This window comes from Neisseria sp. P0008.S004, from assembly GCF_051962755.1.
Taxonomy (GTDB): Bacteria; Pseudomonadota; Gammaproteobacteria; order Burkholderiales; family Neisseriaceae; genus Neisseria; species Neisseria subflava_A.
In genome coordinates this window covers 156849-211844 of the sequence record NZ_JBQCUZ010000004.1, presented here as the reverse complement: position 1 = coordinate 211844, position 54996 = coordinate 156849, and the positions used below count along the sequence as shown (strand labels likewise).

At 48.0% G+C, this 54996-nt stretch carries 60 protein-coding genes, 1 tRNA gene and 2 pseudogenes (1 of these 63 cut by a window edge); 37 read left to right on the top strand and 26 right to left on the bottom strand.

Features of this window, described 5'->3' with window-relative positions; all coding sequences use genetic code 11:
* The 3 genes from guaA to dut all read right to left on the bottom strand — a co-directional run.
* Positions 1–618 carry the beginning of a glutamine-hydrolyzing GMP synthase gene (gene guaA, locus ACTHSW_RS06110; RefSeq protein WP_070461856.1) on the bottom strand. 948 nt of this gene lie to the left of the window's left edge, so 618 of the gene's 1566 nt are visible here — the first part of the coding sequence; the start codon lies at positions 616–618; its stop codon lies beyond the left edge, outside the window.
* A gap of 148 nt (positions 619–766) precedes the next feature.
* Positions 767–1093, bottom strand: a complete 327-nt coding sequence (locus ACTHSW_RS06105) for a hypothetical protein (protein WP_063067841.1) — start codon at positions 1091–1093, stop codon at positions 767–769.
* 186 nt (positions 1094–1279) lie between these two features.
* The gene (dut, locus tag ACTHSW_RS06100; protein ID WP_003680707.1) at positions 1280–1732 is read right to left on the bottom strand and encodes a dUTP diphosphatase; all 453 of its coding nucleotides are present in this window, start codon (positions 1730–1732) and stop codon (positions 1280–1282) included.
* Positions 1733–1842: 110 nt separating this feature from the next.
* Between dut and pdxH the strand changes: the two genes are divergently transcribed.
* The 3 genes from pdxH to ACTHSW_RS06085 all read left to right on the top strand — a co-directional run bounded on the left by pdxH (position 1843) and on the right by ACTHSW_RS06085 (position 4468).
* Entirely contained in the window at positions 1843–2475 is a 633-nt protein-coding gene (gene pdxH / locus ACTHSW_RS06095; protein ID WP_070461852.1) for a pyridoxamine 5'-phosphate oxidase, read from the top strand.
* Between the two features lie 159 nt (positions 2476–2634).
* The gene (locus ACTHSW_RS06090) at positions 2635–3693 is read left to right on the top strand and encodes a pseudouridine synthase (protein WP_070461850.1); all 1059 of its coding nucleotides are present in this window, start codon (positions 2635–2637) and stop codon (positions 3691–3693) included.
* 361 nt (positions 3694–4054) lie between these two features.
* Positions 4055–4468 carry a hypothetical protein gene (locus ACTHSW_RS06085; RefSeq protein ID WP_070461848.1) on the top strand — a complete coding sequence of 138 codons (414 nt, stop codon included), beginning with the start codon at positions 4055–4057 and terminating at the stop codon, positions 4466–4468.
* A 52-nt stretch (positions 4469–4520) separates the two neighbouring features.
* Here the strand turns inward: ACTHSW_RS06085 and rlmB are convergent, their stop codons facing one another.
* From rlmB to ACTHSW_RS06070, 3 genes are all read right to left on the bottom strand, one after another.
* Positions 4521–5270 (bottom strand): 23S rRNA (guanosine(2251)-2'-O)-methyltransferase RlmB, encoded by a 750-nt coding sequence (gene rlmB / locus ACTHSW_RS06080; RefSeq protein WP_004520319.1) that lies wholly within the window; start codon positions 5268–5270, stop codon positions 4521–4523.
* A 62-nt stretch (positions 5271–5332) separates the two neighbouring features.
* Positions 5333–5641 (bottom strand): AzlD family protein, encoded by a 309-nt coding sequence (locus ACTHSW_RS06075; RefSeq protein WP_003680717.1) that lies wholly within the window; start codon positions 5639–5641, stop codon positions 5333–5335.
* The gene (locus ACTHSW_RS06070) at positions 5638–6348 is read right to left on the bottom strand and encodes an AzlC family ABC transporter permease (RefSeq protein WP_070461846.1); all 711 of its coding nucleotides are present in this window, start codon (positions 6346–6348) and stop codon (positions 5638–5640) included. Before ACTHSW_RS06070 ends, ACTHSW_RS06075 begins: the two co-directional genes overlap by 4 nt.
* Before the next feature lie 102 nt (positions 6349–6450).
* Between ACTHSW_RS06070 and ACTHSW_RS06065 the strand changes: the two genes are divergently transcribed.
* Complete coding sequence (locus tag ACTHSW_RS06065; protein ID WP_004520317.1) at positions 6451–7425, top strand: PhoH family protein; 975 nt, start codon at positions 6451–6453, stop codon at positions 7423–7425.
* 121 nt (positions 7426–7546) lie between these two features.
* The gene (locus ACTHSW_RS06060; protein ID WP_440373793.1) at positions 7547–8533 is read left to right on the top strand and encodes a malate dehydrogenase; all 987 of its coding nucleotides are present in this window, start codon (positions 7547–7549) and stop codon (positions 8531–8533) included.
* 75 nt (positions 8534–8608) lie between these two features.
* Here ACTHSW_RS06060 and ACTHSW_RS06055 read toward each other — a convergent pair whose 3' ends face one another.
* Entirely contained in the window at positions 8609–8821 is a 213-nt protein-coding gene (locus tag ACTHSW_RS06055; protein ID WP_159068520.1) for a hypothetical protein, read from the bottom strand.
* A 399-nt stretch (positions 8822–9220) separates the two neighbouring features.
* Complete coding sequence (locus tag ACTHSW_RS06050) at positions 9221–10657, bottom strand: NAD-dependent succinate-semialdehyde dehydrogenase (RefSeq protein ID WP_107810365.1); 1437 nt, start codon at positions 10655–10657, stop codon at positions 9221–9223.
* A 330-nt stretch (positions 10658–10987) separates the two neighbouring features.
* Here ACTHSW_RS06050 and dnaG point away from each other — a divergent pair, with 330 nt between their 5' ends.
* The gene (gene dnaG, locus ACTHSW_RS06045) at positions 10988–12760 is read left to right on the top strand and encodes a DNA primase (RefSeq protein ID WP_107810886.1); all 1773 of its coding nucleotides are present in this window, start codon (positions 10988–10990) and stop codon (positions 12758–12760) included.
* 194 nt (positions 12761–12954) lie between these two features.
* Positions 12955–14907, top strand: a complete 1953-nt coding sequence (gene rpoD, locus ACTHSW_RS06040) for an RNA polymerase sigma factor RpoD (protein WP_107810887.1) — start codon at positions 12955–12957, stop codon at positions 14905–14907.
* A gap of 113 nt (positions 14908–15020) precedes the next feature.
* Here the strand turns inward: rpoD and ACTHSW_RS06035 are convergent, their stop codons facing one another.
* Positions 15021–16373 carry a polynucleotide adenylyltransferase PcnB gene (locus tag ACTHSW_RS06035; RefSeq protein WP_440373792.1) on the bottom strand — a complete coding sequence of 451 codons (1353 nt, stop codon included), beginning with the start codon at positions 16371–16373 and terminating at the stop codon, positions 15021–15023.
* Positions 16374–16589: 216 nt separating this feature from the next.
* Here ACTHSW_RS06035 and ACTHSW_RS06030 point away from each other — a divergent pair, with 216 nt between their 5' ends.
* The 5 genes from ACTHSW_RS06030 to ACTHSW_RS06010 all read left to right on the top strand — a co-directional run bounded on the left by ACTHSW_RS06030 (position 16590) and on the right by ACTHSW_RS06010 (position 19221).
* Positions 16590–16775: a DUF3460 family protein gene (locus ACTHSW_RS06030; RefSeq protein ID WP_070461836.1), complete on the top strand. Its 186-nt coding sequence runs from the start codon at positions 16590–16592 to the stop codon at positions 16773–16775.
* Positions 16776–16786: 11 nt separating this feature from the next.
* Positions 16787–17455 (top strand): class I SAM-dependent methyltransferase, encoded by a 669-nt coding sequence (locus ACTHSW_RS06025; protein WP_070461834.1) that lies wholly within the window; start codon positions 16787–16789, stop codon positions 17453–17455.
* 14 nt (positions 17456–17469) lie between these two features.
* Positions 17470–18225, top strand: a complete 756-nt coding sequence (locus tag ACTHSW_RS06020) for a tetratricopeptide repeat protein (RefSeq protein WP_070461832.1) — start codon at positions 17470–17472, stop codon at positions 18223–18225.
* Between the two features lie 80 nt (positions 18226–18305).
* Positions 18306–18791 carry a 5-(carboxyamino)imidazole ribonucleotide mutase gene (purE, locus tag ACTHSW_RS06015; RefSeq protein WP_003686478.1) on the top strand — a complete coding sequence of 162 codons (486 nt, stop codon included), beginning with the start codon at positions 18306–18308 and terminating at the stop codon, positions 18789–18791.
* Between the two features lie 97 nt (positions 18792–18888).
* Positions 18889–19221, top strand: a complete 333-nt coding sequence (locus ACTHSW_RS06010; RefSeq protein ID WP_070461830.1) for a hypothetical protein — start codon at positions 18889–18891, stop codon at positions 19219–19221.
* Between the two features lie 83 nt (positions 19222–19304).
* On the opposite strand, the gene ACTHSW_RS06005 is transcribed toward ACTHSW_RS06010, so the two are convergent.
* On the bottom strand, positions 19305–21098 hold the full coding sequence (locus ACTHSW_RS06005) for a 2-isopropylmalate synthase (RefSeq protein WP_107769023.1): 1794 nt from the start codon (positions 21096–21098) through the stop codon (positions 19305–19307).
* 226 nt (positions 21099–21324) lie between these two features.
* On the opposite strand from ACTHSW_RS06005, the gene ACTHSW_RS06000 reads away from it, so the two are divergent.
* Positions 21325–22440 (top strand): methyltransferase, encoded by a 1116-nt coding sequence (locus tag ACTHSW_RS06000; protein ID WP_107769022.1) that lies wholly within the window; start codon positions 21325–21327, stop codon positions 22438–22440.
* 120 nt (positions 22441–22560) lie between these two features.
* On the opposite strand, the gene bfr (ACTHSW_RS05995) is transcribed toward ACTHSW_RS06000, so the two are convergent.
* Positions 22561–23034 carry a bacterioferritin gene (gene bfr / locus ACTHSW_RS05995; RefSeq protein ID WP_003680736.1) on the bottom strand — a complete coding sequence of 158 codons (474 nt, stop codon included), beginning with the start codon at positions 23032–23034 and terminating at the stop codon, positions 22561–22563.
* 29 nt (positions 23035–23063) lie between these two features.
* Entirely contained in the window at positions 23064–23528 is a 465-nt protein-coding gene (gene bfr / locus ACTHSW_RS05990) for a bacterioferritin (protein ID WP_101755231.1), read from the bottom strand.
* Positions 23529–23946: 418 nt separating this feature from the next.
* Here bfr (ACTHSW_RS05990) and typA point away from each other — a divergent pair, with 418 nt between their 5' ends.
* A complete protein-coding gene (gene typA / locus ACTHSW_RS05985) occupies positions 23947–25758 on the top strand; it encodes a translational GTPase TypA (RefSeq protein WP_070461822.1) in 1812 nt (603 codons plus the stop codon).
* A 101-nt stretch (positions 25759–25859) separates the two neighbouring features.
* Here typA and ACTHSW_RS05980 read toward each other — a convergent pair whose 3' ends face one another.
* Positions 25860–26816 carry an AraC family transcriptional regulator gene (locus tag ACTHSW_RS05980; protein ID WP_070461820.1) on the bottom strand — a complete coding sequence of 319 codons (957 nt, stop codon included), beginning with the start codon at positions 26814–26816 and terminating at the stop codon, positions 25860–25862.
* A gap of 128 nt (positions 26817–26944) precedes the next feature.
* Between ACTHSW_RS05980 and ACTHSW_RS05975 the strand changes: the two genes are divergently transcribed.
* Entirely contained in the window at positions 26945–27280 is a 336-nt protein-coding gene (locus tag ACTHSW_RS05975; RefSeq protein ID WP_003686488.1) for a carboxymuconolactone decarboxylase family protein, read from the top strand.
* Between the two features lie 112 nt (positions 27281–27392).
* A complete protein-coding gene (locus tag ACTHSW_RS05970; protein ID WP_070461818.1) occupies positions 27393–27761 on the top strand; it encodes a rhodanese-like domain-containing protein in 369 nt (122 codons plus the stop codon).
* A 55-nt stretch (positions 27762–27816) separates the two neighbouring features.
* Here ACTHSW_RS05970 and ACTHSW_RS05965 read toward each other — a convergent pair whose 3' ends face one another.
* Entirely contained in the window at positions 27817–28155 is a 339-nt protein-coding gene (locus ACTHSW_RS05965) for a hypothetical protein (RefSeq protein WP_004520298.1), read from the bottom strand.
* A gap of 98 nt (positions 28156–28253) precedes the next feature.
* On the opposite strand from ACTHSW_RS05965, the gene surE reads away from it, so the two are divergent.
* From surE to htpX, 8 genes and pseudogenes are all read left to right on the top strand, one after another.
* Positions 28254–29009, top strand: a complete 756-nt coding sequence (gene surE / locus ACTHSW_RS05960) for a 5'/3'-nucleotidase SurE (RefSeq protein ID WP_070461816.1) — start codon at positions 28254–28256, stop codon at positions 29007–29009.
* Positions 29010–29102: 93 nt separating this feature from the next.
* On the top strand, positions 29103–30014 hold the full coding sequence (locus ACTHSW_RS05955; RefSeq protein WP_070461814.1) for a peptidoglycan DD-metalloendopeptidase family protein: 912 nt from the start codon (positions 29103–29105) through the stop codon (positions 30012–30014).
* Between the two features lie 78 nt (positions 30015–30092).
* Complete coding sequence (locus ACTHSW_RS05950) at positions 30093–31616, top strand: phospholipase D family protein (RefSeq protein ID WP_070461812.1); 1524 nt, start codon at positions 30093–30095, stop codon at positions 31614–31616.
* A gap of 43 nt (positions 31617–31659) precedes the next feature.
* Positions 31660–32193: a C40 family peptidase gene (locus tag ACTHSW_RS05945; protein WP_070827048.1), complete on the top strand. Its 534-nt coding sequence runs from the start codon at positions 31660–31662 to the stop codon at positions 32191–32193.
* A gap of 29 nt (positions 32194–32222) precedes the next feature.
* Positions 32223–32318 (top strand): annotated as a pseudogene (locus tag ACTHSW_RS05940) (deaminase domain-containing protein); the annotation flags it as partial.
* 4 nt (positions 32319–32322) lie between these two features.
* Positions 32323–32706: a hypothetical protein gene (locus ACTHSW_RS05935; protein WP_070461810.1), complete on the top strand. Its 384-nt coding sequence runs from the start codon at positions 32323–32325 to the stop codon at positions 32704–32706.
* A gap of 184 nt (positions 32707–32890) precedes the next feature.
* A complete protein-coding gene (gene hemF, locus ACTHSW_RS05930; protein WP_063075822.1) occupies positions 32891–33799 on the top strand; it encodes an oxygen-dependent coproporphyrinogen oxidase in 909 nt (302 codons plus the stop codon).
* A gap of 191 nt (positions 33800–33990) precedes the next feature.
* Entirely contained in the window at positions 33991–34830 is an 840-nt protein-coding gene (gene htpX / locus ACTHSW_RS05925; protein WP_070585716.1) for a protease HtpX, read from the top strand.
* 48 nt (positions 34831–34878) lie between these two features.
* On the opposite strand, the gene hpnC is transcribed toward htpX, so the two are convergent.
* The 3 genes from hpnC to miaA are packed head-to-tail and all read right to left on the bottom strand — an operon-like array spanning position 34879 to position 37416.
* On the bottom strand, positions 34879–35694 hold the full coding sequence (hpnC, locus tag ACTHSW_RS05920) for a squalene synthase HpnC (protein ID WP_070461806.1): 816 nt from the start codon (positions 35692–35694) through the stop codon (positions 34879–34881).
* A gap of 54 nt (positions 35695–35748) precedes the next feature.
* Positions 35749–36471 carry a tRNA adenosine(34) deaminase TadA gene (gene tadA, locus ACTHSW_RS05915; protein ID WP_070461804.1) on the bottom strand — a complete coding sequence of 241 codons (723 nt, stop codon included), beginning with the start codon at positions 36469–36471 and terminating at the stop codon, positions 35749–35751.
* Positions 36472–36474: 3 nt separating this feature from the next.
* Complete coding sequence (gene miaA / locus ACTHSW_RS05910) at positions 36475–37416, bottom strand: tRNA (adenosine(37)-N6)-dimethylallyltransferase MiaA (protein ID WP_070461802.1); 942 nt, start codon at positions 37414–37416, stop codon at positions 36475–36477.
* A 217-nt stretch (positions 37417–37633) separates the two neighbouring features.
* Between miaA and bioB the strand changes: the two genes are divergently transcribed.
* The gene (gene bioB, locus ACTHSW_RS05905; protein WP_070461800.1) at positions 37634–38686 is read left to right on the top strand and encodes a biotin synthase BioB; all 1053 of its coding nucleotides are present in this window, start codon (positions 37634–37636) and stop codon (positions 38684–38686) included.
* 131 nt (positions 38687–38817) lie between these two features.
* Complete coding sequence (locus ACTHSW_RS05900) at positions 38818–39297, top strand: DUF302 domain-containing protein (protein ID WP_003680761.1); 480 nt, start codon at positions 38818–38820, stop codon at positions 39295–39297.
* A 54-nt stretch (positions 39298–39351) separates the two neighbouring features.
* Here ACTHSW_RS05900 and ACTHSW_RS05895 read toward each other — a convergent pair whose 3' ends face one another.
* From ACTHSW_RS05895 to ACTHSW_RS05880, 4 genes are all read right to left on the bottom strand, one after another.
* On the bottom strand, positions 39352–40359 hold the full coding sequence (locus ACTHSW_RS05895) for an adenosine deaminase (RefSeq protein ID WP_440373791.1): 1008 nt from the start codon (positions 40357–40359) through the stop codon (positions 39352–39354).
* Between the two features lie 262 nt (positions 40360–40621).
* On the bottom strand, positions 40622–41401 hold the full coding sequence (locus tag ACTHSW_RS05890; RefSeq protein ID WP_070461797.1) for a ferredoxin--NADP reductase: 780 nt from the start codon (positions 41399–41401) through the stop codon (positions 40622–40624).
* 98 nt (positions 41402–41499) lie between these two features.
* Positions 41500–41943 (bottom strand): META domain-containing protein, encoded by a 444-nt coding sequence (locus ACTHSW_RS05885; RefSeq protein ID WP_070461795.1) that lies wholly within the window; start codon positions 41941–41943, stop codon positions 41500–41502.
* Between the two features lie 70 nt (positions 41944–42013).
* The gene (locus ACTHSW_RS05880; protein WP_070461793.1) at positions 42014–43171 is read right to left on the bottom strand and encodes a trans-sulfuration enzyme family protein; all 1158 of its coding nucleotides are present in this window, start codon (positions 43169–43171) and stop codon (positions 42014–42016) included.
* 178 nt (positions 43172–43349) lie between these two features.
* Between ACTHSW_RS05880 and folE2 the strand changes: the two genes are divergently transcribed.
* Positions 43350–44123, top strand: a complete 774-nt coding sequence (gene folE2 / locus ACTHSW_RS05875) for a GTP cyclohydrolase FolE2 (RefSeq protein WP_070461792.1) — start codon at positions 43350–43352, stop codon at positions 44121–44123.
* Between the two features lie 218 nt (positions 44124–44341).
* Positions 44342–46147 (top strand): protein-disulfide reductase DsbD, encoded by a 1806-nt coding sequence (gene dsbD, locus ACTHSW_RS05870; RefSeq protein ID WP_070461789.1) that lies wholly within the window; start codon positions 44342–44344, stop codon positions 46145–46147.
* Positions 46148–46207: 60 nt separating this feature from the next.
* Here dsbD and ACTHSW_RS05865 read toward each other — a convergent pair whose 3' ends face one another.
* Positions 46208–47380, bottom strand: coding sequence for an alpha-hydroxy acid oxidase (locus tag ACTHSW_RS05865; RefSeq protein WP_070461787.1), 1173 nt, complete (start codon positions 47378–47380; stop codon positions 46208–46210).
* Positions 47381–47739: 359 nt separating this feature from the next.
* Here ACTHSW_RS05865 and iscR point away from each other — a divergent pair, with 359 nt between their 5' ends.
* The 8 genes from iscR (at position 47740) to iscA (ending at position 52253) form a co-directional block, all read left to right on the top strand.
* Positions 47740–48186, top strand: a complete 447-nt coding sequence (gene iscR / locus ACTHSW_RS05860; RefSeq protein WP_003746476.1) for a Fe-S cluster assembly transcriptional regulator IscR — start codon at positions 47740–47742, stop codon at positions 48184–48186.
* A 51-nt stretch (positions 48187–48237) separates the two neighbouring features.
* A complete protein-coding gene (locus tag ACTHSW_RS05855; RefSeq protein ID WP_070461785.1) occupies positions 48238–49452 on the top strand; it encodes an IscS subfamily cysteine desulfurase in 1215 nt (404 codons plus the stop codon).
* A 106-nt stretch (positions 49453–49558) separates the two neighbouring features.
* A complete protein-coding gene (locus tag ACTHSW_RS05850; RefSeq protein WP_225905478.1) occupies positions 49559–49981 on the top strand; it encodes a hypothetical protein in 423 nt (140 codons plus the stop codon).
* A 4-nt stretch (positions 49982–49985) separates the two neighbouring features.
* A complete protein-coding gene (locus tag ACTHSW_RS05845) occupies positions 49986–50588 on the top strand; it encodes a Fic/DOC family protein (protein ID WP_070461783.1) in 603 nt (200 codons plus the stop codon).
* A gap of 190 nt (positions 50589–50778) precedes the next feature.
* Positions 50779–50907 carry a hypothetical protein gene (locus tag ACTHSW_RS05840; RefSeq protein WP_256388723.1) on the top strand — a complete coding sequence of 43 codons (129 nt, stop codon included), beginning with the start codon at positions 50779–50781 and terminating at the stop codon, positions 50905–50907.
* 68 nt (positions 50908–50975) lie between these two features.
* Positions 50976–51362, top strand: a complete 387-nt coding sequence (gene iscU / locus ACTHSW_RS05835; RefSeq protein WP_070461780.1) for a Fe-S cluster assembly scaffold IscU — start codon at positions 50976–50978, stop codon at positions 51360–51362.
* Between the two features lie 256 nt (positions 51363–51618).
* Positions 51619–51864, top strand: a complete 246-nt coding sequence (locus ACTHSW_RS05830; RefSeq protein ID WP_070461779.1) for a recombinase RecA — start codon at positions 51619–51621, stop codon at positions 51862–51864.
* 68 nt (positions 51865–51932) lie between these two features.
* Complete coding sequence (gene iscA, locus ACTHSW_RS05825; RefSeq protein ID WP_063075834.1) at positions 51933–52253, top strand: iron-sulfur cluster assembly protein IscA; 321 nt, start codon at positions 51933–51935, stop codon at positions 52251–52253.
* Here the strand turns inward: iscA and ACTHSW_RS05820 are convergent.
* Positions 52213–52435 (bottom strand): annotated as a pseudogene (locus ACTHSW_RS05820) (alternative ribosome-rescue factor A). The gene iscA and the pseudogene ACTHSW_RS05820 overlap by 41 nt on opposite strands.
* 79 nt (positions 52436–52514) lie before the next feature.
* Between ACTHSW_RS05820 and hscB the strand changes: the two are divergent.
* On the top strand, positions 52515–53015 hold the full coding sequence (gene hscB / locus ACTHSW_RS05815; RefSeq protein ID WP_070461776.1) for a Fe-S protein assembly co-chaperone HscB: 501 nt from the start codon (positions 52515–52517) through the stop codon (positions 53013–53015).
* 108 nt (positions 53016–53123) lie between these two features.
* Here hscB and ACTHSW_RS05810 read toward each other — a convergent pair whose 3' ends face one another.
* The 3 genes from ACTHSW_RS05810 to ACTHSW_RS05800 form a co-directional block, all read right to left on the bottom strand.
* Positions 53124–53696 carry a 50S ribosomal protein L25/general stress protein Ctc gene (locus ACTHSW_RS05810; RefSeq protein WP_070461775.1) on the bottom strand — a complete coding sequence of 191 codons (573 nt, stop codon included), beginning with the start codon at positions 53694–53696 and terminating at the stop codon, positions 53124–53126.
* 65 nt (positions 53697–53761) lie between these two features.
* A complete protein-coding gene (locus ACTHSW_RS05805) occupies positions 53762–54745 on the bottom strand; it encodes a ribose-phosphate pyrophosphokinase (RefSeq protein ID WP_107723665.1) in 984 nt (327 codons plus the stop codon).
* A gap of 176 nt (positions 54746–54921) precedes the next feature.
* Positions 54922–54996, bottom strand: a tRNA-Gln gene (locus ACTHSW_RS05800).

Genomic DNA, 54996 nt, shown 5'->3' with positions numbered 1-54996 from the left:
TTCTTCGATGTAGTTCGGCATGGTCCAGCTTGGTTGTGCGCCGCAAATATCCAAGACAAAGCGGTTCAACAACGCACGGCCTTGTTTGGTGTGGGTCACTTCAGGGTGGAATTGGATGCCGTAGAATTGTTTCTCAGCGTTTTCCATCATGGCAATCGGGCAAGACGGGGTATCGCCGATGACAGAGAAGCCGGTAGGCAGTTTGGAAACTTTATCGCCATGGCTCATCCATACGTCGAGCGTGTTTGGCGCATCGTCTTGAATGCCGCGTGTCAGCTCGCTGTCGATGGTTTTGACTTGCGCATAACCGAATTCGCGTTGGTTGCCCGGGGTAACTTCGCCGCCCAAGTGGTGCGCCATAAATTGCATGCCGTAACAGATGCCCAAAACCGGAATGCCCAAATCAAAAATACCGGTATCGGCTTGATAATCGGATTCGTATACAGAATTAGGGCCGCCGGAGAGGATGATGCCTTTCGGGTTGAAGGCTTTGATTTCTTCCAAAGGCATATCGAAAGAATGCAGTTCGCAGTAAACGTGGGCTTCGCGCACGCGGCGGGCGATCAGCTGGGTAACTTGCGAGCCGAAGTCGAGAATAAGGATTTTGTCTTGGGTCATGGCGAAAACTTTGCAAAATGTAAGAAAACGGTGCGGCCGAGAGGGTAAATTTCAAATTTAAACCACAATAAAAAAGGCCGTCTTAAACGGCGGATTATACCATTGTTCAGACGGCCTTTATAGGGCAAAACCCAAATCTCTCATCTTTCTATTTTGTGTGTTTCTCAGGAACCATATCGCTGCGTGAGAGCAACAGCAGACAACCCAACACGACCATGCCGATGGCCAATAACGGCGAGAGGTAAATCCAGTAGCTCATGTGCAGATAAATGGCTGTACCGATATAAACCAGCATCGGGCCGGAAACAATGGACTGTTTGTTGATGCCGTCCATAATCAACACGGCAAAGCCCAAAATAATTAATGCACCGGCAATCATTGTCGATGTCGCAGGCAAAATATCCGTAGCGCGTAAAAACCAAATCGCACCAAAGATAATCAAAAACAAAGGCAGAAAAAGTGAGGGGCGGGACATAACAACGCTCCGTAAAGGTTTCAGACGGCCTGTATTATTGGGTGCGTCAGCCATGCAGGCAAGATATAAAAATGCAATCTTGTGTGTAATTATGCAAAGGTTGGCACAACAAAAAAGCCGTCTGAACAGCGGCAAACCGAAATCGAATATTTCAATTTATCCTGTTACAGACGGCCTTTCAAATCATCAGGCTTTGCCGGTACTGCCGAATCCGCCTTCACCGCGCTCGCTGGCGGCAAACTCGTCCACAACCTTAAACGCGGCTTGGACAACTGGCACAATCACCATTTGTGCGATACGCTCCATCGGCTCGATGGTAAACGCTTCTTTACCACGGTTCCACAGAGAGACCTTCAATTCGCCTTGATAATCCGAGTCAATCAAACCGACCAAGTTACCCAAAACAATACCGTGTTTATGACCCAAGCCAGAACGCGGCAACAAAACGGCTGCATACGCAGGGTTGGCCAAATGCACCGCCAAACCGGTCGGCACGAGATACACATCGCCCGGCTGCAATACAACGGCTTCATCCAGGCAGGCACGCAAGTCCAAACCGGCGGAACCGGGCGTTGCATAAGCAGGCAGGGAATCGGCCATTTTCGGATTTAAGATTTTCAGTTCGACTTCGGTTTGCATGACAGGACTCCGTATTGTTCTATATTGGAAAGGGCTACGATTATACACAAATGCCCTTGAGGCCGTCTGAAAAAACGGAGTATGATTCAGTCAGACCTAAGGAGAAAATCATGGATCTGCACAATATCCGCGAAGATTACAGCAAGCGCGAGCTGTCGGAAGCCGAATGCCACGCCGACCCGATTGTCCAATTTGAGCAATGGCTGAACGAAGCCATTCACGCCGAAGTCAACGAGCCGACAGCGGTCAACGTTGCCGCCGTGGGCGAAGACGGCAGGCCCAACAGCCGCATGGTACTGCTAAAAGAAGTCAACCCAAAAGGCTTTGTTTTCTTTACCAATTACCACAGCCGCAAAGGCCGCTCCTATACGGCGCACCCCTTTGCCGCTATGACTTTTTTCTGGCCGGAACTCGAACGCCAAGTGCGTGTTGAAGGACGCATTGAAAAACTCGACGCCGCCGCTTCGGACGAATATTTTGAAAGCCGCCCGTATACCAGCCGTATCGGCGCATGGGCAAGCGCGCAAAGCGAAGTGATTTCCAGCAAAGCCGTCTTGGTGGCCAAAGCCGCGGCCATCGGTGTCAAACATCCCCTGCATGTTCCCCGCCCGCCGCATTGGGGCGGATACCTCGTTATTCCCGACCGTATCGAATTCTGGCAAGGCCGTCCCAGCCGCCTGCACGACCGCATCCAATACCGCCTGGTTGACGGCAACTGGATACGCGAACGCCTTTCACCATAATTTTCGGATTTTCAAACAAAAATTTACTGGTTGAGTTACAATACAGCCTTTCATCGGCAGGCCGTCTGAATCTGATTTTCAGACGGCCTTTTCCCCCAATCCAACCCCTGCCGCAACCGCCGCAGAAGAACCGCTTTTTCAAGCGAGTTAGGAAAAATCATGTCCAAACAGCCTTCCAGCAAACGCCAATGGCGCGACGGCGTATCATCTACCGCCCAAAAACCCTCCAAACCGGCCAAATCCTTTGCCAATAAAAAACGTCCCGACAACGAGCGAAAAACATCAGGCAAACCTTACGGCCAAAAAGTTTCAGACGGCCCTAAAGCTCAAAATACCGCGCCTAAACAACGTGCTGCCAAAGCCAAAAAACTGGTTGTCCGCAACCCCAACCAAAAAATCATGGAGCACGCCCGCGATTTGAAAGAACGCCGCAGCGACCTTTCCCGCTTCGAACCCGAGCGCCTGCAAAAAGTCCTGGCTGCTTCCGGCGTCGGCTCACGCCGCGAAATGGAAGAATGGATCAGCAACGGCTGGGTAACGGTCAACGGCCGTGTAGCCCAACTGGGTGAAAAAGTTACGCCCGACGATCATGTTACCGTCAAAGGCAGCATCATCAAACTCAAATGGGCAGACCGCCTGCCACGCATCATCCTCTACTACAAACAAGAAGGCGAAATCGTTTCCCGCGACGACCCGCAAGGCCGCGTCAGCATTTTCGACCGCCTGCCACAAGCAGCCAGCAGCCGCTGGGTAGCCATCGGCCGTTTGGACATCAATACCAGCGGCCTTTTGATCCTGACCACTTCAGGCGAACTGGTTCAACGCTTTGCCCACCCCAGCTTTGAAGTCGAACGCGAATACGCCGTGCGCGTATTGGGCGAGTTGACCACCGAACAAATGCGCGTCCTGACCGAAGAAGGCGTGATGCTCGAAGACGGTTTGGCAAAAGTCGAACGCATCTACGAACAAGGTGGCGAAGGCGCGAACAAATGGTACAACGTCGTCATCAAAGAAGGCCGCAACCGAGAAGTACGCCGCATTTTTGAAAGCCAAGGCCTGACCGTCAGCCGCCTCGTCCGCGTAGGCTTTGGCCCCATCGGTCTGCCAAACCGCCTCAAACGCGGCCAGTTCTACGAACTCAATCCGGCAGAAGTCGCCAACATCATCAAATGGGCAGATATGCTGCTGCCTGGCGAACGTCGCCGGAAGAAAAGTTAATGTAAGATAAATCGGGGCTGAGACTTTTGCAAAATCGTCTCAGCCTTATAACATCTTGCTTTAGTCATAAAAATCAAGAGAATTAAAACTCAAATCTCTTAGCACAAAACATATTATTACAAATTTATTCCATTTATTTTAAATATTTGAATAATTTATATTTTTTCTACTTTATTATTAAATATAAGCAGAGCTGCTCCAACCTTCACAAGGCTGTACTCAATAATAGCCTATCCCTTCATCTCAACTAATCGGTATATTTACTACTTCCCAATACATCCAAATTTCCAAATGCTTTGGCATAAATTTCTTATTTATAAGATAATGCTATTTCTTTAACCATTATAAAAAAGGGGAAACTATGTTTGATTTTATAAAGCGGAAATTTCGTGAAGCCATCATTGACCCGATTTCCGACAGTGTTCGAGAAAAACAGGAACAATTGGCAGAAACGGCTTCTGAATATGCGGCACCAAGCGTTTTCTACCTACTCTTCGCCATTACAGGAGCAGTAGCCGTCATTTTGGTTTTACTTAGCCTTTCACTCTATATAGGCCAGCTTTTAGGCAGCTACCTATACGGACTATTTATCTTTACCTCATTTTTTATCTTATTGTTTTTATTTGTATGGGCAATGCGTTCTCGTATTGAAACAGCCGTTAAAAAAACCGTATATGAGCTTTTAAAACCATCAACAGATGCCGATGTTACGATTCCTTTGGTGGAGGCGGAAGTTTTAGAAGAAACGGAAATCAAACGTTTGGAACAACATTAAAATTTTGAAAGGCCGTCTGAAAAACATTCAGACGGCCTTTTAATTAAACTTTTTATTTTTCCGATTTCAACACGCGTTGACGGCGGGTTTCGCTCAATACCATGCCTGCGCTGACGGAAACGTTCATGCTTTCTACCGTGCCAAACATCGGAATCGATACCAGCATATCGCAATGTTCGCGCGTCAGGCGGCGCATACCCTCGCCTTCGTTGCCCATTACCCAAGCCACGCTGTCTGGCAAGTCGCAGTGGTAAAGGTCGGAGTCGCCGCCCATGTCTGTGCCGACAATCCAAATACCGTACTCTTTTAATTCACGTAAAGTACGGGCAAGATTGGTTACGGTAATATACGGCACGGTTTCCGCCGCGCCACAGGCAACTTTGCTGACAGTCGCATTCAGGCCGGCGCTTTTGTCTTTGGGCGCAATCACGGCATGTACGCCCATCGCATCGGCAGTACGCAGGCATGCGCCAAGGTTGTGCGGGTCGGTAATGCCGTCCAATACCAGCAAAAACGGCGGTTCGCTCAGGTTTTCCAACACATCTTCCAAGTGAACATGGTTTTTGGAGGCATCGATAAACCCGACCACACCCTGATGACGCGCCCCTTTGCTGATGGCATTCAGGCGGTCGGCATCAGCAAAATGCACGCGTACGTTTTCAGAGGCCGCTTTATCCAATACATCGCGGGTGCGTGCATCGGATTTGCCTTCTTGGATATAGAGTTCGGTAATTGATTTCGGGTTTTGCCACAAACGGGCATTGACGGCGTGAAAGCCATAGATGAGTCGTTGGTTTGCCATGTTTTTGCTTTATCGAAAAATTCAGACGGCCATTATAACAAGTAAGGCCGTCTGAAAATTTTTTATTTCATCAAATAACCGAGTATGCCCGAAGTGCCAACGCCGATTAATACCGTCACCAACATCGAAAACCGGCTAGCCGCCAATACCGTCAAAGCAATGGCAATCAGCTCATGCGGTTTATCCGACACAAAATATGGCGCAATCACAGAAATCAACACACAACCCGGCGCAGCCTCCATAACCACTTGCGCGCGACGGCTCAACGTACGGTTGCGCAATGCAAAAAAGCCGATTAATCGGGTTGAATAAGTAACGGCCAACATGCTTAAAAACAGCAAAAACGATTGCAGCGACAACAAATCCTTCATTTTTGCTCTCCCCACAAATACGCCACCAATAAACCCGATAACGTTCCGGCCGGAACATACCATGCGCCATCCACGATCAAATAGGTTGCGCACGCCACAATCAGGCTGACAAACCAAGGGCGCGAAGCCGCAAAGCTCTTCCACATCCCGCGCAGCAACACCAAAAACACCGCAGGAAACGCCATGCCGAAGCCCCAAGCCGCCACATCGCCGAACATTGGACCTACTGCCGCACCAAACGCCGCAAAACCAATCCAAGTTACATACAAAATAAAGCACACGCCGGCATAAAACGGCATATTGAATGCAGGCAAACCTGCCGCCTTACGCTTTTGAATTTCAGCAAACGCCATTGCCCAGCTTTCATCACACATAAAAAACAGCGCGGGCATCGCCTTTTTCAGCGGCATATCCCTCATATACGGCGCAATCGCCGCACCCATCAGGATATGGCGCGAATTGATCATAAACGTAACCGTTGCAATCAGCAGTATCGGCAAGGGATTTGCCCACAAATTGACTGCGGCAAATTCCGAACCTCCGGCAAAGTTCATGCCCGTCATCAGCAGCATTTCCAGCCAACTCATGCCTTTCTGCCCACCCTGCATGCCCAAAATCAGCGCCCACGGCAACAAGCCGATCAGCATGGGAGAACATTCTTTGATACCGCGCAGAAATTCCGATTGAGGAGAAGCAGTGTGATTCATTTTGATTGAAACGGTTTATTAAAAAGAAGCGACGTATTATAAATCAGGCCGTCTGAACAAGGGTATAATATGGAAAAATTAGATTTATTTACGGAAACCGATATGACCCACACCGTCCATCTGCAGTTTGAAGAAATTGACAATACCGTGTTGCAACGCCTGTGCGGTGCGCTCGACAGCAATCTCGAAGCCTTAGGCAAAGCCCTTGATATCCAAATCAGCCGCCGCTTCGAACATTTCACCTTCATGGGCGAACTGGCACATGCTGGCCGCCGTGCCTTGCTGTCGCTTGCCGAAGCCGCAGAAAAAGGCGACTTGGACGACAACGCCATCAGCCTCGCGGCCGTCGAAGCAAAAACCGCAGATGAAAAACACGAAGAAAAACACCACGACCAACAATACTATTTCCGCACCAAACGCGGCAGCATCGGCGGCCGCACCCCGCGTCAAAACGGCTATATCCGCGCCTTGCTCAACCACGATGTCGTGTTCGGCTTAGGCCCTGCCGGTACGGGTAAGACCTATCTTGCCGTTGCCGCCGCAGTCGATGCCATGGAAAAACATCAAATCGAACGCATTGTTTTGGTGCGTCCCGCAGTCGAAGCAGGCGAAAAATTAGGCTTCCTGCCGGGCGATTTGGCGCAAAAAGTCGATCCCTACCTGCGACCGCTTTATGATGCGCTTTATGATTTAATGGGTTTCGACCGCGTAACCAAATTGATGGAAAAAGGTTTGATTGAAATTGCGCCGCTGGCCTATATGCGCGGCCGTACCTTAAATGGCGCATATGTCATTTTGGACGAAGCGCAAAATACCACGCCCGAACAAATGAAAATGTTCCTGACCCGTATCGGCTTCGGTGCCAAAGCAGTCATTACCGGCGACATCAGCCAAATCGACCTGCCACGCAACATCAAATCCGGCTTGAAAGATGCACGCGAAAAACTGCGCGACGTAGAAGGCCTGTATTTCCACACCTTCACCAGCGAAGACGTCGTCCGTCATCCTTTGGTGCAGAAAATCGTCGAAGCCTATGAAGCAGCAGAAGAACAAGCTGAAAAGAAAAACGGCGAATAATCTTTTCAAACACTGAAGGCCGTCTGAAAATCAAATTTCAGACGGCCTTCCTACATCATTCGCCACATAATACTGCTATAATCCGAAAATCAAGTAAAACAACGACTTCAAAAGGAAAAATATGACCCTCAAGCCACCCGTCCGAATCGCCGTTACCGGCGCGGCAGGCCAAATCGCCTATGCCACCCTTTTCCGTATCGCCGGCGGCATCATGCTAGGACGCGACCAACCCGTTATCCTGCAGCTGCTCGACCTGCCGCAGGCACAACAGGCATTGCGCGGCGTGATTATGGAAATGCAGGATTGCGCCTTCCCGCTCCTTGCCGACATCTTCGCCACAGACGACCCCGAAGTCGCCTTCAAAGATGCCGACATTGCCCTCTTGATTGGAGCGCGCCCGCGTACCCAAGGCATGGAGCGCGCCGACTTGCTGCACGCCAATGGCGAAATTTTCAAAGTACAAGGCGCGGCGTTGAACAAAGTTGCCAATCGCAACGTTAAAGTCCTCGTCGTCGGCAATCCGGCCAATACCAACGCCTACATCGCCATGAAATCCGCCCCCGACATCCCGCCAGAAAATTTCACCGCACTGATGCGTCTCGACCACCACCGTGCCGTTAGCCAAATTGCCGAAAAAATCGACCGCCCGATTACTTCCATCGAGCAAATGTGCGTCTGGGGCAACCATAGCCCGACCATGTACGCCGACTACCGCTACGCCACCAGCAACGGCGAGTCCGTCCAAGACATGATTACCGAACCCGACTGGAACACCGAAGTTTTCATGCCGAAAATCGCCGGACTCGGTGCCGCCATTATTGCCGCACGCGGTTCATCATCCGCAGCTTCCGCCGCCAATGCCGCCATCTACCACCTGCGCGACTGGTTGCTCGGCAGCAGTGGTAAATGGATAACCATGGGCGTTCCATCAGATGGCTCTTACGGCATTCCCGAAGGTTTGATTTTCGGCTTCCCCGTCATTTGCGACGAAGGCAGCTACCGCATCGTCCAGGGCTTGGATTTGTCGGACGAATTCAGCCAAAAACGTATTGCCGCCACACTGGCCGAATTAGAAGAAGAACGTTCAGCCATCCAGGATCTACTCTAAAACAAAGGCCGTCTGAAAACGAAATTTCAGACGGCCTAAATAATTAAATGCCCGTTCTACAATCATTTTTAAAAGCTAGAATGGCACTCTTTGTCCTTGTTTATCTTTAAGATGCCATTGACCTGCCGGTGTACAACCGCCGCCACTACCGCCGACAGCATAATGATCACAATTCGGATCAAGACGTTTTCCTTGAGAATATGAGCCATTTGTCAAACCATCTCCATCAAATGAACTGCATGCGCCGGTGAAAGCTACGCAAAACAGGATTAAAAATTTCTTCAACATTCACATCACCTTTTTTATAAAAGTCACACCCAAAAATTGTACCCTGAATAAAGTTTCTACGCTATCGATATGAGCCACACTGTGCAAGCAAAAAGAACTAATCTTACCTTGCTCACTGTTGTATTGCCGCCGATATATGTACCAAAATTTCCGTTGCCATCACTCAAAGAAAAACTACTGCCAGAAATTTGGAATACACATCTAATGCAATTAAAAACATATAAAATAGTTATCAAACTAATTTTATAAACATGTGACAAATTTTTTGCAACTTTGTTTCTTATGGTTTTGCTTCTTTATAAAGCTCGTCCTCATAATATGAAAATTACCCAATACCTTTTCTGCATTTAAAAAAGGCCGTCTGAAAACCAAATTTCAGACGGCCTTTACTGTGCAGCTTTATTCCGCTACATCAATGCACAAATATTTCAATTCCAAATATTCATCCGCACCATATTTGCTGCCTTCACGTCCCAAACCGCTGCGTTTTACGCCGCCAAATGGTGCCACTTCATTACTGATTAAGCCCGTATTGATACCGACCATGCCGTATTCCAAGGCTTCGCCGACGCGCCATTGACGGGCGACGTCGGAGGTGAAAAGGTAAGCTGCCAAACCGTATTCCGTATTGTTCGCAGCCTCGATGACTTCGGCTTCGGTTTCAAAACGGAACACGGGACACAAAGGCCCGAAGGTTTCTTCGCGAGCTACCGCCATTTGCGCCGTAACGCCGCTTAAAACGGTAGGCTCAAAAAACGTTCTGCCCAATGCGCTGCGTTTGCCGCCGGTCAGGCAACTTGCTCCTTTAGCCAATGCGTCGGCGATGTGCTGCTCAACTTTTTCTACCGCTTTTTCCTCAATCAACGGCCCTTGGTTTACGCCATCTTCCAAGCCGTTGCCCAATTTAAGCGCCGCCACTTTTTCACTCAATTTGCGGCAAAATTCGTCGTAAATGCCGGATTGAGCGTAAACGCGGTTGGTGCAGACGCAGGTCTGACCGCTGTTACGGAACTTGCTGGCCAGCGCGCCTTCGACGGCTTTGTCCAAATCGGCATCGTCAAACACGATAAACGGCGCATTACCGCCCAGCTCCAAACTGAGTTTTTTAATGTCTGCCGCGCTGTCGGCAAAAATTTTCGCACCTACTTCGGTTGAGCCGGTAAAGCTGATTTTGCGTACAGTCGGGTTCGTAGCAAATTCATGGCTGATTTCCGAAGCGCTACCACTGACAACAGGCAACAAATCCTGCGGCATACCTGATTCATAAGCCAGCACGGCCAACGCATACGCACTCAAAGGCGTGAGCGATGCAGGTTTGACAATCATCGCACAGCCCACTGCCAAAGCAGGTGCAGCCTTGCGCGCAATCATCGCAGACGGGAAGTTCCACGGCGTAATCGCAGCAGTAACGCCGACGGGTTGTTTCAATACAACCAGTTTTTGCGACGCTTTCACACTCGTCAGCACATCACCGTCAATCCGCCGAGCCTCTTCCGCAAACCAGCGCACAAACGAAGCCGCATAATCAATCTCGCCACGCGCCTCAGTCAGACTTTTGCCCTGCTCCATCGTCATGATACGCGCCAGTTCTTCTTTGTTTTCTTTAATTAAAAAATACCAACGCCACAACACATCGGCGCGCTCCAACGCAGTTTTTGCCGCCCATAATTTTTGTGCCGCCTCCGCCTTTTGAATCAAAAGCTTCAGGCCGTCTGAATCAGTCTTACGGACAAACGCCAAAGCCTCACCTGTTGCAGGGTTATCAACTTTAATGGCATTTGGAATCGGAGAAAAGGAAATATCGGGATGGTTGAGCAAACGGGCAAAATCTTTCATGAGAAACGACCTTTCTAAAACCGAGGATATACGTTCATTATCATATTCATACCATCAAAGTGCAACTAAATCAAAAAATAAACCAACATCAAAGGCCGTCTGAATATCTTACAGACGGCCTTTGCTTTAACGACATCATATCTATCTTAAATAACGAATGAAATACGATGATTAATACTCTACCTCAAAAGGATAAGACACATGTATTACAACAATTTGCTATAATACAAAACTCATTTCAACACTCATCCAAAATTCCATTCTCAGACGGCCTTTGTCTGTTTATAAGGCCGTCTGAAATATTTTCCGTCCATCCTCTTCTGCCGAGCCATGATTCCATCTGATTTCATTGATGAGCTTTTGTCCAAAGTCGATATTGTCGATATTATCGACGAACAGGTTCCGCTGAAGAAAGGTGGGGCGAACTATATGGCCTGCTGTCCGTTTCACAAGGAAAAGACGCCGTCGTTTTCGGTCAGCCCGACCAAGCAGTTTTACCATTGTTTCAGTTGCGGGGCTCATGGTTCGGCGATTGGATTTGTGATGGAACATCAGGGGCTGTCGTTTCCGGAGGCAGTGCAGTTTTTGGCTGATCGCGTCGGCATGACGGTACCTAAAGTTCGTGGGCAGGAAGACAACCCCGAAATCCGTGCCGAACGTAAGAAAAAACAGCAGACTTTGGAAGAAACGACAGCAGCGGCAGCGGATTTTTATGCGCAACAGTTGAAATTCAATCCGGCGGCGAAGGCTTATTTGGACAAGCGCGGCTTGAGTGCGGAAGTTATTGCGCATTATGGCTTGGGCTATGCACCCGACGGCTGGCAACCTTTGGCGCAAGTATTCCAACCCTATCCTAATACTGCGTTGGTGGATACGGGCATGGTCATCGACAACGAAGGCAAACATTACGACCGCTTTCGCCATCGGATTATGTTCCCTATCCGTAATCCGCGTGGGCAGGTAATCGGCTTTGGCGGCCGCGTATTGGACGACTCCAAACCCAAATACCTGAACTCTCCCGATACGCCTTTGTTCGATAAAGGGAAAAACCTTTACGGACTATATGAAGGGCGTGCTGCCGTAAAAGAGGCAGGACGGATTTTGGTGGTCGAAGGCTACATGGACGTGGTTGCATTGGCGCAGTTCGGCGTCGGCTACGGCGTAGCGGCTTTAGGTACGGCAACCACGGCGGAACACGTCAAAATCCTGATGCGTCAGGCCGACAGTATTTATTTTTGTTTTGATGGCGACAGCGCGGGACGTAAAGCGGCTTGGCGCGCGCTGGAAAATGCGTTGCCGCAATTAAAAGACGATAAATCACTGCATTTTCTATTCCTACCCGAAGAACACGACCCTGACAGTTACATCCGCGCCTACGGCAAGACTCAATTTGAAGATGCCTTGTTAAACCAAAGCAAGCCCCTATCGGAATACTTTTGGGAACATCTTTCAGACGGCCTCAACCTCAATACGCAAGAAGGCAAAGCAGAATTGATCAAAACCAGTTCTCCGCTCTTGGCTCAGATTACCGCGCCGGCATTGGGCTATCTTCTGAAACAAAAACTCAGCGAGCTCGTAGGCATTGACCCGGACAACCTCGCCCAATTACTCGGACAAGAAGCGCCAAAACGGCACGTCAAACAAAAAAGTTACAAACTGCCGCCTATTTCTGTCAAACAGCCAACCATGCTGACGCTGGTTCAAAGACAGATACGCAGCCTCTTGATAAATCCGGCTTGGGCTTCATATATAGACCTGCCCGATTATCTTGCTTTAAGCGGCGATTTTGCCTGCCTTGCCAATTTGGCCGAAACCATCAAGCATCACGATACAACTCCTGCAACTGCACAAGTGCTTGAATATATGCGCGGTTCACCCTATGAGGAAACCGTCAATCAAATCTTTTTATCGACCCTTCACTCTGAAGAAATGGAAGGGGATAACGAGGAAGATTGCGAAAGTTTCCAAATCGGCATGAAAAAGTTGTTAAATGAATTAAAATACAGTCAAATCGAAACTTTAAAGCAAAAAAGTATTCAAACTGGTTTGACCGAAAATGAAAAAAGACTTTTGCTGTCGCTTTTGACGGCAAAGCAAAACTAACCCCTCAGGCCGTCTGAACAATCTAAACACACGCTGCGAAACATGACACGCAGAACACTCCATCTGTAATATTTTCAGACGGCCTCAGAGTATTAAAGTGAAATCTGATTTCACAACAAAAAGCTCTGCTCCGCCTTCAGGTACGGCTACATCACCGTAAACCGTCGGCATCCTATCAACCTAGAGAGCAATTCATGTCTAAAAATCAAAACTACGAAGAATACCAAGACCAAGATGACAACCGTCCCTTGAGTATCGAAGAGCAGCGCGCCCGTCTGCGTCAACTCATTATTATGGGTAAAGAACGCGGCTACATCACTTATTCCGAAATTAACGACGCGCTGCCCGACGATATGTCTGATGCCGAACAAATCGACAACATCGTCAGCATGATTTCCGGCTTGGGCATCCAAGTAACCGAGCAAGCCCCCGATGCTGAAGACATCCTCTTGAGCGACAACGCCGCCGCCATGACCGACGATGATGCCGTTGAAGAAGCCGAAGCAGCACTCTCCAGTGCAGATTCAGAATTTGGCCGCACTACCGACCCTGTGCGTATGTATATGCGTGAAATGGGGCAAGTCGATCTGTTGACGCGTGAAGACGAAATCATCATCGCCAAAAAAATCGAAAATGCACTGAAAAACATGGTGCAGGCAATCTCCGCCTGCCCAGGCTCAATTGCCGAAATTCTGGCGTTGATCGAGCAAGTCCGCAACGACGAAATCCGTGTGGATGAGGTGGTTGAAGCCATCATCGACCCTAATGAAGTCTTGTTGAACGAATTGGGCTTAGGTCATTTGGAAAATGCCAAGCCTGATGATGTAGAAGACGAAGCCGATAGCAACGATGAAGATGCCGACGAGGAAGATGAAGACGATTCAGGTAGCGACTCTGAAGCTATATCCGCCGCCCATTTAGCCGAACTGAAGCAAAAAGTTTTAGAACACTTCGCCTTTATCGAGAGCGAATACGGCAAAATGATCAAGCAGTTGGAAAAACACGGCAGCCAACACGCCAACTACCTGAAACACCGCGATGCCATTGCCAACAAACTGTTAGAAGTCCGTTTTGCCACACGTCAAATCGAAAACCTAAGCAGTAACCTGCGCAGCCGCGTTGAAAACATCCGCAAACTCGAGCGTGAAATCCGCGATATCTGTATCGACCGCGTCCGCATGGAACGCGACTACTTCATCAAAAACTTCCTGCCCGCCATTACTGATTTGAAATGGGTAGAAGAAGAAGTAGCCAAAGGCCGTGTATGGGCAAACGCGTTGGATCGTTTCCGCCACGCCATCCTCGAAAAACAAACCGAGTTGGCAAATATGGAAGCCGAAACCCGCATTTCCATCGAAGAGTTGAAAGAAATCAACAAAAACATGGTGCTGAGCGAGAAAGAAACCTCAGCCGCCAAACAGGAAATGATTCAGGCCAACTTGCGTTTGGTTATTTCTATTGCCAAAAAATACACCAACCGCGGCTTGCAGTTCCTTGATTTGATTCAAGAAGGCAATATCGGTCTGATGAAAGCGGTAGACAAATTCGAATACCGCCGCGGCTACAAGTTCTCTACTTATGCCACATGGTGGATCCGTCAAGCGATTACCCGTTCCATCGCCGACCAAGCGCGTACCATCCGTATTCCGGTTCACATGATTGAAACCATCAACAAAATGAACCGTATCTCGCGCCAATACCTGCAAGAAACCGGTGAAGAGCCTGATTCCGCCAAACTGGCCGAGCTAATGGAAATGCCGGAAGACAAAATCCGCAAAATCATGAAAATCGCCAAAGAGCCGATTTCCATGGAAACACCGATTGGCGATGACGATGATTCGCACTTGGGCGACTTCATCGAGGATGCCAACAACGTTGCTCCGGCAGAAGCTGCGATGTACACCAGCCTGCACGAAGTAACCAAAGAAATCCTCGAAAGCCTGACACCGCGCGAAGCCAAAGTTTTGCGTATGCGTTTCGGTATCGATATGAATACCGACCACACTTTGGAAGAAGTCGGCAAACAATTTGACGTAACTCGTGAACGTATCCGTCAAATCGAAGCCAAGGCCCTGCGCAAGCTACGCCACCCGACCCGCAGCGACCGCCTCCGCAGCTTCCTCGACAGCGAAGAAAACAAATCGTAAAAGCAAACCGCAGGTTGAAAGACCTGCGGTTTTTTTGAAATACGAAGGCCGTCTGAAAACCAAATCTCAAAAGATTTAATGGTTTCAGACGGCCTCAAACTTATTTTGATAATTTATTCAGCCTCAGTGGTTTTCTTTTTTGGACGGCGGCGGCGACGTTTGAGTTTGCCATCGGTTGATCCACTTTGTTTCTGACGTTTGTGATCATTGGCAACAGTCATTTGCTGGCGTGTTTCCTCATCGGCATGTTGGAAAGTTGTCCACCAAGAAGCCATCTCTTTATCAACCTCGCCAACCTCGCTACGCAAAATCAGGAAATCATAAGCGGCTCGGAAACGTGTTTGCGATAGCAGGCGATACGGGCGTGCGCCGCGCATATTGTCAAATTGCGGCTGAAATTGCCAGACTTCACGCATGGTTGCAGAAAATCGTTGCGGTACACCCCAACCCTTCTCTACTGTGTCACGCATGGTGTTCATCGCATCCATCAATGCAGGGACAGTTTTTTGTCCATGGCTTAGATTGCGTTGCCAAATAGCGTTCAGTGTCGGCCACAATACTGCCGCCAATACGAAACCGACGGAAACGGACTTATCCGCACGGATACGCTCGTCGGTATTTTTCAAGGCCAACATAATCATACGGTTTTCAGCCGCTTCGGCAGTTTTCAAGGCATCTAAAAGCGGATGGATGCCTTCGGGAATACCCAACTCGTTTAGCCTTTTCAAACAGGCACGAGAATAACCGGAAAACAGAATTTTCAGAATTTCGTCAAAAAGACGAGCAACAGGCTCATTTTTCAGACGGCCTGCATATTCTGCAATTGGCAAAGCCGTTTGCTCTTCCACTTCAAAGCCCAACTTGCCCGACAAACGGACGGCACGAAGAATACGGACTGGGTCTTCCTGATAGCGTTCGGCAGGATCGCCTATCATCACCAATTTTTTATCAGCAACATCAGCCACACCCTGATGGAAGTCCCAAATCTCCTCTTTAATCGGGTCGTAATACAGCGCATTGCAAGTAAAGTCGCGGCGCATGGCATCTTCTTCAATACTGCCGTAAGTATTGTCCTTCATAATACGGCCTTGCGCATTTTGCTGAACCTTATCGCCACCGCGGAACGTCGTCACTTCAATGGTTTCAGGGCCGATCATCACATGAACGATTTGGAAGCGGCGGCCGATAATGCGGCTGCGGCGGAATACTTTGCGGATTTGCTCCGGCGTGGCATCGGTTGCGATATCAAAGTCTTTGGGCTCGACCCCGAGTAACAAATCCCGAACGGCCCCACCTACAACATAAGCCTGAAAACCGGCTTCATGCAGGCGTTTAGCAATTTTCTCAGCGGCAAAGCTCAACATATCCGCATGGATACCATGTTGCTCAAGTGAGATAATTTCCTTTTCGGGCAACGACTTGACGTGTTTTTTAGGCAACACTTTATGCAGCCATTTTTTTAACATAAGCAGCTCTTTTCACAATAAAAAAGGCCGTCTGAAACTTGTCCGGCTTAAGCCTTTGCACAATATCCTGCCGTAGAAAGAACAAAACATTGAGCAAAGGCTTCAGACAGCCTAAAAAAGACGTGCCATTATACCTTATGGAAGTTCGATTAATTAGCGTATTGACAAAAAATATCGGCTATAATGACGGTCTGACAACGATTCAGGCAAGACATCATGTACCACTACAAATCCGAAGCTACCCAATTCCTCGACAAACTCATGGAAGACAATCCCGAAATGGAAGCGCAACGCCTCGAAAACCGCCATTTGCTGTGGGATGTTACCCTCAATCCGGCCGAACAGGCTGAATTTGAAGCGGCCAAAGTCAACAAAAAACCTTACACCTATTATCAAGACTAACCCATATCGGTATGACGACCAACACCCACAATACCGATCCGGCGTTACAGCAGTACCTCAACAGCATCGGTCAATCTGAACATCCCGTTTTGACCGCATTGCGCGAGCGCACCCAATCACATCGTCTGGGAAAGATGGCCATCGCACAAGAGCAGGCAGCCATGTTGGTGTGGTTGGCCAAATTATTGAATGCCAAAAAATATTTGGAAGTTGGTGTCTTTACCGGTTACAGCAGCACCGCCATGGCACTTACCCTCCCCGAGGACGGCAAAATCACGGCTTGCGACATCAATGTAACCTTTACCGATATTGCCCGCGAAACATGGCAGGCAGCAGGCATAGCGCATAAAATCTCGCTTCATCTGCAACCGGCTTTGCTGACTTTGGACGATTTGATTGTGCAAGGCGAATCGGAAAGCTATGACTTGGCGCTTATCGATGCCGACAAACCGCCTACGCCGAAATATTTTGAACGCTGTTTACAACTGGTACGGAGTGGCGGCGTAATTGCCATCGACAATATCTTATTGGGCGGGCGCGTCATGAATGAAGCTGGCGAAAATGATCCACCCAGCTTGGATATCCTGCGCCATTTCAACCAAAATCTGCCGCACGATACACGCATTATTCCCATTACCCTGCCTATCGGCGACGGTTTGACACTGCTGCTAAAAAAATAAAACGACACAATCCGATGAAAACATTATCACATTCCCTGTTTCTTTTGCCGCTTACTCTATTGGCCGCATCATGCGCCGTTTCCCATCCTCCCCAACCTGCCGACAATCCCAACTTTGTCCTGCCGGATATTCCGCGCGAGCCTTTGCATGAAAAAAGTATCCCCTATCCACGCTTAGATGCACAAACCCAGATTGACCACTTAGGTATACAAATTGCCCGACTGGAACGCACGGTTGAAGAATTAAATCAACGCTTGCACACATTGGAACAACAACGAACCATCAAGCGTCCGACTACTTCGGCTTCCAACCCCAAAGCCCAGCGATTAGACGACCGCAAGCTGAAAATGAACTATTTGGCCAATGGCGGCGGCGTGCCGTCTGAAACAGACTCAGCCGCACAAAACGAACTGCGCCTTTATAATCAGGCACAAAAATACTACCAGCGCAACAACTTCTCTGCCGCAGTAGCCATTTTGAAAGAGGCAGACGGCGGCAACGGCAGCGAAATTGCCCGCCGCAATATGTACCTGCTTCTGCAAAGCCAACAACGTCTGGGCAACTGCGAATCCGTTATCGAAATCGGCAACCGCTACGCCAACCGATTCCGCAACAGCCCGCAAGCTCCCGATGCCATGTACAGCATCGGCCAATGCCAATACAAACTGCAACAAAAAGACATCGCCCGCAGCACATGGCGCAAACTGATACAAAGCTTCCCCAACAGCGAAGCGGCAAAACGCGCTTCCATCAGTCTCAAACAAAGATAAACGTTCAGACGGCCTTGTCATCCCCAAGGCCGTCTGAATATTTTTTTACCCTTAATCCATTCAAGCAAAAGGAACTCCTCATGATCCAAGTCGGCATTATTATGGGCAGCAACAGCGATTGGCCGGTGATGCAGCAGGCAGCACAATTTCTCAAAGAATTCGGCGTTGAATACGAAGCGCGTGTCGTCTCTGCACACCGTACGCCTGATTTGATGTTTGAATACGCCGAAACCGCACGCGAACGCGGCATCAAAGCCATCATTGCCGGCGCAGGCGGCGCAGCGCATTTGCCAGGCATGGTTGCAGCCAAAACCACGGTGCCCGTCTTGGGTGTTCCCGTGCCCAGCAAATATCTGCGCGGCGAAGACTCCCTGCTTTCGATTGTACAAATGCCCAAAGGCGTTCCTGTTGCCACATTTGCCATTGGCGAAGCAGGCGCGGCCAATGCAGCGCTGTTTGCTATTTCACTTTTGGCCAATGAAAATCCTGAATTGGCTGAAAAATTGGCGGCTTTCCGTGCCAAACAAGAACAAACCGTTCTAGCCATGGAATTGCCTGAAGCATAAGGAACAAAGGCCGTCTGAAAGTTGTAAAGAGAAACTTTGATTTTGTTTTACGATTGTTCAGACGGCCTTTTTTCTTTTATCAAATTGAATTAATGCCATGAAAATCCTAGCATTCGTCCTACTCTCCACCCTGCTTTGTTCCTGTCAAAGCCCAAGCACTCCTACTCAATTAACTGCTATTCCATCTCAGCAACAAACCCAAGATACAACCGGCAACCTGATTATCTTCTATGATGCCCAAACTGGTTCTGCGCCATTGCTAAAAGCAGTGAAAACCTCTGGTGCAACTTTGGTTTACGAATACAAAAACCTGAACGGCATTGCTATTCGTCCGGCTTCCAAGACCAATATTGAAGATGCCATTGCCTATTTCAAAAAAGTAAACGGCGTATTGTCTGTTGAACAAGACCGACTGCTTAAACTTCAATAAACAAACTATTTTTTGACCAAATAAAAAAGGCCGTCTGAAACGCATCACTACGATTTCAGACGGCCTTTACTTTTTTCAATAAATCAAATCATGCCGCTGCCTTGTGCTTTAGGCTTGGCTTGACCGAATTCCAATTTGCTCAGTGCAGACAGATAAGCCTTGGCAGTCGCCACCAACACATCGGTATCTGCGCCTTGACCGTTAACCACACGATCGCCACGCTGCAGGCGGACTGAAGTTTCGCCTTGGCTTTCTGTACCTTGCGTCACCGCATTGACAGAGTAAATCTGCAAAGTTGCGCCACTTTGTGCTACGCTTTCAATGGCTTTGAAGATGGCATCAACAGGGCCTGAGCCGCTAGCGGAAGCGTGTTTTTCTTCACCGCGAATACTGAACACAATATCGGCGCGCGGTTCTTCGCCGGTTTCAGTGCTGATTTTTTGGGAAATGAATTTGTAGCTTTCGGTATTCATATTGCCCATTTCGTCAGACACCAAAGCGTGCAGGTCTTCATCAAAGATTTCGCGTTTCTTATCCGCCAGCTCTTTGAAGCGTGCAAATGCCGCATTCAACGCTTCTTCACTTTCCAATTCGATACCCAAATCTGCCAGCTTGGTTTTGAAAGCATTACGGCCGGAGAGTTTACCCAAAGTCAGGCGGTTGGTTGACCAGCCGACTGATTCGGCAGTCATGATTTCATAGGTTTCAGGGTGTTTCAACACGCCGTCTTGATGGATGCCTGATTCGTGCGCAAAGGCGTTTGCGCCGACTACTGCTTTGTTTGGCTGAATCGGATAGCCGGTGATAGTAGATACTAGTTTGGATACCGGTACGATTTGCGTGGTATCGATGCCGGTTTCCAAGCCAAACAAATCATGGCGCACTTTCAACGCCATCACGATTTCTTCAAGGCTGGCATTACCCGCACGTTCGCCCAAGCCGTTGATGGTACATTCCACCTGACGCACACCTGCCTGAACAGCAGCCAATGAGTTAGCAACCGCCATACCCAAGTCATTATGGCAGTGGGTCGACCAAACTACTTTGTCGCCGTTGGGCACGCTTTTGATGATGTTACTGATACGCTCGTACCATACGGAAGGGATGGAGTAGCCGACAGTATCGGGTATATTGATGGTGGTTGCGCCTGCCTCGATAACCGCCGTAAAGATTTTGGCAAGGAAGTCCAAATCCGAACGCACTGCGTCTTCGGCAGAAAATTCCACATCGTCAGTGTATTCTTTGGCAATTTTTACCGCTTTGACCGCCGCATCAATGACCTGCTGCGGCTTCATTTTCAGTTTGTGCTCCATGTGGATGGGGCTGGTGGCGATAAAAGTGTGAATACGTTTATTCGGAGCAGGGGAAACAGCTTCGCCTGCTTTGCGCACATCGTTTTCAACGGCACGCGCCAATGAGCAAACTGTAGATTTAGTAATAATTTTGGCAATCGCATTAACCGATTCAAAATCGCCCGGACTGGCTGCTGCAAAACCTGCCTCAATCACATCGACACCCATCTTTTCCAACTGGCGGGCAATACGGATTTTCTCCTCTTTGGTCATGGATGCGCCGGGGGACTGCTCACCGTCGCGCATGGTAGTGTCGAAAATAATTACACGATTGGTTTGTGTCATTTCTGTTCTCTCCAGAGATTCGTTTTTTTGTAAAAAAGCATTCAAATCAAGCGGTCTGCCTTGCGCTTCCGCCAAAGCGGTCAGTTTTTGCAACTGAGCCAAAGGCAGGGAACCGCGTGTACGCCATTTGTAGATAGCCGCTGTGGTCGCAGCATTTTCCGGGTCGTGCTGTTTCAGGGCTTCGGCCAGCGCGTTTACACCGCCAAAATAGGCAACCAAACGGTCAATGTCTAATTGCATGATATTCCTTGTCCAAATCTGATTAAGATTATTATGTTCTAGTTTTGCATTATACTCATTTTAGACAAAACGACAATCTATTTTTATCAAGATATTGGTTTAAATTTTAAAATTTGAGAAATTTTTATACATTCTGTCTAATTCAGACTATTAAAAGCCCATCTCAAACCGAACCTATCCTAAATATAGTAAACTAATCCCCTATTTCCCCGATTTGAAACACATTATGCCCCATACCATCCCTACCAACCGCTCCGACATCGAATGGCGCAACGAAAGTACACAAAAGCCACTCAAGCAGGCGGTTTACATACAAGAAGCAGGTGCAACAGAAATCTTAAAAAATGCCCACGCGCAAACTGCAACTGTTTGGACTGGCGATTTTCACAATGCCAAGCAAGTCTTATCTGCAATGAAAAAACGTATCCGCAGGCCGTCTGAAAAAAAGAAAGGCGCACCTGCCGATATTCAGACAGCCTTTCATGCCCACCGTATGAAACAGGCGCAACAAAGTCGTTTGCTCAATATGCTTGCCGTTGAAATCCAACCGAATTTTCAACTGGATAATGCACGTGCACCCGACATCTACGCCGCCCTGTGCGATGTTTACGACACACCAAACGACAAACCGTTTCTCTTGCCGCTGAATCAATTACTGGGCTTTATCGGTGCGCACGAGTGGCACAAAAAAGGTATAGATATTCCGCAGCTAGACGGAAAAATCCATGTTCCTTTCGGCGTATTCTCTCCACTGCGTGGCGAATATTTGGATTTAATCGCCCAAGCGCCACTCGCTCCCAATATTCAGACGGCCTTTGACATCGGCACCGGCTCAGGTGTTATTGCCGCAATTTTGGCCAAGCGAGGCATACCCGACATCATTGCCACGGACACCAACCCAAAAGCAATAGCCTGCGCCACAGCAAACCTTGAGCGTCTAAGCCTAGATAAAGCTGTCAGCATCCAATCGATTGATTTATTTCCCGAAACTTGCGCCGACCTTATCGTCTGCAATCCGCCTTGGCTGCCGGCAAAACCGACCTCCGCTATTGAGACTGCACTTTACGACCCAAACAATGCCATGTTGACAGCCTTCATTAACGGCGTACGTCATCACTTAAATCCAAACGGCGAAGCTTGGCTGATTATTTCAGATTTGGCAGAACACTTGCATTTGCGTGATAAAGACTTTCTAAACCAATGCTTTCAGACGGCCTCACTCAATGTAGTCGATATTTTGAAAACCAAACCGCAACACAAAAAAGCAATAGATGAATCCGATCCTTTGGCGTTTGCCAGAAACAAGGAAACTACTTATCTATACCGTTTGAAAGCGATATAAAATCAAGGCCGTCTGAACATTCAGACGGCCTTTAAGCATTTCCACAAAAGAAAACGGCATATCGTAAAGATATGCCGTTGATGGGAGCAGGGACTGCTATATTTGGCAGTGGTTTGTGTTTTAGTCCTCTTGCGCCGCTGTTTGCAGGTAGTTTGGCAAACCAACTTTACCAATTAATTCCTGCTGAGTTTCAAGCCAGTCGATGTGTTCTTCGTTGATGTCTTTTTGTTTTTCCAACAAATCACGGCTGACGTAGTCTTGTTGCTCTTCTGCAAGAGCGATGGCTGCAACCAGAGCATCATGTTTTTCATACTCTTTTTTCAGATCGCAGGCAATGATTTCTTCGGTAGATTCACCGATCAACAGTTTACCCAATTCTTGCAGATTAGGCAGGCCTTCCAAGAACAAAATACGCTCGATCAAATCGTCTGCGGATTTCATTTCGCGGATGGATTGTTTGAAGAAGTGTTCGCCCAATTCTTCAAAACCCCAGTTTTTCAAAATGCGGGCATGCAGGAAGTATTGGTTAATGGTAATCAGCAACAAACCTAAGTTTTTGTTCAGCTCGCGAATAACTAAGCGATCGCCTTTCATATTCAGCTCCTTATATGTTATAGGCTAGATTACAGTTGGCTTTGGTAGTAGTTGCCTTCGCCGACCAATTCGATCAGACGCAGTTGTTGTTCCAACCAGTGAGCGTGATCTTCTTCAGTGTCTTTCAGTTGGGCAACCATCAAATCGCGGGTAACGTAGTCTTGAGCTTCTTCGCACAATTTGATGCCTTTTTTCAACGCATCGCGTACTTCGTATTCAGTATTCAAGTCTGCTTTCAGACAAGAGACTACGTCAGTACCGATGTTCAGTTCGGCACGGGTCATTTTAGGCGTACCGCCCAACATCAGGATACGACGGATGAAGTCTTCGGCGTGAGTGGTTTCTTCTTCCATCTCGTGGCTCAAACGTTCGAACAATTTGGTGTAACCCCATTCAGAGTACATGCGAGAGTGGATAAAATATTGGTCGCGAGCAGCCAACTCACCAGACAATAATTCGTTCATGTAATCAATAACTGCTTGGTTGCCTTGCATAATTCTTTCTCTTTCTTTTAAAAGTTGATAATCACGAATGAAGATTCGTATGTTGTTATGGAATGAGGTAATTGTATGCACAAGTAGCACTTTTGACAAATTTTCTATTTAAAATACAAACAATTATCAAAAAATTTAACCTGCCTAAAAGGCCGTCTGAAAAATTAATCCCCTGTTTTTAATAACAATTTTTTGACATTAATATTAAGAATCCATTGCATTATTCAAAAACATTTACATTCGTTAACCATAAATAAAAGCAAATAATCCAACAAAATCAATCAAATTTAATTATGAATTATTCTCAACTGCTTTTACCTGATTTTTTTGAATCTCCCATTCCGTCATCACTTGCGAATCGTGCTATAATCGCCAGTTATCTTTTTTTTAAGCAACCAGCTAAACCTTATAAATTATCATGAAACAAATCCGCAATATTGCCATCATCGCCCACGTCGACCATGGCAAAACCACATTAGTTGACCAATTGCTGCGCCAGTCCGGTACATTCCGTTCCAACCAGCAAGTCGAAGAACGCGTCATGGACAGCAACGATCTTGAAAAAGAACGCGGCATTACCATTCTCGCTAAAAATACCGCCATCGAATACGAAGGCTACCACATCAACATCGTAGATACCCCGGGACACGCCGATTTTGGTGGCGAAGTGGAACGTGTATTGGGCATGGTTGACTGCGTCGTACTGTTGGTTGACGCACAAGAAGGCCCTATGCCGCAAACCCGTTTCGTGACCAAAAAAGCCTTGGCTTTGGGTCTGAAACCTATCGTTGTTATCAACAAAATCGACAAACCGTCTGCCCGTCCAAGCTGGGTTATCGACCAAACATTCGAATTGTTCGACAACCTGGGCGCAACCGACGAACAATTGGACTTCCCTATCGTCTATGCTTCCGGCCTGTCCGGCTTTGCCAAACTGGATGAGAACGACGAGAGCAGCGATATGCGTCCTCTGTTCGAGACCATTTTGAAACACACGCCTGCACCAAGCGGCAGCGCGGACGAAACGCTGCAACTCCAAATTTCCCAACTGGACTACGACAACTATACCGGCCGCCTCGGTATCGGCCGCATCCTGAACGGCCGCATCAAACCCGGCCAAGTTGTTGCCGTGATGAATCATGAAGAACAAGTTGCGCAAGGCCGCATCAACCAGCTGTTGGGCTTCCAAGGCTTGGAACGCGTACCTTTGGAAGAAGCTGAAGCCGGCGATATCGTGATTATTTCCGGTATCGAAGACATCGGTATCGGCGTAACCATTACCGACAAAGACAATCCTAAAGGCTTGCCTATGTTGAGCGTGGACGAGCCTACCTTGACCATGGACTTTATGGTCAATACTTCTCCTTTGGCCGGTACTGAAGGCAAATTCGTGACTTCCCGCCAAATCCGCGACCGCCTGCAAAAAGAATTGCTGACCAACGTTGCCCTGCGTGTTGAAGATACTGCCGACGCTGATGTATTCCGCGTTTCCGGCCGTGGCGAATTGCACCTGACCATTTTGTTGGAAAACATGCGCCGTGAAGGCTTTGAATTGGCAGTCGGTAAACCGCGCGTGGTATTCCGTGAAATCAACGGTCAAAAATGCGAGCCTTACGAAAACCTGACCGTGGACGTACCTGATGACAACCAAGGTGCCGTTATGGAAGAGCTTGGCCGTCGCCGTGGCGAATTGACCAATATGGAAAGCGACGGTAATGGCCGTACCCGTCTGGAATACCACATTCCTGCACGCGGTCTGATCGGTTTCCAAGGCGAATTCCTGACTTTGACCCGCGGCACCGGCTTGATGAGCCACGTTTTTGACGACTATGCTCCGGTTAAACCTGATATGCCCGGCCGTCACAACGGCGTACTGGTTTCTCAAGAGCAAGGTGAAGCCGTTGCTTACGCCCTGTGGAACTTGGAAGACCGCGGCCGTATGTTCGTTTCTCCAAACGACAAAGTCTACGAAGGTATGATTATCGGTATTCACAGTCGCGACAACGACTTGGTGGTAAACCCTCTGAAAGGTAAAAAACTGACCAACGTCCGCGCCAGCGGTACAGATGAAGCCGTGCGCCTGACTACGCCGATCAAATTGACTTTGGAAGGCGCAGTTGAGTTCATCGACGATGACGAACTGGTTGAAATTACGCCACAATCCATCCGCCTGCGTAAACGCTACCTGAGCGAATTGGAACGTCGCCGTCATTTCAAAAAACTGGACTAATTCTGTTTGATTGATACGTTTTAAAATTAAGGCCGTCTGAAAAGTGTTTTAGAAATCCTAGATTTCATTTTCACACTTTCAGACGGCCTTTTATCATCTGTTCAAATAAAGTAAATCGGTATTTCTTCCGCTTGTACTGCCGCTTCATCAGCGCGATCATTTTTTCGATATTGCCCCGGCGATATCCCATATTGCTTTTTAAATGCCTTGCCAAAATGCGTTTCCGATTGAAAACCCACCGAGAGCGCAACCGATAAAACCGAATCCGCCGTCTGTTTCAACAATAATGCCCCCTGCTGTAAGCGGATACTGTTTACAAAGGCATGCGGGCTTGTTCCCGTCTGCTGCTTAAATACCCGCATCAACTGGGCGCGAGATAAGTTGGCCATCGCGGTCATTTTCTCGATATTCCATTCCTCTTCCGGCTTATCCACTACTGCCTGAAGCAGATTCCGCAGGCGTTTATCCTGCCAACCATTCAGCAAACCGCTTAATTGCGCTTCCCCATTTTTCTCTAGGCTGGCTCGAAGTAGAAATACCAACAACACCGAAGCCAATGCGTTCACAACCGCTACCGAACCTGACAAAGCTTGACCGCTCTCATATTGCAATAACGCCACCAAATACTGCAAAGAAGGATGGTTGATATTCAGTAAAACCGTATCAGGCAGCCCCGCCATAATATCCGCCTGCGCTTCATATTCAAACCGTGCACAGAAAAGATGCAAAGCCGCATCGCCTCCTGCATGACTTTGCTTGACTTTAAATGCGCCTTTTTCACTCGTCAGCACATTAACACCAAGATTTTCACAACTGCTATCGCTGCTCAAAGTATGCCCTACACTACGCGGGAAAAAAATGACATCCCCCGCACTCAGCAGCCTTGCCTCTTGCTCCCCATCAATTCGGATATAACCCGAACCGGCAGTTACGATATGCACCAAACCATGCGCACGCTTGGGCTCATGCCGCACATACCACTTCCCCCGAAAAAGACATTGAACATCCACGCTGCCTTTTACCTGCGCCAATTCGACCAGCCTATCCAAAATATCCATAGTGTTTTTTACCAATAAATGAGATGTTTTGACGATTTTATTCTTCCAATTATTGCAATAATACACACACTAAACACAAACGGATAGGATTTTTTATCTTATCCACTCACATTAAGAAAGGACATATCATGTTTAAAGACTGGCCTGAACATACCGCCTTGGTAAAAAAAGCATTCGGTGAACTGGGTAAAAACCATCCTAAAATGCTGCAAGCCTACGGCGCACTGGATCAAGCAGCCGCTGCCGAAGCACTGGATGCCAAAACACGCGAACTGATCGCCATCGCCGTTGCCATTACCACACGTTGCGAAAGCTGTATCAGCGTGCATGCTGCCGCTGCAGCTAAAGCAGGTGCAACCGAAAGCGAAATCGCCGGCGCATTGGCCACCGCTATCGCTCTGAATGCAGGTGCCGCTTATACCTACGCTTTGCGCGCTTTGGAAGCAGTAGAAACCCAACGCTAATCGGTTTGTAAAATCAGGCCGTCTGAAAGCCAACTCCCCTTTCAGACGGCCTGATGAAATGCTAAACTGATAAAGTTATCATATTGTTTTCTGTCTAATAGGAGATTGAACCATGAAGAAACTGCTGACCGCCGTACTTTTTGCCGCCGCTGTTGCCACTCCTTTGGCCGCTTCCGCTGCCTCTATGCCTAAAATTGAAAAAATTGCGGCACAACCTGCAAAAGCAAAAGGCGTTTGGATTGATGTCCGCTCTGCCGAAGAATTTAAAGAAGGCCATTTGCAAGGTGCGCTCAATATTCCGCATGACCAAATCGTTGACCGCATCAAATCCGTCAGCCCGGATAAAAACGCACCGGTCAACCTCTACTGCCGCAGTGGCCGCCGTGCAGAAGCCGCGCTGACTGAGCTGAAAAAAGCGGGCTACACCAACGTAACCAACCATGGCGGTTATGAAGACTTGGTGAAAAAAGGTTTGAAATAAATCTGGTTGATTTTAAAAAGGCCGTCTGATACTTTTCAGACGGCCTTTATTGACATCACAGACAGCAACTTCCAAATCTCAAACGTTTGCTGAGACCTGTTTCATGAATCAATTGTTTGATAACCAAAATATTGGTGTTATCGGCCAACGCGCGAATGCTATGCGCTTCCATTGGCTCAAGACGGATAACTTGCAAGCCTTCGGTTTGCAAAACTTCGTCCACCGTTTTGATTTCGGCTTTGCCGTTTAAAACCAAAAGCAAAATAATCGCATCCGCCTCATATGCCGGAATTTCATTATTCTTCTGCAGTGAAAGCTGAACAATCTCCTGATTGCCGTCTGAAGCAATCACGCCGCCCAATAAAGCTTTGGGGTCTAACTCATAATGTTTCATTATTATCCTTTCCGCCCAAACGTTGCCGATTCATGGACAATCGCTCAAGCAAACCAGTACAATACGGCCTATCTTACCGATAGACACAATATTGTCACATGAACATATTAATCTCAAACGACGATGGTTATCTTGCGCCCGGTTTGGCTATTTTGGCAAGAGTGTGCTCGGAATTTGCCAATGTTAGGGTGGTTGCGCCCGAACGCGATCGCAGCGGCGTCAGCAATTCCCTGACTTTAGACCGTCCTTTACAACTGAAACAGGCGGAAAACGGGTTTTACTATGTGAATGGTACGCCCACCGACTGCATTCATGTCGGCCAACACGCCCTCGCCGATTTCAAACCCGACTTAGTTTTGTCCGGCATTAACAACGGCGCAAACATGGGCGACGATACGCTTTATTCCGGTACGGTTGCCGCCGCGACGGAAGCCTACCTGATGGGCATTCCCGCCATTGCTTTCTCACTTGCCGACTCCAGCGGCCGTTATTGGGAAACCGCAGAAAAAGCCGCTTGGATACTGCTTTCCTACTTTCTCAAACGCCCTATTTCCGAACCCATCTTATGGAACATCAATATCCCTGCCGTCGCACCTGAGGATATCCAAGGCATAAAAATTACACGGCTCGGCCGCCGTCATCATGAACAAAGCATTGTTCCCATGTATAATCCACGTGGCGAACAAATTTATTGGATTGGGCCGGTCGGCGATGTTTCCGATAGCGAAGAAGGTACCGACTTTGGCGAATGCGCGTCCGGCTTCATCACGATAACCCCCCTGCAAGTCGATTTGACTGCCTACGGACAAATGGAGCAAACTGCTTCCTTTTGGTCAGAAATCCCTGCGCCTTAACAGTCCCTAACAGCCGAACACTTGAGAATCAAGCATATTTTTATTATGATATGCCTCGACGAGAACAATTACCCGAATACGAAAGTCATTAACATGTTGAAAAAAAGTGTATCTTATGCCGGATCGGCAGCTTTGGTTTTATTACTTGCAGCCTGTGCCAGCCAACAACCGGCTCCTGTAGTCGTCGGCACACAAAGCGGTGGTTCAACAACAGGCTCTACCGTTGACAATCCTTACGGCGCAGCGCCTTACAATACCAACACCAGCCCAGCGGCAGATGCTCCATACACTCCGCCGGCAAGTACACCTGCTCCAACATACAACAGCGGCAGCACCGGCACTTACACGCCTTCTTACGCGCCTGTTGATATTAATGCAGCGACACATACCGTTGTTCGTGGTGATACCGTTTACAACATCTCCAAACGTTACAATATTACCCAAGACAATCTGCGTGCATGGAATAACCTGGCCGACAACACCATCAGCATTGGTCAAACCCTGCGCGTGAAACCTGAAGGCTACGTTGCACCTGCAGCTTCTGCAAGCAAACCTTCTACGCCAACAACGACAACCACTGCTCCGGCTCCAAGCACTCCTGCCAATACACCAACCGTATCTACCGGCAGCAGCCGCAACGTCAGCGGCATCACATGGCAGCGTCCGACTACCGGTAACGTTATTGCCAACTTCGGCGGCAGCAACAAAGGCGTGGATATTGCTGGTACACAAGGTCAGCCTGTCGTTGCAGCGGCAGACGGTAAAGTCGTTTACGCAGGCTCAGGCTTGCGCGGTTACGGCAACTTGGTCATCATCCAACACAACTCCTCATTCTTGAGCGCATACGGCCACAACCAACGTCTGCTGGTTAATGAAAACCAAACCGTTAAACGCGGTCAAACCATTGCGCACATGGGTAATACCGATGCATCTCGTACTCAGTTGCACTTTGAAATCCGTCAAAACGGCAAACCGGTCAATCCGGCAAATTATGTTGCCTTCTAAGCTGATTCAAGCAACCTAATTTCAATTCAATCCCTGCCTAAATGTCATTTAGGTAGGGATTGTTTGTACCGGTTTCCCATGAAATTTCATCTTCCCTTTCTTTATACCCTGCTATTGGGCGGTTGCGCCGCGTTTTTGCCATCATTGGACGAACGCACCCAAAGCAGTTATCTTGACATACCTGCAACCCCGCGGCTGGACAGCGCATTAGGTATTCCTTCTACATCCTCCAAGACTGATGTTTCCCATATCTATCTGCTGAACGATGCCCATGAAGCCTTTGTCGCTCGTGCTACCCTGATTGAATCCGCCGACCATACCCTCGATTTACAATACTATATCTGGCACAACGACATCTCCGGCAAGCTTCTGTTCAACCTGATTCATCGTGCAGCTGAACGCGGCGTCCGTGTGCGTTTGCTTCTGGACGACAACAACACCAACGGCATGGATGATCTCCTGCTGGCACTCGACAATCATCCCAATATTGAAGTCCGTCTGTTTAATCCCTTTATTTTCAGAAAATGGCGTGCACTCGGCTACGTTGCTGACTTTCCGCGACTTAACCGCCGGATGCACAACAAATCGTTTACCGCCGACAACCGTGCCACCATTTTGGGCGGACGCAATATCGGCGACGAATATTTTAAGGTTAACGACGATACCATCTTTGCCGACCTCGATATCCTCGCCACAGGCCGCGTAGTAACAGAAGTGTCCCAAGACTTCGACCGCTATTGGGCAAGCCATTCCGCCTACAACGCGACCAGCATTATCAAACGGGGAAACCTGAAAAAAGGATTGGCAGAGCTTGATTACACCGACCAAGATAAAAACCAAACGCTCATCCGCTACCGTCAAAGCATCGAACACTCCAACCTCTATCAAAAAATGCAGAGCAACCTTATGGAGTGGCAAAGCGTCAGCACACGCCTGATCAGCGATGACCCGGCCAAAGGCTTAGACCGCGACCGGCACAAACCGCCTATTTCCGAACGCCTGCAAGACGCCCTCAAGCAACCTGAAAAAAGCGTTTACCTTGTCTCGCCCTATTTTGTACCCACAAAATCAGGTGTCAAAGCCATAGAAAAACTGATACACAACGGCGTGGACGTTACCGTTTTGACCAATTCGCTCCAAGCAACCGACGTTGCCGCCGTCCATTCCGGCTACGTCAAATACCGCAAGCCTTTGCTCAAAGCCGGGGTCAAACTATACGAACTCCAACCCAATCATGCCGTTCCGACCACCAAAGACCGCGGCTTAACCGGTAGCTCCACCACCAGCCTGCATGCCAAAACATTCATCGTGGACGAGAAACGCGTTTTCATCGGCTCATTCAACCTCGACCCACGCTCCGCACGCCTCAATACCGAAATGGGTGTCGTCATCGAAAGCCCCGAAATCGCAGGCCAAATGCAGCGCACCCTCGTTACGACCACCCCAAGCTACGCCTATCAGGTAACGCTTGGCAATTACAACAAACTATACTGGTATGACCCAAGCGAAAAACGAACTTACGCACACGAACCCGAAGCCAAGTTCTGGAAACGGATGACTTCAAAAATCCTGTCCATCCTGCCCATAGAAGGATTATTATAGAGGCCGTCTGAAAACAAAAATCATGCAGCCGGAGGAATTCACCATGTCTCGACTCATCTGCAAAACCCTATTTGTTTGTACCACCTGCTTATTGTTGGCCTCCTGCGGCACCACTGGCAAGCATAAATCCCACAAGCCGCAAACAACCGCCAGAACAATCCAACCTGTCCGCATTTCCCATATCGACCACACCCAAGGTTCGCAGGAATTGATGCTTCACAGCCTAGGCCTGATCGGTACGCCCTACAAATGGGGAGGCAGCACCACAGCCACAGGCTTTGACTGTAGCGGCATGATCCAATTCGTCTATAAAAACGCCCTCAACGTCAATCTGCCACGCACCGCACGCGATATGGCCGCAGCCAGCCGAAAAATTCCCGACAGCAAATTGAAAGCCGGCGATCTTGTCTTCTTCAATACCGGCGGCGCACACAAATATTCCCATGTCGGCCTCTACATCGGCAACGGCGAATTTATTCACGCCCCCAGCAGCGGTAAAACCATCAAAACCGAAAAACTTTCCACTCCGTTCTACGCAAAAAACTATTTGGGCGCACATACTTTTTTTACTGAATAAATCAAGGCCGTCTGAAAGGTATCGCAATATCATCATTAAAGGCCTGTCAATCTTGCAGCAATGTTATTTTAGAGTTTAGAAATCGCTATCCAAATATTCAATTAAATATTTTTACAGGAAAATAGAATCATGGAAAAAATAAAAAATTATATAGAATTCAAGAAATTATTTAAAAATATAACGGAAAAATTTGTCAGAGATTTAGATATAACATTAATTGAAGCAGCTGAATATTCTATAATTGAATTCGAAATTTATTTATCTGAATATCCGGAAGATAGTATATTTATTTTTACAGCATGGGCAATCTATCTGTTAGAAAATAACTGTCTCAATGAAAGAGGAAAAGATAATTTTTTCATCGCGGAAATGAAAAAATGTTATCAACAAACTAATTTGGATAGAATAAAATCTATCTATTCTTCGAGTGACTATCATATTTTTGCTAAGGATGTAAACAAGATTCAACAAACATTTAAATTAAATCTTGCCAATATCATGCAGCAAGAGTAGCAACTGTATTTTTAACCCCGTAATACCTTTCAATCTATTGCCGATGAGTAACGCTTGATTGCAAGATACGCCCATGCAAAAATTTACCCATAATAAAGAAACAGAAAAATAACAATTAGTTTCAACAACTTAAATCATCTTCCGCCCTGTCATTTTACAAATACGAAACCATCAAGGATATATCATGCACACAGAATCCGTTCTAACCCTCCTCAAAACACTGCAAAACCAAATCTGCGCCGCGCTGGAGCAAGAAGATGGCGAAGCCAAATTTGTGCATGAAGTATGGACTGGGAAGCTGGGTATCGGCGAAACCCGTGTATTGAAAAACGGCGCAGTATTCGAGCAGGCCGGTGTGAATTTTTCGCATGTAAAGGGAACAAAAATGCCGGCTTCTGCTACGGCCCATCGTCCGGAATTGGCAGGCGCGGCGTTTGAAGCCATGGGCGTGTCGCTGGTCATTCATCCGAAAAATCCTTATGTTCCGACCAGCCATGCCAATGTGCGCTTTTTTATTGCCTACCCTGAAAATGCCGAGCCGGTTTGGTGGTTTGGCGGCGGCTTTGATTTGACGCCGTTTTATCCTTTTGAAGAAGATATCGTGCATTGGCACACAGTGACTCGGGACGTATGCGCGCCATTTGGAGAATCGGTTTATCCTGAATTCAAACAATGGTGTGACGAATATTTCTATTTGAAACACCGTAACGAAACACGCGGCGTGGGCGGCCTGTTTTTTGACGATTTAAACCGCTGGGATTTCGATACCTGCTTGAATTTTATCAAGGCAGTCGGGGAAGGCTATATCGCAGCGTATCTACCGATTGTGGCCAAACGCAAAAATACGCCTTATGGAGAACGTGAACGAGATTTCCAACTCTACCGTCGCGGACGCTATGTGGAATTTAACTTGGTTTGGGACAGAGGCACGCTGTTTGGCCTGCAAAGCGGCGGTCGTACGGAAAGCATTTTGATGTCCATGCCGCCTTTAGTACGCTTCGAGTATCAATATGCGCCGGAAGAAGGTTCTCCAGAAGCCGCATTAAATCAATTTTTGGTAGCGCGAGACTGGCTGCAGGAATTCGGAAAATAATATCTGTTTGCAATCAGGCCGTCTGAAAAGCTGTTTTTAATCATAAATCCTGCTTTTTCAGACGGCCTTTGCTTCAATTGCTTTGAATTTGCATACCTTTGCCTATTGCGCTGTTTCATCTCTATAGAGTTTTTGAGACAATGCGCCCATATAAAAATCACCTCACAAACCACACTAAAAAGGAATAATCGGTGAAACGCATTTTCTTATTTATCGCAACCAATATCGCAGTTCTGGTTGTCATCCGTGTTATTTTGGCCATCTTGGGCATCAACAGTACCGACCAAGTCGGCAGCCTGTTGGCTTATTCCGCAGTCGTCGGCTTCAGCGGCTCGATTGTCTCCCTGCTGATGTCGAAAACCATCGCCAAACATTCGGTCGGCGCCGTCGTCATCGACCAGCCCCAAAGCGAAGAAGAAGCTTGGCTGTTGGCAACTGTTGAAGCGCAAGCCCGCCAATGGAATCTGAAAACACCGGAAGTAGCCATTTACGACTCTCCAGAGCCTAACGCCTTTGCAACCGGCGCGACTAAAAACAGCTCGCTCGTCGCCGTCAGCACCGGCCTGCTCGACCACATGACCCGCGATGAAGTCGAAGCCGTTTTGGCGCATGAAATGGCGCACGTCGGCAACGGCGATATGGTAACGCTGACGCTGATTCAAGGTATTGTGAATACTTTCGTCGTCTTCTTGGCGCGTATCGTTTCCAGCATGGTGGCGCGCAACAATGACGGCAGCACTTCGCAAGGTACATATTTTATGGTCAGCATGGTATTGCAGATCGTATTCGGCTTCCTCGCCAGCATCATTGTGATGTGGTTCAGCCGCCAACGCGAATACCGCGCCGATGCGGGCGCTGCAAAACTGGTGGGCGCGCCGAAAATGATTGCCGCCCTGCAACGCTTAAAAGGCAGCACCAGCGATCTGCCGCAAACCATGACCGCAATGGGCATTGCCAGCGAATCCAAAGACTCTTGGTTCAGTACCCATCCTTCTTTGGACAACCGCATCAACCGTTTGAAAAACCGCTAATCGAAAACATCAAGGCCGTCTGAAACATCCATTTCAGACGGCCTTTTTTTATTTCTTCATCAAAGCCCGTTTGATGATAATCATCCAGTCTTTCTTATCCAACAGCGGCCGCTGGTTAAACACGTCATATTTGCAACCGTCCAGCTTCTGCAAAATCAACTGGCCGCCGACAATAATCATGCGCAGCTCAAAACCGATTCGCCCTTTGAGGGTTTTGCCCAACGGCGAGCCTGCCTTCAGCATTTGAAAAGCACGTTGGCACTCGTGCGCCATCAATCGTTGAAAGGCGAAGTCGGCTTTGCCGGCCGCAATCTGCCCTTCACTGACTTTGAACTTCCGCAAATCTTCCTGAGGGATGTACACGCGCCCTTTCTGCCAATCTACCGCCACGTCCTGCCAGAAATTAATCAGCTGCAAGGCAATGCAAATGCCGTCGCTTTGCGCCATGCTCACTTCATCGGTTTGCCCGTACAAATGCAGCATAATGCGCCCCACCGGATTGGCGGACAAGCGGCAATAGGCAATCAATTCGCCAAAGTTTTCATAACGGGTTTTGACTACATCCTGACTGAACGCCGCCAGCAAATCATAAAACGGCTGCAACGGTAATTGAAACGGCACAATCGCTTCGTTATATAAACGCTGCATCAATGCCGTTTGCGGTTCCCCTCCTTTTGCAATGCGGTCTAACTCTGCCTTCAGTTTGTCCAGTTGGCGCAGGCGTTCGACTGCTTCGGCATTGCCTTCGTCGGCAATATCGTCCGCCGTCCGCGCAAAAGCGTAAACGGCGTGAACCGGCTTGCGCAAACGGCGCGGCAGCACAATAGAGCCGACTGGGAAGTTTTCGTAATGATTGACTGACATGGGGAAATCCGAAAATTTAAAATAAAGTGTTTTTGCTGACAGGCCGTCTGAAATTCAGACGGCCTTACGTTTGGCCGCAAAGAAATCCTGCAATACGCTTTGGCATTCTTCTGCCAATATGCCGCCCAAAATTGCGGTATGCTTGTTCAGACGTTTGTCGGCAAACAAATCGACCACGCTGCCTGCCGCACCGGTTTTGGCTTCGGCCGCACCATAAATCACGCGCCCGACCCGCGCCTGTATCAAGGCAGATGCGCACATGGAGCAAGGCTCTAATGTGATATACACGTCGCAGTCTGCCAAGCGATAGTTTTGCAAGGCCTTACCTGCGGCGGCAAGCGCATTAATTTCGGCGTGGTGGCTGACATTGTGGTCGCCAATGCAGGTATTGTGTGCCGCTGCGATTGCCTTACCTTGATATACGATGAGCGCGCCAACTGGTATCTCGCCCAAGGCCGCCGATTGTCTGGCCTGTTCTATCGCCAGCCGCATAAAGGTTTCCATATCGTTTTGCGAAGGGAAAACGGCAACAGGCGGATGGTTTTTCAAGGCCTCGCCCAGCTCCGTCTTTCTCTCCTCGGAAATATGCCGGACATCTACACCTGAAACCAGCGCAGCCAGTTGCCACAAGGTGCTTTTGGTTACGGTCAAACCCGACGCTTTCAGCAATAGAAATGTGCGGACTGCGCCGATTTCCTGTAAATCTTCCAGCGTACAAACACCCAATTCTTTTAGCGCGGTCAATGTTTTAGGGGCAAGTGGTGGCGTGGTCAGCATGGATTATTCCTGAAAATGCTGACGCGCCAAGGCTAAGGCCGTCTGAACATAATCGCTGTCTGAGTAAGGATCTAACGTGTGCGCCAAAGGAATTTTCCGCAACCAGGTCAACTGGCGTTTGGCAAGCTGGCGCGTGGCGACAATGCCTTTTTCGACAAAGGTAACATAATCGGTTTCGCCTTCGAGATAATCCCAAGCCTGACGGTAGCCCACGCAGCGCATAGACGGCATATCGGCATGCAGCTGCGGATAATCGCGGCGTAAGGCGTGCATTTCATCGAGGAAACCGTGTTCCAGCATATTTAAAAAGCGTTTTTCGATTTGCTGGTGTAACAAATGGCGGTCTTCGGGAATCAGGGCAACCGTGCATAAATCCAATAAGGGCGCAGCCTGCTTCTGCTCTGTGAAATGTTCGCTCAAAGGCTTGCTGGTCAGAAGATAGACTTCCAAAGCGCGCTCAATACGCTGACTGTCATTGGCTTTCAGACGGCCTGCTGTAATCGGGTCAACTTCCTGCAAACGGCGATATAGGCCTGCCAGACCGTGTTCGTTTTTTTCTGCCTGAAGCTGTGCGCGCACTGCCGCATCCGCGCTAGGTAAGTCGTTCAAACCTTCCGTCAGCGCGTGGAAATACATCATCGTACCGCCGACAATCAGCGGATAGCGACCGCGCGCATGTATTTCGTTCACCAAGCGCACGCAGTCGCCGACAAAATCTGCCGCACTGTAACTTTCCAGCGGCGAAATAATATCAATCAAATGATGCGGTACGGCGGCAAGCTCTTCGGCAGTCGGCTTGGCCGTACCGATGTCCATGCCGCGATACACCAGTGCGGAATCCAAACTGATGATTTCCACCGGCAGCGATTGGGCAATATTTAAGGCCAGTGCGGTTTTACCGCCGGCGGTCGGGCCGAGTACGGCGAAGGCTTTGGGCGCGTTCATAAGAAAACGGAAAAATTAAAAATGCGATTATAGCAAACCCGGGCAAACCATATTTCAGGCCGTCTGAAACATTTGCTCTACATTATCAAAAGCGTTACACTTGCTGCGCCGTTTCAGACGGCCTTTTATATTGATTTCAAACCTGCTGCTGCCGTCATTGCGCCGGCAGTCAAGCCGTCAGCGACACTGCGTCGCTGTAAACACGAAAGAACACACTATGACCGTATCTCCCGTAGCCTTGCGCCGTCAAACCGAGCGCAAGCCGCATCCGACTGCGCGTTATTGGAAAAAATGCGATGTCGAGGCTTTGTTTGGACTGCCTTTCCTCGACCTCGTTTTCCAAGCCGCCGAAATCCACCGCCAAAACTTCAACCCGCGCGAAATCCAACTTTCCACCCTGCTCTCCATCAAAACCGGCGGTTGCCCCGAAGACTGCGCCTACTGCCCGCAATCGGCACACCACAACACCAATCTGGGCAAAGAGCAGATGATGGATGTGGACGAAATCGTCGAAAAAGCCAAAATTGCCCAATCGCGCGGCGCCAGCCGTTTCTGCATGGGAGCGGCATGGCGCGGCCCCAAACCCAAAGACGTGGCTGTCGTTTCCGAAATCATCAGCGCGGTGAAAGGCTTGGGCATGGAAGTGTGCGGCACCTTCGGCATGCTCGAAGACGGCATGGCGGAAGACTTCAAAAAAGCCGGTCTGGACTACTACAACCACAACCTCGACACCGACCCCGAACGCTACAACGACATCATCCACACCCGCAAACACGAAGACCGCATGGATACTTTGGGCAAAGTCCGCAATGCCGGTTTGAAAGTCTGCTGCGGCGGCATCGTCGGCATGAACGAAACCCGCGCCGAACGCGCCGGCCTGATTGCCAGCCTTGCCAACCTCGACCCGCAGCCCGAAAGCGTGCCGATTAACCAGTTGGTTAAAGTAGAAGGCACACCGCTGGCCGATGCCGAAGATTTGGACTGGACGGAATTTGTCCGCACCATCGCTGTGGCGCGCATTACCATGCCCGAGAGCTACGTCCGCCTGTCCGCAGGCCGCAGCAATATGCCGGAATCCATGCAGGCCATGTGTTTCATGGCTGGCGCAAACTCGATTTTCTACGGCGACAAGCTGCTGACTACGGGCAATCCGGACGAAGACGGCGACCGCCTGCTGATGGAAAAATTGAATTTGTATCCGCTGCGCTTTGAATTGGAAGAAGAATACAAAGCCGCGCAGGAAACACCCAAAATCAAAGTCGACTATTAACCGCCATCATAATGCCGTCTGAAAGGACAGGCTTTCAGACGGCATACGGCACTCCTGCACGCGGCGCAACATCAGGCGCGGCGCGTGCCGCCCCGTCCGAAGCCTGATAAACAAACCGATAAGGAAATACGATGAAACACATACTCCCCCTGATTGCCGCATCCGCACTCTGCATTTCAACCGCTTCGGCACATCCTACCGGCGAACCGTCCACCCAAAACGAAACCGCTATGACCACGCATACCCTCACCTCAAAATACAGCTTTGACGAAACCGTCAGCCGCCTTGAAACCGCCATAAAAAGCAAAGGAATGGACATTTTTGCCGTCATTGACCATCAGGAAGCCGCCCGCCGAAACGGCTTAACGATGCAGCCGGCAAAAGTCATCGTCTTCGGCACGCCCAAAGCCGGCACGCCGCTGATGGTCAAAGACCCCGCCTTCGCCCTGCAACTGCCCCTGCGCGTCCTCGTTACCGAAACGGACGGCAAAGTACGCGCCGCCTATACCGATACGCGCGCCCTCATCGCCGGCAGCCGCATCGGTTTTGACGAAGTGGCAAACACTTTGGCAAACGCCGAAAAACTGATACAAAAAACCGTAGGCGAATAAGCCCGTCGCCGACATAAAAGGCCGTCTAAAACTTTTTCAGACGGCCTTTTATCGTTATTCAGCATCAAAACCTTCAATCTTCCGTATCCACTCTTCCTTTTCCTCCTCGCTCAAAAACGAAGCGCGGAACGAATTGGTGCACAAGGTTTTGATTTCTTCCGCACTCAAATCTAAAGCCTCGGCAAGCGCTTCAAAATTGCGGTTCATATAGCCGCCGAAATATGCCGGATCATCGGAATTGACGGTTACCAAGACGCCACGTTGCAACATACGGCGCAAATTGTGTTTCGCCATTTCAAGGAACACTTTTAATTTCAAATTGCTCAATGGGCAAACGCTCAAGGGCATTTGTTCTTTAATCAAACGCGCCATCAACGCCTCATCTTCTTCCGCCCGTACGCCATGATCGATACGGCGGACATGCAGCAAGTCCAAAGCCTCATAAACATATTCGGGCGGGCCTTCTTCTCCAGCATGTGCCACCGTCAACAAACCCTCCGCCTGCGCCTGCGCAAACACGCGCTCAAACTTAGACGGCGGATGCCCCAATTCGCTCGAATCCAAGCCTACGCCGATGATGTGTTCTTTATATGGCAAAGCCTGATTTAAGGTTTCAAATGCGCTTTCTTCCGACAAATGACGCAGGAAACACATAATCAAACGCGTGCTTATGCCCCATTGCTGCCCGGCTTCACGGCAGGCACGGACAATGCCGTTAATCACGGTTTCAAACGCCACGCCCCGCACAGTATGGGTTTGCGGATCGAAAAATATTTCCGTATGCACGACATTGTCTTCATGGCAACGCTCAAGATACGCGCGGGTCAAATCGTAAAAATCCGCCTCGTGCAACAATACGCCGGCACCGGCATAATAAATATCCAAAAACGACTGCAAATTGTGAAAATCATAAGCCTGCCGTACCGCATCGACATTTTCATAAGGAATCGCTATGTGGTTGCGCTTGGCGATTTCAAACATCAACTCCGGCTCGAACGTCCCTTCGATGTGGACGTGCAACTCTGCTTTGGGCAGGGCTTGGATAATTTGTTTGATATTCATATTTTGAGACCTTTGCAATAACATAGGTTACTAAAATTTTATGCTCAATCTCATTTTCAAAATGCAAAACCTTTCTGATTTTTCCTATTTTTTGCTCAATATCAGGAAGGTTTTAGTCAATTGAATTTTTTTGGCGCATTTTTATGCGTCAAATTTCGTTAACAGACTATTTTTGCAAAGGTCTCATTTTCTCTAATTTTCGGTTTATATTTAATATTGAAGGCCGTCTGAAACTTTCAGACGGCCTTTGAACATTTACCTGTTAAAAACCATTTTCCATCATGATTTCGCCGGGGATGCGGTTGCGGTGCATGGCGTAGCCCAAATCCATCAGGGCTTGGAAAGTGTCTTTGACCATTGCCGGATTGCCGCAAACCATAAAGCGCGTATCGACCTTGGTGAACTTGAAGCCGATTTTTTCTTCCAAGCCTCCATTCTTCAGCAATTCGGGAATCCGTTTGCCGCTCAATGCGCCTTCCGTTTCCTCACGCGTAGTGACCGGAACAAAAGTGAATTTATGGAAATATTCTTCAATCAGCGGATGCTTTTTCAAATCAGCAAGGCGTTGGTTGAAAATCAACTCGTCGGCGTAAGAAACTGAATGCACCAAAACCAAACGGTCGAAACGCTGCCAGATTTCAGGTTGCTCGATAATGGAAAGGAAAGGCGCAATGCCGGAACCCGTGCAGAGCATGACCAAATCTTTTCCGTCGGGGAAACGCTCGGGCAAGAGGAAACCGGTAGCCGTTTTATCCAATAAAATAGTGTCGCCCTCTTTCATCGCAGCAAAACGCGCCGACATCGGGCCGCCTTCGATTAATACTGCGAAATACTCAAGCGTATCGGCGTATTCGGCAGACACGACGGAATACGCGCGCCAAATAAAGCCCTCGCCGTCACGGAAACCAAGGCGAGAAAACTGCCCTGCTGAAAAACGGTAGGACTCAGGGCGGCTGATGGCAAAAGTCATCAGCTTAGGCGTATGGTGTTTGATCCACAAGACTTTTTCTTCGGTAAACTTGGCTTCTGGAGAAGCTGCCATAATAGGTTTCCTTGATATTCGGTATCAGTTTCAAATAGGGCTTATTATAAAGATTCAAAAGGCCGTCTGAAATATTTATTTTTAGACGGCCTTTAAGATTATTCACGGCGCAAACGGATACTGATGCCTTTTTGTTCCAAAATCAAATCGTTACCGTCAAAACGATAGTTCCACACGCTTTGTTTACGCAAAAACGCATCTTCCAGCTTCATGTCTTCACACAGCATCATACTTACCGCAATATGGCCAAAATCAATTTTGTCCGAACCAATCGTATTGGCTTGGAACATCATACCGTTACACCCCATCTTGCCATACGCCTTAGGCATTTTGCTGAAATCCAAATAGGCGTTTTTATCTGCCAATTCTTTTTCAGTGAATTTATTGAAAGCGACAACACGCCATTTGGCGGCTAAAGTAGGTTGCGCAGCTTGTTGAGTTTGTACCTGCACTTTAGAGGCTTGTTCAGGCTTAGATGCTGAAGGAGATGTACAAGCTGCCAAAACTACCATACTTATCAATGCGCCGAATAATGTTTTCATATCTATTCCTTATGTATTACTAAAGGCCGTCTGAAAAACTATTTACCTCCAGACGGCCTTTACGCCTTATTTACAAAGTCGTATCCAATGCTTTGGAAATATCGTTCCAAATATCGTCCACATCTTCAATACCGACAGAGAAACGCAGCAGGCCGACTTTGATGCCCATTTCCATTTTCACATCATGCGGCACGCCGCTGTGGGATTGGGAATAGCAATGGTTGACCAGACTTTCCACGCCGCCGAGGCTGGAAGCCATTTTGACCAGTTTCATGTTTTTAATCACGCTATTGGCCGCTTCACGCGTGTCGTTTTTGAGATAAACCGTAACCACGCCGCCGATGCCTTTGGGCATTTGTGCTTGGGCGAGTTCGTAATGTTCGTGCGACGGCAGGCCGGGATAGAACACTTTTTCAATGGCAGGATGGGCTTCCAAACGGCGTGCGATTTCGAGTGCGTTTTGGCAATGGGCGTTCATGCGCAAGGCCAGCGTTTTAATACCACGCAACACCAGCCAACAGTCCATCGGACCTGCAATCGCGCCGGTATGAACCATCATGTCGTGCAAAGGCTGAGCCAGCTCTTTGGTTTTGGCAACGACTACACCCATCAATACGTCGGAATGGCCACACAAATATTTGGTTGCGGAATGGAACACAAAATCACAGCCCATATCCAACGGCTGTTGCAAATACGGCGTAGCAAAAGTATTGTCGATACCGACCAGCGCACCGGCTGTTTTGGCTTTTGCGGCAAGCGCTTTGATGTCTACCAAGCGCAAAAGCGGATTGGACGGCGTTTCCAGCCAAACCAGTTTGACATTGTGTACTTTGAGCAACTCGTCCAAATTATCCGGATTTCCCAAATCGGCAAAAACAACGTTTACACCCCATTTTTGATAAACATCGACCAATAAATCATAAGCGCCGCCATAAATATCGGCGACGGCGACAATGGTATCGCCCGGGCGCAGGAAAGTGCGCCACACGGCATCAATCCCCGCCATGCCGCTGGAAAACGCAAAACCGGCCGCACCATGCTCCAAATCGGCAACGGTATCTTCCAAAACCTGACGGGTCGGGTTGCTCAGGCGCGAGTAGCGGTAAGGCACATTTTCGCCAATCTCGTGCAACGCAAACATACTGTTTTGATAAATCGGCGGCATCAGCGCACGGTTGTGTTCGTCGCAATCGTAGCTGGAATGAATGGCTTTCGTGGCGAATTTCATTTGGTCTCTGCCTATATAGATGTGAATAATCGAAGATTTTATCACTATCTGAAAAATAGAAACAATCAATGCAGGCGGATAAAGCAAGTGATATAATCTCGCATTTGCAAATCGGCCGACACGAGCCGATTCCCTCCACACGCATCTCAACAATCCTATCATGAAGGACATACCACGCATGAACGCCATTGCAGACGTGCAATCCAGCCGCGATTTACGCAACCTGCCGATTAATCAGGTCGGCATCAAAGACCTGCGCTTTCCAATCTCCCTCAAAAGCAAAGAAGGCGAACAATCCACCGTCGCCCGCCTGACCATGACGGTTTTCCTGCCTGCCGACCAAAAAGGCACGCATATGTCGCGCTTTGTCGCCCTGATGGAAAAACAAACCGATGCTTTGGATTTCGATACGCTGCACAAACTGACTGCCGACATGGTTGCCCTGCTGGATTCCCATTCCGGCAAAATCAGCGTTTCCTTCCCGTTTTTCCGCAAGAAAAGCGCGCCGGTCTCCGGCATCCAATCGCTGCTCGACTATGATGTTACCCTGACCGGCGAAATCAAAAACGGTACATACAGCCACAATCTGAAAGTGATGGTTCCGGTTACTTCATTGTGTCCGTGTTCCAAAGAAATTTCCCAATACGGCGCGCACAACCAACGTTCGCATGTGACGGTCAGTCTGATTGCAAACGCAGATGTAGGCATTGAAGAAATCATCGATTACGTCGAAGCACAAGCAAGCTGCCAGCTCTACGGTTTGCTCAAACGCCCTGACGAGAAGTATGTAACGGAGAAAGCATACGAAAATCCGAAGTTTGTCGAAGACATGGTTCGTGATGTGGCCACTGCGCTGATTGCCGATAAACGCATCGAGTCGTTTGTTGTCGAAAGCGAAAACTTCGAATCGATACACAACCATTCCGCTTACGCTTATATCGCTTATCCGTAAAAGCCGAGCCGAATAGAAACAAAGGCCGTCTGAAAGTTTCAGACGGCCTTTGGCATAGATTGAACGATAACATGAGACTATCGGTCATATATGGGCAACCCTATTTCGATATAATTCAAAAGCATTAGATTTCTCTCGCAATATTTAACATAAATTAAGCCGTTTATTTTTTCCATCATTTATAATGACGGTTCCTCAACGGCATCTCCGTAGATACTATGAAAAAATTCCTTTATTTCCTCATTGCATTTTTAGGCTTGAGCAGCTTCGCATTCGCAGTAGATGCCAATGATTTGCTGCCTCCAGAGCAAGCCTTTGTACCTCAAGTCAATGTAACCGATCAAGGCATCAGCGTGCAGTTCAAAATCGCTGACGGCTACTATATGTACCAGTCCAAAATCGTTGCAGCGACCAATCCTGACAAAGTCTTGGCCGAACCCAAATTCAGCAAAGGCGAAGAAAAAGAAGACGAATTCTTCGGCAAACAAACGGTTTACCACCATACCGCACAGGTTGACCTGCCTTACAAACAAGCCGCGCCGCAATACAAACTGACGCTGACTTATCAAGGCTGTGCCGAAGTGGGTGTGTGTTATCCGCCTGTGGACACCGAGTTTGACGTAAAAGGCAACGGGGTTTACCAGCCTCAAAGCGACGAGCCGGTTTCTGCCAAAGACCGCTTTTTGCAACCATCCGCCTCTTCAGACGGCCAAATGCCCGCCCAACCCAGTACAAACAATCCCGACAGCAGCCGCTTCAAGCTCTCTTGGGATACTTTAAACGCTAACCTATTGGCGTTTTTTGTCGCAGGTTTGGGCTTAAGCTTTACCGCCTGTATGTATCCGCTCCTGCCGATTGTTTCCAGCATTGTCGTAGGCGATAAAAAAGCCGGAAAAGGCCGCGCGTTCACCTTGTCGATGGTATATGTACAAGGTTTGGCATTGACCTATACCTTGGTTGGCGTGATTGCCGGTTTGACAGGCGCGCTCTTGACCGTATGGCTGCAACAGCCTTGGGTTGTGCTTGCCGCTGCCGCATTGATGGTGGTACTGGCCCTGTCTATGTTCGGCCTCTTCAATATCCAACTGCCAAACTCCGTCCAATCCTATTTCCAAAACCAAAGCAACAAACTCTCCGGCGGCAAAATCATTTCCGTTTTCATCATGGGTATTTTGTCCGCCCTGATTGTCGGCCCTTGCGTTGCGCCTCCACTGGCATTTGCTCTGGGCTATATCGGCCAGACCGGCGATGCCGTATTGGGTGGCCTTGCGCTCTATACATTAGCACTCGGCACAGGCGTACCGCTAATCATCATCGGCACATTCGGCGGTCATATCCTGCCCAAAGCAGGCGACTGGATGAACGGCATCAAATACGCATTCGGCTTTATCTTACTGGCCGTTGCCGTATACCTTGCCACACCGCATCTGCCTTACTTCGCAGTAGTCGGCCTCTACACCTTGCTGATGATTGTTCCCGCCCTTATGCTTTTGGCAAAATCTGGCAAACAAAAAGGCCGTCTGAAAACAGTTGCCGCCGTATTGGGCTTTTTACTGCTGATTGGCGGCTCATGGTTTGGCTGGCAAAGCTTTAATAAACAAACCACTGCCCTGCACCACTTCTTAACGTTGGTTCCGCCATCCGAAGCCGGACAAGAAACCGACCACGGCAAGATGTTTACTGATGTCGGCGAACTCAAAGCCGCTATGGATGCCGCCTTGAAAGCCGATCCAACCAAGCCCGTGTTGATTGATTTCTACGCCGACTGGTGCGTATCCTGCAAAGAAATGGCCGCCTACACGCTCAACCAACCGCAGGTACACGAAGCAGTCGATATGCAGCGCTTCTTCCAAATCGACGTGACCGCTAACACTCCCGACCATCAGGCCTTACTGAAAGAATACGGCCTCTTCGGCCCTCCGGGCGTGTTTGTTGTCCGCGCCGACGGAAGTCATAGCGAAGCCTTATTAGGCTTTGTCAAACCCGATGCCTTTATCGAATGGTATCGCAAAAACGAGAAATAGCCGTCTATAAAAAGGCCGTCTGAAACAGTTTTTCAGACGGCCTTTTCTTATGTTCAGAAATTAAAATTCATCTTGATGCCAACGCGTAGAACGCAAAATGCTGGAATCCACATCTTGAATATTGCGATGACCGGTAAACGCCATGGAAATATCCATTTCTTTATACAGGATTTCCAGCGCACGGGTTACGCCTTCTTCACCATACGCACCCAAACCATACAGGAACGCCCGGCCAATCATCGTACCTTTCGCACCCAAAGCCCAAGCCTTCAAAATATCCTGACCGCTGCGGATACCGCTGTCCATCCAAACCTCAATGTCGCTGCCTACCGCGCTGACCACATCAGGCAAAGCCTTAATGGCAGACACGGTATCGTCAAGCTGACGGCCGCCATGATTGGAAACGACCAATGCGTCCGCACCGCTTTTCGCTGCCTTTTCCGCGTCTTCAGGTTCCATAATGCCTTTGATAATCAGCTTGCCGCCCCACAAATCTTTAATGCGCGCCACATCGTCCCAGCTCAGACGCGGGTCGAATTGTTCGGAAGTCCATGAAGACAGCGAAGACAAATCGCCCACGTTTTTCGCATGACCGACAATATTACGGAAGGTACGGCGTTCCGTGTTCAGCATTTTCATGCACCATTCGGGCTTAGTCGCCAAATTGATTAAATTGGCGATGGTCGGTTTCGGTGGCGCAGACAGGCCGTTTTTGATGTCTTTGTGGCGCTGACCCAAAACCTGCAAATCGGCAGTCAATACCAAAGCCGAACAATTAGCATCCTTCGCACGCTTAATCAGGTTTTCCATAAACTCGCGGTCGCGCATCACATAAAGCTGAAACCAAAACGGCGAGCTGGTGTTTTCAGCCACATCTTCAATCGAACAAATGGACATGGTTGACAGCGTAAACGGAATACCGAATTTTTCAGCCGCACGTGCCGCCAAGATTTCGCCGTCAGCGTGTGCCATGCCCGTGAAACCGGTCGGCGCAATCGCCACCGGCATTTTCACATCCTGACCGATCATTTTAGTCTCAAGGCTGCGTCCTTCCATATCAACCAATACTTTTTGACGAAAACGGATGTCTTTAAAATCCGAAGTATTTTCACGATAAGTGGTTTCCGTCCAAGAGCCTGAGTCAATATAGTCATAAAACATACGCGGCATTTTACGTTTGGCAACAAGGCGCAAGTCTTCGATACAGGTTATTTTGCTTAAATCACATTTCATTGTCGATTGCCTCTGTTCAAGTAAAGATGGATGGTCAAGGCCGTCTGAACATTTCAAACACCTCATTATTTTACTCCATCAAAACAACTAAATTTTAAGAATAATTTTGATAATCTATATCACTATCAATATTAAATCAAAACATTTTAACCCTGCCATCCGTAGGGTTGATAGCCTTTTTTCAGATGGCCTCAAGTCCAAATTACAGAAAAATAAAGAAAATATTTTCCGATTTAAAAATTAACCCATGCCACCATTTAAACAAACAATCAAACCGAGCCACCACATACTTGACTGAAACACTCAGATATTAGACAATTCCCTCCACTAATAAAAACGCCCACACAGGCAACCACACCATGAGACTGACTACCAAAGGGCGATTTGCAGTAACCGCCATGATAGATTTGGCGATGAACGCGCAAACCGGCGCTGTCAAACTCAGTGCCATCAGCGAACGACAAAGCATATCGCTCTCCTACCTCGAACAATTATTCAGCAAGCTGCGCCGTGCCGGATTGGTTGAAAGCCTACGCGGCCCAGGCGGAGGCTACATCCTTGCCGCTCCCGCCGAGCAAATCAATATTGCACAAATCATCTCCGCAGCCGAAGACCGACTGGATGCCACACAATGCGGCAGCAAAGCAAACTGCCACCACGGCGCCCCCTGTCTGACCCATGACCTTTGGGAGAACTTAAACAAAACCATCAATGATTACCTCAGCGGCGTTACGCTGCAAAGCATCATTGAACAAAAAAACTGCAGCGACAGCAGTCATGTCGTTACCTTTACACACATTCATTAAACCGACTTGCGGCAAAGACCGCAGGCAGATGACCAAACGAAAGAGCAAACCATGACCGTCAAAACCCCCGTATACCTCGACTACGCCGCCACCACTCCCGTTGACCGCCGCGTTGCCGAAAAAATGATTCCCTACCTGTCCGATATTTTCGGCAACCCAGCCTCCAACAGCCACAGCTTCGGCTGGGAAGCAGAAGAAGCCGTAGAAAAAGCACGTGCAGACATTGCTGCCCTGATTAACGCCGACTCTAAAGAGATTGTTTTTACCAGCGGCGCAACCGAGTCCAACAACCTCGCCATTAAAGGCGCGGCGCACTTCTACAAATCTAAAGGCAACCACCTCATCACCGTAAAAACCGAGCACAAAGCCGTGCTCGACACCATGCGCGAACTCGAACGCCAAGGTTATGAAGTGACTTATCTGGACGTACAAGAAAACGGCTTAGTTGATTTAGACGTACTGAAAGCCGCCATCCGCGAAGACACCATCCTTGTTTCCGTCATGTGGGTAAACAACGAAATCGGCGTGGTTCAAGATATTCCTGCCATCGGCGAAATCTGCCGCGAACGCAAAATCATTTTCCACGTTGACGCAGCACAAGCATGCGGCAAAGTGCCTGTCGACGTTGACGCAGCCAAAGTTGATTTGTTGTCTATGTCCGGCCACAAAGTATACGGCCCTAAAGGCATCGGCGCCCTGTATGTACGCCGTAAACCACGCGTGCGTCTCGAAGCCCAAATGCACGGCGGCGGTCACGAACGCGGTTTCCGTTCCGGCACATTACCGACCCATCAAATCGTCGGCATGGGCGAAGCCTTCCGCATTGCCAAAGAAGAATTGGCACGAGACACTGCGCACTACTTGAAACTGCGCGATATCTTCCTCAAAGGTATCGAAGGCATTGAAGAAGTCTACATCAACGGCGACCTCGAACACCGCGCTCCGAACAACCTAAACGTCAGCTTCAACTTCGTCGAAGGCGAAAGCCTGATTATGGCAGTGAAAGAACTCGCCGTATCCAGCGGCTCCGCCTGTACTTCCGCAAGCCTTGAGCCAAGCTACGTTTTACGCGCACTCGGCCGCAACGACGAATTGGCACATTCCTCCCTGCGCATCACCTTCGGCCGCATGACCACCGAAGAAGAAGTGCAGTTTGCGGCAGAACTGATCAAATCCAAAATCGGCAAACTGCGCGAACTGTCGCCGCTGTGGGAAATGTTCAAAGACGGGATTGATTTGAACTCGATTGAATGGGCAGCGCATTAAGATTGATGTCAAACAAAGGCTGTCTAAGAAAGTGAGTCTGATTTTTGAATACAGTAAAACACTTTTTATAGACAGTCTTGTATGCTATTTTCATAGAAAGAATACCATGAAAGTTAAAATTATTAATTTGCCAAATGGTTATAAACGTATTATTTATGGAAAATATTTTGAACAATTTGACTTAGATTATGAACAAGATTTAGACGTATTAAAAAAAGATATTGAATTTGCTTTATCTGTTATTGAATACAATCGATCTATATTCAATAAATTCTCTTCCTTATTTAAGAGTAAAAACATTTTTGTTTATCAAGGAGGACATCATCTTGATATTATTGATCGTGATAAAGGAAGTTTGGAATGGTTAACTATTGAAGATCATTGGACAAAAGATGTTGATGATATCACTGGTTCATGGAAAATGGAGAATTTAGAAATTAGTCGACAAACTCAATATGCAATGCAACTTCTAAAGATTGGTAAAACAAATATTGAGAAAGAAATAAGAAAAATTAAACAAAGGTTCTAAAAAAATGAGTAAATACGGTGGTGAAGACATAATCTATATGAATGATGGTGTATTTAGAAATAAATTAGCCATTCAAGATCCACTTAAATTAGAAAAGGTCGAAAGAGACATTTCTGCTATTTCCGCCCAAAATCTGCTTTTGCAACCCATTACAGGCAATTTCGATTTGGCGCATTTACAGACCATTCATCGCAAACTGTTTGGCAATGTTTATGATTGGGCAGGAGAAATCCGGCGAATTGATATTTCCAAAGGTAATACCCGATTTGCCAATTTTGCTTTTATCGAAAACGAAAGCCGTACACTTTTGGAGAAGCTGCAAAGCGAAAACTATTTGCGGGGGTTGGATAAAGATAAATTCGCCGAGCGTGTGGCCTATTATTTGGGCGAGTTGAACGTCCTACATCCTTTTCGTGAAGGAAACGGCAGAACATTGCGCCTGTTTATGACGCAATTGGCAATGAAAAACGGTTTGCAGATACATTGGCAAAATATCTCTGCCGAACAAATGATTCAAGCCTGTATTCAGGCATACCATGTCGATAGCAGCTTATTGGCACGCCTAATTTTAGAAAATTTAGAACAATCGTCTTTTTCAGACGACTAAAACATCAACAAACCACGATATTTTAAGCAAGCGTAGGTTGGGTTGGAAACCCAACGAGTCTATTAAAGCGCCTGAAATGTTGAGTTTAATAACCCAACCTACCTATAAATAAAAAAAGGTCGTCTGAAAATCCCCAAAGGCCTTTTCAGACGACCTAAAAGCCACCACATTAGAATCAAGGATACAACCCATGAACGAACAAGAAATCGACCTCGACAATCTCGACAACCTGCTCGAAGATTTTGACGACGTTACCGTAGAAGGCGGCGTTGATTCAGAGAATGATGACGGCTGCGAAGGCGGCGCATGCAAAATCTAAACTTCAGGCCGTCTGAATATTCGTAAACAAACCATTTACACCACTAAAAACACAAAGGAAACCACATCATGGCATACAGCGATAAAGTAATCGACCACTACGAAAACCCCCGCAACGTCGGCACTTTCGACAAAAACGACGAATCTGTCGGTACCGGCATGGTCGGTGCTCCGGCCTGCGGTGACGTAATGCGTCTGCAAATCAAAGTAAACGATGAGGGTATTATCGAAGATGCAAAATTCAAGACTTACGGCTGCGGCTCCGCCATCGCTTCTTCCAGTCTGATCACAGAGTGGGTTAAAGGCAAAAGCCTTAACGATGCACTGGCAATCAAAAACAGCGAAATTGCCGAAGAGTTGGAATTACCTCCAGTTAAAATCCACTGCTCCATCTTGGCTGAAGATGCGGTAAAAGCGGCCGTTGCAGACTATCGCAAACGTCAGGAAAACAAATAACCGGATTTAACGAACCCTTATCGGCAGGTGCCCAAGATTCCCGGCGAATCTTCGAGAAAAGCAAATCTAATGGTTTCCCCCCTCTTCTTTTGTGAGACAAAACCAACTGTACAGAAACTTAATCGTTTTGAAGTTGCTACCAAGTTTGGGATTACCTGCCAATCTATCCCCTCTCCCCACGGGAGAGGGTTAGGGAGAGGGCAATAAGCTACAGCTTATATTTAGTCGTTATACCTGCAAAATCAAAGAAGACGATATGCCTTTTACTGATAAAGAAGTCCAATCCCTACTTGCTGTCAAAGGCATAGGTAAAACCATATTGCAGCGTTTGCAGCAAATGGGATTGGATGATATTGCCACTTTGGCGGTTGCGGATTTAGACGATATTTTGGAACAGGGCGCACAATTGACCGGCTCGACCTGTTGGAAAAACAGTCCGCAGGCAAAAACTACCATTGCCACCGCAATAGAGTGGGCAAAACAGCGTTTTCAGACGGCCTGAAAATCAAGAGGCCGTCTGAAATAAAAAGCAGACAAAACAGAAAATGATTGCGAAATGAGGAAAAAAGCATGATTACCATCACAGAAAACGCAGCCAAACACATCAACGGCTACTTGACCAAACGCGGCAAAGGCTTGGGCGTGCGCTTGGGTGTCAAAACCAGCGGCTGCTCAGGCATGGCATACAACCTTGAATTTGTCGATGAAGTGAACGAGGATGACCTGATTTTTGAAGAACACGGCGCACGAGTTTATATCGATCCGAAAAGCTTGGTTTATCTAGACGGCACGCAAGTTGATTACACTAAAGAAGGTTTGCAGGAAGGTTTCAAATTTGAAAATCCAAATGTCAAAGACTCTTGCGGCTGCGGTGAGAGCTTCCACGTTTAAAATATAAAAAATGGCGGGAAAGTATCAAAACCATCCCGCCATTTTTTGGCTTCTTGCCTATTATAGCTACCCTTGCCTTTTCTTTTTCGTTCTACTTTGTGTCGGAACAAATCAGATTTGACTAAGGCTTTTAAGGTATTGTCTCGTATTTTGCCTTTATTGTGTTGCACCTTACCGGTCATATTGTTTTCCTTTCATATAAACAGTTTCCGGATTATATCGTAAAATAATCCTCTTCTTTAGATTTTTTCCTTTAATATCATGTCTCAATACTTCAACCTCTTCCAGCTTGAGCCATCTTTCAATATTGATACCGAAGCACTCGAACAAAGCTATCGGGCTTTAGCTGCCCGATTTCATCCTGATAAATTTGCTTCTGCTTCAGCTTTTGAGCAGAAACAAGCCGTTATGATGTCTTCTACAATTAATGATGCCTACCGCACATTAAAAAGTCCTATTGATCGGGCTGCTTATCTCTTGAAAAGCCAAAATATCGATGCTGATGCACCTGAACACACTTCGTTTTCACCAGAATTCCTCATGCAGCAAATGGAATGGCGGGAAACATTGATGGATGCACAAATAGAACAAAACCATGATGCCATCCGGGCACTGGATCAAGAAATTCAAGAAGTACAAAGCAGCCTATATCAAGATTTACAACAAGCATTTGAACAACAGGATTATGAATCAGCCGCACAATGGGTACGGCATGGCCGCTTTCTTAATAAACTTCGCAATGAAATTGCTTCAATTTTATAAAGTACATATGCTGTTACGTTTACCCAAGTTTTATAACAAATGATTTTATATGTAAAACAAAAACCGTATCAGATAAATCTGATACGGTTTTCTTATATTAACTACCGATTAGCGTTTTTTACCGGTAACAGTAGCAACAGCCAGGTTTTCATTACGTTTCAGGGAAACGCTTTCAACACCTTCTGGCAATTTGACGTCTGACAAGTGCAGAATGTCGCCGGCAACTACTGATGCACAATCCAACTCCAAGAAAGCAGGAATGTTTGCAGGCAAAGCAACTACTTCAACAGAAGTGTTCAACAGAGATACGCGACCACCTTGCAATTTAACAGCTTGAGAGTTTTCAGCGTTAACAATGTGCAGAGGAACACGGATGCGTACAGGTTGATCAGCTTTTACAGCTTGGAAGTCGATGTGTTGAACTTCGCGACGGAATGGGTGCATTTGGAAGTCACGCACGATAACGTCTTTAGTTTCACCGTTCAAAGACAGTTTAATCAAAGCAGTATGGAAAGATTCTTTTTCCAATGCGTAGAATACAGTTTTGTGGTCTACAGCGATAGCAACAGGCTCTTGACCTTCACCGTACAGGATGCCAGGGATTTGGCCTTCGCGACGAAGGCGGCGGCTCGCACCAGTGCCTTGGGCTTCGCGAACAGAGGCTTGAATTTCGTAAGTCATGTTTAATACTCCAATTTAGATAAAATCGTCGTCATCGGCCGCGACCAGCTTAAGACGACATCGGGTTATGGCAGCAACATGCCGCCAGTCATCACATCTTCATTGAAAAGATATGAGACAGATTCTTCATTACTGATACGGCGTACCGTTTCAGCCAGCAAACCGGCAATAGTAACTTGACGGATGCGTTCACATTTTTTAGCTGCTTCAGACAACGGAATCGTATCTGTCACAACTACTTGGTCAATTTCGGAAGAAGCAATTCGATTCACTGCTTCACCGGAGAATACTGCATGGCTGGCGTATGCCAGTACACGATCTGCACCGCGCTCTTTCAGGGCAACGGCTGCTTTACACAAGGTGTTTGCTGTATCGATCATATCATCTACGATCAAGCAAGTACGGCCTTGAATATCGCCAATAATGTTCATCACTTCAGCCACATTGGCTTTAGGACGACGTTTGTCGATAATCGCCAAATCAGCATTTAAAGATTTAGCAACAGCACGTGCACGTACAACACCACCAATGTCAGGGCTGACAACAGTCAGGTTCTCAATGCGCTGTTGTTTAATATCGTTCAACAAAATCGGGGTAGCGTAAATATTATCTACCGGAATATCGAAGAAACCTTGAATTTGATCAGCATGCAAGTCAACAGTCAATACGCGGTCGATACCTGCTGAGTACAACATATTTGCCACTAATTTAGCAGAAATCGGCACACGGACAGAGCGAGGACGACGATCTTGACGCGCATAGCCAAAGTAAGGAATCGCGGCAGTAATACGCCCGGCAGAAGCACGTTTGAGTGCATCGGCCATAGTCAAAATTTCCATCAGGTTGTCATTGGTTGGCGCACAGGTAGGTTGCAAAATAAACACATCGCGACCACGCACATTTTCCAACAATTCAATGGCTACTTCGCCATCAGAGAATTTGGAAACGGTGGCTTCACCGAGTGAAATATCCAAATGTTTGACAACACGTTGCGCCAATTCCGGATTTGCATTACCGGTAAACACCATTAAACTGTCATAAGCAGCCATATCTTCACCTGATTCTAGATTTGATTTACGCGCAGAAAACATTACGCTTCCCTTTGCCCTATATCTAAGACACTAATTACGCGATTATACGCGTAAAGACGGGTAAAAAAAAGTTTTTCAGCGTTATTTTGCTCTTAGCGTAAAAAAGCGTGTAAGAGAACTTACACGCTTTTATTTGGCTGGGGAGGAAGGATTCGAACCTTCGCATGCTGGAATCAAAATCCAGTGTCTTAACCGCTTGACGACTCCCC

Excerpts from the sequence above, each read along its gene's own strand:
- dnaG (WP_107810886.1), top strand. The coding sequence starts at position 10,988 with ATGATTCCATCTGATTTCATTGATGAGCTTTTGTCCAAAGTCGATATT.
- ACTHSW_RS05880 (WP_070461793.1), bottom strand. The coding sequence starts at position 43,171 with ATGAAATTCGCCACGAAAGCCATTCATTCCAGCTACGATTGCGACGAA.
- ACTHSW_RS05845 (WP_070461783.1), top strand. The coding sequence starts at position 49,986 with ATGAGTAAATACGGTGGTGAAGACATAATCTATATGAATGATGGTGTA.
- ACTHSW_RS05955 (WP_070461814.1), top strand. The coding sequence starts at position 29,103 with ATGTTGAAAAAAAGTGTATCTTATGCCGGATCGGCAGCTTTGGTTTTA.
- ACTHSW_RS06035 (WP_440373792.1), bottom strand. The coding sequence starts at position 16,373 with ATGTTAAAAAAATGGCTGCATAAAGTGTTGCCTAAAAAACACGTCAAG.
- ACTHSW_RS06085 (WP_070461848.1), top strand. The coding sequence starts at position 4,055 with ATGTTTGATTTTATAAAGCGGAAATTTCGTGAAGCCATCATTGACCCG.
- ACTHSW_RS06000 (WP_107769022.1), top strand. The coding sequence starts at position 21,325 with ATGCCCCATACCATCCCTACCAACCGCTCCGACATCGAATGGCGCAAC.
- ACTHSW_RS05805 (WP_107723665.1), bottom strand. The coding sequence starts at position 54,745 with ATGGCTGCTTATGACAGTTTAATGGTGTTTACCGGTAATGCAAATCCG.
- dsbD (WP_070461789.1), top strand. The coding sequence starts at position 44,342 with ATGAAAAAATTCCTTTATTTCCTCATTGCATTTTTAGGCTTGAGCAGC.
- ACTHSW_RS05810 (WP_070461775.1), bottom strand. The coding sequence starts at position 53,696 with ATGACTTACGAAATTCAAGCCTCTGTTCGCGAAGCCCAAGGCACTGGT.
- ACTHSW_RS05975 (WP_003686488.1), top strand. The coding sequence starts at position 26,945 with ATGTTTAAAGACTGGCCTGAACATACCGCCTTGGTAAAAAAAGCATTC.
- miaA (WP_070461802.1), bottom strand. The coding sequence starts at position 37,416 with ATGAACGCGCCCAAAGCCTTCGCCGTACTCGGCCCGACCGCCGGCGGT.
- ACTHSW_RS06060 (WP_440373793.1), top strand. The coding sequence starts at position 7,547 with ATGACCCTCAAGCCACCCGTCCGAATCGCCGTTACCGGCGCGGCAGGC.
- ACTHSW_RS06065 (WP_004520317.1), top strand. The coding sequence starts at position 6,451 with ATGACCCACACCGTCCATCTGCAGTTTGAAGAAATTGACAATACCGTG.
- ACTHSW_RS05900 (WP_003680761.1), top strand. The coding sequence starts at position 38,818 with ATGAAACACATACTCCCCCTGATTGCCGCATCCGCACTCTGCATTTCA.
- ACTHSW_RS05935 (WP_070461810.1), top strand. The coding sequence starts at position 32,323 with ATGGAAAAAATAAAAAATTATATAGAATTCAAGAAATTATTTAAAAAT.
- ACTHSW_RS05965 (WP_004520298.1), bottom strand. The coding sequence starts at position 28,155 with ATGAAACATTATGAGTTAGACCCCAAAGCTTTATTGGGCGGCGTGATT.
- ACTHSW_RS05840 (WP_256388723.1), top strand. The coding sequence starts at position 50,779 with ATGAACGAACAAGAAATCGACCTCGACAATCTCGACAACCTGCTCGAA.
- ACTHSW_RS06050 (WP_107810365.1), bottom strand. The coding sequence starts at position 10,657 with ATGAAAGATTTTGCCCGTTTGCTCAACCATCCCGATATTTCCTTTTCT.
- ACTHSW_RS06075 (WP_003680717.1), bottom strand. The coding sequence starts at position 5,641 with ATGAAGGATTTGTTGTCGCTGCAATCGTTTTTGCTGTTTTTAAGCATG.
- ACTHSW_RS05970 (WP_070461818.1), top strand. The coding sequence starts at position 27,393 with ATGAAGAAACTGCTGACCGCCGTACTTTTTGCCGCCGCTGTTGCCACT.
- bioB (WP_070461800.1), top strand. The coding sequence starts at position 37,634 with ATGACCGTATCTCCCGTAGCCTTGCGCCGTCAAACCGAGCGCAAGCCG.
- typA (WP_070461822.1), top strand. The coding sequence starts at position 23,947 with ATGAAACAAATCCGCAATATTGCCATCATCGCCCACGTCGACCATGGC.
- ACTHSW_RS05885 (WP_070461795.1), bottom strand. The coding sequence starts at position 41,943 with ATGAAAACATTATTCGGCGCATTGATAAGTATGGTAGTTTTGGCAGCT.
- folE2 (WP_070461792.1), top strand. The coding sequence starts at position 43,350 with ATGAACGCCATTGCAGACGTGCAATCCAGCCGCGATTTACGCAACCTG.
- tadA (WP_070461804.1), bottom strand. The coding sequence starts at position 36,471 with ATGCTGACCACGCCACCACTTGCCCCTAAAACATTGACCGCGCTAAAA.
- purE (WP_003686478.1), top strand. The coding sequence starts at position 18,306 with ATGATCCAAGTCGGCATTATTATGGGCAGCAACAGCGATTGGCCGGTG.
- ACTHSW_RS05980 (WP_070461820.1), bottom strand. The coding sequence starts at position 26,816 with ATGGATATTTTGGATAGGCTGGTCGAATTGGCGCAGGTAAAAGGCAGC.
- iscU (WP_070461780.1), top strand. The coding sequence starts at position 50,976 with ATGGCATACAGCGATAAAGTAATCGACCACTACGAAAACCCCCGCAAC.
- rlmB (WP_004520319.1), bottom strand. The coding sequence starts at position 5,270 with ATGGCAAACCAACGACTCATCTATGGCTTTCACGCCGTCAATGCCCGT.
- ACTHSW_RS05865 (WP_070461787.1), bottom strand. The coding sequence starts at position 47,380 with ATGAAATGTGATTTAAGCAAAATAACCTGTATCGAAGACTTGCGCCTT.
- iscR (WP_003746476.1), top strand. The coding sequence starts at position 47,740 with ATGAGACTGACTACCAAAGGGCGATTTGCAGTAACCGCCATGATAGAT.
- pdxH (WP_070461852.1), top strand. The coding sequence starts at position 1,843 with ATGGATCTGCACAATATCCGCGAAGATTACAGCAAGCGCGAGCTGTCG.
- iscA (WP_063075834.1), top strand. The coding sequence starts at position 51,933 with ATGATTACCATCACAGAAAACGCAGCCAAACACATCAACGGCTACTTG.
- ACTHSW_RS06025 (WP_070461834.1), top strand. The coding sequence starts at position 16,787 with ATGACGACCAACACCCACAATACCGATCCGGCGTTACAGCAGTACCTC.
- ACTHSW_RS05950 (WP_070461812.1), top strand. The coding sequence starts at position 30,093 with ATGAAATTTCATCTTCCCTTTCTTTATACCCTGCTATTGGGCGGTTGC.
- ACTHSW_RS06055 (WP_159068520.1), bottom strand. The coding sequence starts at position 8,821 with ATGTTGAAGAAATTTTTAATCCTGTTTTGCGTAGCTTTCACCGGCGCA.
- ACTHSW_RS06030 (WP_070461836.1), top strand. The coding sequence starts at position 16,590 with ATGTACCACTACAAATCCGAAGCTACCCAATTCCTCGACAAACTCATG.
- surE (WP_070461816.1), top strand. The coding sequence starts at position 28,254 with ATGAACATATTAATCTCAAACGACGATGGTTATCTTGCGCCCGGTTTG.
- ACTHSW_RS05850 (WP_225905478.1), top strand. The coding sequence starts at position 49,559 with ATGAAAGTTAAAATTATTAATTTGCCAAATGGTTATAAACGTATTATT.
- ACTHSW_RS06105 (WP_063067841.1), bottom strand. The coding sequence starts at position 1,093 with ATGTCCCGCCCCTCACTTTTTCTGCCTTTGTTTTTGATTATCTTTGGT.
- ACTHSW_RS06005 (WP_107769023.1), bottom strand. The coding sequence starts at position 21,098 with ATGCAATTAGACATTGACCGTTTGGTTGCCTATTTTGGCGGTGTAAAC.
- hpnC (WP_070461806.1), bottom strand. The coding sequence starts at position 35,694 with ATGTCAGTCAATCATTACGAAAACTTCCCAGTCGGCTCTATTGTGCTG.
- rpoD (WP_107810887.1), top strand. The coding sequence starts at position 12,955 with ATGTCTAAAAATCAAAACTACGAAGAATACCAAGACCAAGATGACAAC.
- ACTHSW_RS06070 (WP_070461846.1), bottom strand. The coding sequence starts at position 6,348 with ATGAATCACACTGCTTCTCCTCAATCGGAATTTCTGCGCGGTATCAAA.
- ACTHSW_RS06090 (WP_070461850.1), top strand. The coding sequence starts at position 2,635 with ATGTCCAAACAGCCTTCCAGCAAACGCCAATGGCGCGACGGCGTATCA.
- ACTHSW_RS05890 (WP_070461797.1), bottom strand. The coding sequence starts at position 41,401 with ATGGCAGCTTCTCCAGAAGCCAAGTTTACCGAAGAAAAAGTCTTGTGG.
- hemF (WP_063075822.1), top strand. The coding sequence starts at position 32,891 with ATGCACACAGAATCCGTTCTAACCCTCCTCAAAACACTGCAAAACCAA.
- ACTHSW_RS05945 (WP_070827048.1), top strand. The coding sequence starts at position 31,660 with ATGTCTCGACTCATCTGCAAAACCCTATTTGTTTGTACCACCTGCTTA.
- hscB (WP_070461776.1), top strand. The coding sequence starts at position 52,515 with ATGTCTCAATACTTCAACCTCTTCCAGCTTGAGCCATCTTTCAATATT.
- ACTHSW_RS05895 (WP_440373791.1), bottom strand. The coding sequence starts at position 40,359 with ATGAATATCAAACAAATTATCCAAGCCCTGCCCAAAGCAGAGTTGCAC.
- bfr (WP_101755231.1), bottom strand. The coding sequence starts at position 23,528 with ATGCAAGGCAACCAAGCAGTTATTGATTACATGAACGAATTATTGTCT.
- ACTHSW_RS06010 (WP_070461830.1), top strand. The coding sequence starts at position 18,889 with ATGAAAATCCTAGCATTCGTCCTACTCTCCACCCTGCTTTGTTCCTGT.
- ACTHSW_RS05830 (WP_070461779.1), top strand. The coding sequence starts at position 51,619 with ATGCCTTTTACTGATAAAGAAGTCCAATCCCTACTTGCTGTCAAAGGC.
- ACTHSW_RS06020 (WP_070461832.1), top strand. The coding sequence starts at position 17,470 with ATGAAAACATTATCACATTCCCTGTTTCTTTTGCCGCTTACTCTATTG.
- bfr (WP_003680736.1), bottom strand. The coding sequence starts at position 23,034 with ATGAAAGGCGATCGCTTAGTTATTCGCGAGCTGAACAAAAACTTAGGT.
- dut (WP_003680707.1), bottom strand. The coding sequence starts at position 1,732 with ATGCAAACCGAAGTCGAACTGAAAATCTTAAATCCGAAAATGGCCGAT.
- ACTHSW_RS05855 (WP_070461785.1), top strand. The coding sequence starts at position 48,238 with ATGACCGTCAAAACCCCCGTATACCTCGACTACGCCGCCACCACTCCC.